The sequence below is a fragment of the Stenotrophomonas sp. HITSZ_GD genome, from assembly GCF_029543105.1.
Taxonomy (GTDB): Bacteria; Pseudomonadota; Gammaproteobacteria; order Xanthomonadales; family Xanthomonadaceae; genus Stenotrophomonas_A.
The window spans coordinates 1-57,046 of record NZ_JARQXB010000005.1; the positions used below are offsets into that span (position 1 = coordinate 1).

Sequence of the window (57,046 nt, forward strand, 5' to 3'; positions counted from 1 at the left end):
GACACGCCGTGAATCCATCCATGGAGGCTCGTAGGCGACATCCATGTCGCCTACGGTCCCGAAAGGGCCCCGCCCCCGCAGACCCTCCAGGTCTCCATGACCGGACGGCAACATCCACGGCCGCGTACCCACAGCGCGCCGAATGACTGGCGTGCTTCAGCCGCGATGCGGGAAAGCAAGCGCAAGAATTGAAGAGGGAGCGACGTGGAAGTTGGAGAGCAGGCTTTTGCTTCGCTCTTCCCTCCCACTCTCCCCGCGCGCCTTAACGAAGTGGGGACACCAAGGCGCCTAGCCCCGGCCTGCCGTATAGGGGCGTCAGCGGGCCATGGATGGCCCGCGGCGGCGAATCGGACATGGATGTCTGCTGAGCCGTGACGACCCTATACGGCAGGCCGGGGCCCGCACCGCAAGGCAACAACGCCCACCGCCCAGCACGACCGCGCCCCCAAAAAATCACAAACCGACCATCCACCAGAACCCGACACCCCAGACAGAAAAGCCACCTCACCCGTCCCCGCGCAACCCCCTGTCCCGCGCATACCGCTGCGCCACCACCGCACACACGATCAGCTGTATCTGGTGATAGATCATGATCGGCAACACGATCGCCCCCAGGCTCCCCGCCGAGAACATCACCTTCGCCATCGGCACACCCGTGGCCAAGCTCTTCTTGGAGCCGCAGAACACGATCGGAATCTCGTCTTCGCGCGAAAACCCCAGCCGCCGCGCGATGAAGGTGATCAAGGTCATCGCCACCGCCAGCAGCGCAATCGCAAACCCTGCCACTGCCAGCAGCGCCGGCACCGGCGTCTTGTGCCAGAGCCCCTCGTTCACCGCCGCGCTGAAGGCCGTGTAGACCACCAGCAGGATCGTGCCCTGGTCGGTGTAGCGCAGGATCGCGCGCCGCCGCTCCACCCAGCCCCCGATCCACGGCCGCAGCAGGTGCCCGGCCACGAACGGCACCAACAGCTGCAGCAAGATCTTGCCGATCGCCTCGAACGGATGCGCCATCCCGCCCTGCGCGCCCACCAGCACGCCCATCAGCAGCGGCGTCAGGAACACGCCCAGCAAGCTCGACAACGAGGCGCTCACCACGGCCGCGGGCACGTTGCCGCCCGCCATCGAGGTGAACGCAATCGAGGACTGCACCGTGGAGGGCAGCGCGCACAGGAACAGCACGCCGATGAACAACTCCGGCGTGAGCAGCGTATGCGCCACCGGCTTGGTCAGCAGGCCCAGCAGCGGATACAGCACGAACGTGCAGGCGAGGATGGTGAGGTGCAACCGCCAGTGCAGCGCGCCGGCCCGCACGGCTTCGCGCGAGAGACGTGCGCCATGCAGGAAGAACAGTGCCGCGATGGCCAGGTCGGTGGCGTCGTCCATCACCGCGGCGGCGCCGCCGCGCACGGGCAGCAGGGATGCCAGGGTGATGGTGCCCAGCAGGGCGAGGGTGAAAGGATCCAGGCGCAGGCGCGCCAGCCATGACTTCATCGGAATACCGCGAACGTGGGGGGAAAGAACACTGCCGCGCTGGCCTCAAGGCGCCGCGTCGTGGAACCGGGCGCGTACCGTCGGTTCCAGCGAGCCCAGCCCGGCGGCGCGACCTTCGGCCAAGGCTTCTTCGTCACTGGCGCCGCGCGCATGCGCCGAGAGCGCGAGCAACGCGCCGACGCGGTTGCCCGAGGCGCAATGCAGCAGCACCGGGCCCTGCGCGGTATCCAGCGCGGATTGAAGTGCTTGCGCGTTGGCCGGTGTGATGTCCTGCGCGCCGGCCACCGGCAAGGCGATGTACCGCAGGCCGAGCGCTCGCGCGGTGTCCGCCTCGGCATAGCCGCGCGGTTCCTCCGCGCCTCGCAGGTCGATCACCGTGGTCACGCCCTGCGCGGCGAGGGCACGCAGCGTGGCTTCATCGGGCTGGCCGCCCGCATAGAGCGCCGGGTGCACGAGGCGCGGCGCGTGGCCCTCCGCCTGCGCCAGCAGCGGAAGCATCAGCAGCAGCAGGCAGAGCAGGCGCGGCAACGGCATGGTGAATCCTCAGCGGAAGGCGGCGCGGGCCTTGAGCAGCTCGCGCATTTCGTATTTGTCGGTGTCGTCCAGGCCCTGCGCGCGCTGCTTGGCCTGCAGCTCCTCGATGCGCTGGCGCACCAGCTGGTGTTCGAGCTGCACGGCAACATCATGCAGCTCCTGCGCCCAGATCTGCGCATCGCCCGGGAGTTCCTGCGCGGCGAGCTTGTGCAGTGCCGCCTGTTCCTCGCGCTCGGCATAGTGTTCGAGCAACGCGCCGGTGGTGATCTCCGGGCGCTGGCGCACCAGTTCGATCAGCTCCAGCAGCAAGTCCACGCCGGGCAGGCGCAGTCCGGCGAAGTCATGGTGGTTCTCGATGCTGGCCGCGAGCGAGGGCTGCTGCAGCAGGATCGCGATGGCACTGCGCACCAGGCTGCGCTTGTGGGTCGGGGTGACTGGACGCGGCGGCGGCGATACCGCCGGCGTGTGGGCATTGCCGCCGCCCACGCCGGTCATCCGCGCCAGCTGCTGGCGCATCAGGTCGCCGAACGCGCCATCGGGAATTTGCGCGAGCATCGGCCGCGCGCGCTCGGCCAGCCGCGCGCGGCCGTCGAGCGTGTTGAGGTTGATTTCCTTCGACATCTCGTCGAAGAAGAACTGCGATAGCGGCGTGGCCTGTTTCAGGCGCTCGTCGAACGCCTCGGCGCCTTCCTTGCGCACGATGGTGTCCGGGTCCTCGCCATCGGGCAGGAAAAGGAAGAAGGCCTGCCGGCCATCCTTCATGCGCGGCAGCACCGATTCGAGCGCGCGCCAGCCGGCCTTGCGGCCCGCGTTGTCGCCGTCGAAGCAGAAATACACGTCCGGGGCGTTGCGGAACAGCAGTTCGGCATGTTCCGGCGTGGTCGCCGTGCCCAGCGTCGCCACCGCCTGGGTGACGCCGAACTGGAACAGCGACACCACGTCCATGTAGCCCTCCACCACGATCAGCCGCTCGATCTTCTGGTGCGCCTGGCGTACCTGCCACAGGCCGTACAGCTCGCGGCCCTTGTGGAACAGGGCGGTCTCCGGCGAATTGAGGTACTTCGGGCCGTCGTCCTTCTCCATCACGCGGCCGCCGAAGGCGATGACACGGCCGCGGCGGTCGAAGATCGGGAACATCACCCGGTCGCGGAACTTGTCGTAGACGTGGCCGCGGTCGTTCTTGGAGAACAGGCCGGCGCGGTCGAGCAGTTTCATGCGGCGCTCGTCGGTGCCCAGCGCATCCTTGAGCGCGCTGTAGCCGTCCGGCGCGTAGCCAATGGAGAAGCGCGCGCGGGTGTCGGCATCCACGCCACGGCCTTCCAGGTACTCGCGCGCCTTGGCGCTGCCTTCCAAGTGCTTCTGGAAGAAGCGCGTGGCCGCGTCGAGGGCGGCGTAGAGGTCGCGGCTGTCGTCCTGCTGGGCGGCATTGCGCTGCTGGGTGTCCCGTGGCACTTCCATGCCCGCGCGCTTGGCCAGCTCGTCCACCGCGTCGAGGAACTCGAGGCGGTCGTAGTTCATCAGGAAGCTGATCGCCGTGCCGTGCGCGCCGCAGCCAAAGCAGTGGTAGAACTGCTTGGTCGGCGAGACGGTGAACGAGGCCGAGCGCTCGTCGTGGAACGGGCAGCGCGCCGAGTATTCCTTGCCCTGGCGCTTGAGCGGCACCCGCCCGCTGATCACCTCGACGATGTCCGTCCGGGCAAGCAGGTCGTCGATGAAAGCGTCGGGAATGCGGGCCATCCGCATAGGATGCCACGGGCGTCGCGCCGTAGGCGCCGTCGGGGCTTCAGGTTTCCGGGGCGGGGCGGTGCGGCGGCGGGACGTTGGCCGGGTCGATGCCCGCCGCGTCAAGCTTGTAGCGGGCCCGGGTGCGTTCGTCGATCACGGCGGTGATCAACGCGCCGACGAAGAACACCACGCTGGCGTAATACATCCACACCAGCAGCACCACCAGCGCGCCCATCGACCCGTATGCGCTGCCCGGCGCGGCCTCGCTGATGTACAGGCCGATGGCGTAGCGCCCCAGCGCGAACAGCGCGGCGGTGATGATGCCGCCCAGGATGGCCTGCCGCCACGACACCAGCCGGTCCGGCAGGTAGCGGTAGAGGAAGGCGAAGGCCAGCACGTAGACCAGCAGCGTGGTGACGTAGCCCACCGCCGGCAGCACCGAGGGCAGCCGCGCGAAGGCCACCTGCAGCGCAGTGGTGGCGATCATCGACACCAGCAGCAGGAAGCCCAGCGCCAGGACCACGCCGAAGGAGAACACGCGCTTCTTCAGCCACGCCAAAATGCCGGCCAGGCGCTGGCGGTCGGTATGGAAGATCAGGTTGAGCGCGTTCTGCAGCTGGGCGAACACCGCCGTGGCGCCGACGAACAGCAGCAGCGTGCTCCAGGTGCCGGCCATCGTGCCGATGCCCGGCTGCGCGGTGGCGTTGTCGATCACGGTCTGCGCCACGGTGGCCGAGCTGCCGCCGATGAGCTGGCCGACCTGCGCCACCAGCGCTTCCTGCGCCGGCGGGTAGAGCGAGGCGGTCAGCCACAGCAGCAGCACCAGCAACGGCGCCAGCGACAGCAGGGCGTAGAAGGACAGCGAGGCCGCCTGCGTCATCACGTCGATCTCGATGAAGCGGTTGAGCAAGGCCATGGGCAGGCTGTGCTGCACGCGGTCGATGTATTTGCGCAGGTGCGGGTCAAGATCCATATCGGGGCGGTATCATCGGCTCGGGGATCATCCGAGGGGAATGACGGTCGCGCAGGTGCGCGGGCCGCGGCGGATGGCTTTCGGAGCTGATTAACGCAAAGGAGATGTGATCGTGAAGAGAACTCTGTTGGCGGCCGTGTGCCTGGGAATGGCATGGACGGCGCAGGCGGCGCCTGCGTGCGAGGACAATTTCAAGGCCATCGGTGATCCGCGCAACGGCCAGGCGTTCCTTTCCACGGTGACGGTCGCCGGCCTCACGCCGCGCAGCGCGCTGGGCCAGGTTCGCCGTTTCGCCAAGGACGAAGGTTTCGAGACCGGCGGCGAGCTGTACGACGCCAAGGGCAACGGCGAATTCTTCTACGTGCAGAACGGGCTGCGCCTGCCGCTGGTGTTCATGGCCAACGCGGAGAACGGCGGCAACGTCGCCATCACCGTGAAGCTGGCGCGCGGGCAGGTCGTGAAGGAAGAAGACGCGCGCAAGGGCCTGTGCGACATCCTCGGCAAGCTCAAGGCCGGCAAGGAAGGCGAGGCGATCGCCGCGGCCGCGCGCGAGGCCGATGGCGTGGACCGCTACGAGGACGTGGACGCCACGCAGCTGTCGGACAAGCTGGAGAAGGAGGCCAAGAAGACCGCCTCGGCCGGCGCCGGCACGCTGTCGTTCAAGGACCTGATGCTGGGCGGCACGTCGAGCCGCGAGTCGAGCGAGCAGGTCGCCCAGGCGTTGCTGCCGTTCTACGCACGCTATATCGGCAAGAAGTTCCGCGTCGACGGCCAGCTCTACACGGTCTCGCACAATCCCTACAGCGGCACCGACGACGTGGCCTACCTGGTGACCAAGAGCCGTGGCCTGTTCAAGGTGCGCGACGGCGCGGACATGAACCTGGGGCGCTTCCAGATCAAGTGCACGATGGCGCCGGACCAGAAGGCGTTCTTCACCACGTTGAAGGGCCAGGACTACGCCAAGCTCGAAGGCACGGTGGCCAACGTCACCGGCGCCGGCATCGAGATGAAGGACTGCCGCCAGGCGCGCTGAGCGCCGTGGCGGGGAGGGGCCGGGCGATCGTCGATCGTCCGGCCCGCTTGCCGGATCAGCCGGCGAGCTGCTGCTTCACCAGCGTGGAGACCAGGCCCATGTCGGCCTGGCCGGCGAGCTTGGGCTTGAGCACGCCCATCAGCTTGCCCATGTCGGCCGGGCCCTTGGCGCCGGTTTCGGCGATGGCGGCCTGGATGGCGGCGACGATGTCCGCCTCGCCCATCTTGGCCGGCAGGTAGCGCTCGATCACCCCGATCTCCTCGCGCTCCACCGAGGCGAGGTCTTCGCGGTTGGCGGCCTCGTACTGGGTCACCGAGTCCTTGCGCTGCTTGACCATCTTGTCGAGCACGGCGACCACGGCGGTGTCGTCCAGCTCCACGCGCTCGTCGACTTCCCGCTGCTTGATCGCCGCGTTGATCAGCCGGATCACGCCCAGGCTGTGCTTGTCGCCGCCCTTCATGGCGGCCTTCATGTCTTCGGTGAGCTGCTGCTTGAGGGTCATGGAGCACCTGGTGTTGGATGAATGGGTGGGATCGCCCCGGGGAGGTCCGTTCGGCGGGGCCCAAAGCAAAAAGCCGGCGACGCTCGCGCGTGCCGGCTTCAGGCCCTCGACCCGGGTCGCGCCATGGACGCCCCCCGGATCAGGTGAAAAGCGCTATCAGTACAGGCGCTGACGCTTGGTGACGTCGCGCGACGAACGGCGCAGCTGGCGCTTCACCGCAGCGGCGGCCTTGCGCTTGCGCTCCTGGGTCGGCTTTTCGTAGAACTCGCGCTTGCGGGTCTCGGCCAGCACGCCGGCCTTCTCGCAGGTGCGCTTGAAACGGCGGAGCGCAAACTCGAAGGGCTCGTTCTCGCGGACTTTGACGCTGGGCATGGAATCTCCGGGACTATGATGACCGGGTTAGGTCCCGGTGAGCCGCGCATTATAACGGCTTGCCGACGACGTGCAAGCCCCCGGGCTTGCCTCCGGCGCTGGCGGGTCCACAATGGGCGGCATGAAAGTCCTTGGCATCGAATCGTCCTGCGACGAGACCGGCGTGGCCGTCTACGACACCGGCCTGGCGCCGGACCAGGCCCTGCGCGCCCACCACGTCTACAGCCAGATCGCCCTGCACGCCGAATACGGCGGCGTGGTGCCCGAGCTGGCCAGCCGCGACCACGTGCGCAAGCTGCTGCCGCTGGTCCGGCAGACCCTGGCCGACGCCGGCCTGGCGCCGGCCGAACTGGACGGGGTGGCCTATACCGCAGGGCCGGGCCTGGTCGGTGCGCTGCTGGTCGGCGCCGGCGTGGCGCGCTCGCTCGCCTGGGCGCTGGACGTCCCGGCCATCGGTGTCCACCACATGGAAGGCCACCTGTTGGCGCCGTTGATGGAAGACGACCCGCCCGAGTCGCCGTTCGTGGCCTTGCTGGTCTCCGGCGGGCATACCCAGCTGGTGGCGGTGGACCGCATCGGCGCCTACCGCCTGCTGGGCGAGACGCTGGACGACGCGGCCGGTGAGGCCTTCGACAAGACCGCCAAGCTGATGGGCCTGCCGTACCCGGGTGGCCCGCAACTGGCCAAGCTGGCCGAGCAGGGCACGCCCGGGCGCTTCCGCTTCGCCCGCCCGATGACCGACCGCCCCGGCCTGGATTTCAGCTTCTCCGGCCTGAAGACCCAGGTCCTGCTGGCCTGGCGCGACAGCGACCAGAGCGAGACCACCCGCGCCGACATCGCGCGCGGTTTCGAGGATGCGGTGGTCGATACCCTGGCGATCAAGTGCGAGCGCGCGTTGGACGCGGCCGGCTGCGACACGCTGGTGGTGGCCGGCGGCGTAGGCGCCAACCGCCGCCTGCGCGCCAAGCTGCAGGAGATGGCTGCCCGCCGTGGCGGGCGGGTGTGCTTCCCGCGTCCGTCGCTGTGCACCGACAACGGCGCGATGATCGCCTTCGCCGGTGCGCTGCGCCTGGAGGCGGGCCAGCACGACGACGCTTCCGTCCACGTCACCCCCCGCTGGGACATGGCCACGCTGGCCCCGCTTGCACAGGAAAACGGAGCCCATCCGGCGCATGGATAAGGTTTTTATCGAGGGGCTGGAGATCGACGCCCTGATCGGCATCTACGACTGGGAGCGGCGGATCCGCCAGACCCTGCGCTTCGACCTGGAAATGGGCTTCGACAACCGTCGCCCCGCCGCCAGCGACGACATCGCCGACACCCTGAACTACAAGGCCGTCAGCAAGCGGCTGGTGGAATTCGTCGGCCAGTCCGATTTCGGCCTGGTCGAGACCCTGGCCGAGCGCTGCGCGCAGATCGTCCTGGACGAGTTCGACGTGCGCTGGCTGCGCCTCAAGCTCAGCAAGCCGGGGGCCGTGCGCGGCGCCCGCGCGGTGGGCGTGATCATCGAGCGCGGCCGCGAGTGAGCCTGTCCCCGCCGGGCCCGTCCCGGCGGCGTTGCCTCGATTCGCCGGCGAATGGAAAATGCGCCTTTTCACCCTGGGCGGCCCGGCGGAAGCTATGATGGGCGGCCATGTAAACGTTTTCTCAAGGACTCCATGGCAGCCGACCGCATCTCCGCCCTGATCGCCCGCATGACCCTCGAGGAGAAGGTCGGACAACTGGGCGTCTTCGCCGACATGGTCCGGCCGTTTGCCCCGGACGTGAACCCGGAAACCAACGTGGCCAACGCCGATGAAGTGCTGGCGCAGGTGCGCGCCGGCCGCGTCGGCACGCTGTTCAATGGCGTGGGCGCGGAACTGGGCCGGCAGATCCAGCAGGTCGCGGTGGAGGAGAGCCGGCTCGGCATCCCGGTGCTGCTGGCCGCGGACGTCATCCACGGCATGCGTACCGTGTTCCCGATTCCGCTGGGCGAGGCGGCGAGCTTCGAGCCGGACTTGGCCGAGCGCACCGCCCGCGCGACCGCCGTGGAAGCCACCGCCGCCGGCCTGCATTGGACCTTCGCCCCGGCCGTGGACATCGCCCGCGACCAGCGTTGGGGCCGCGGCGCCGAAGGGGCCGGCGAGGACGTCGTGCTGGGCTGCGCGTTTGCCGCCGCGCGCGTGCGCGGCTTCCAGGGCGACGACCTCAAGGCCGCCGACAGCCTGCTCGCCACGCCCAAGCACTTCGCCGCGTATGGCGCGGTGGCCGCGGGCATGGAATACAACTACGTCGAACTCGCCCCGCAGACCCTGCGCGACGTGCACCTGCCGCCGTTCAAGGCCGCCTTCGAGGCCGGCGCGCTGACGGTGATGTCGTCCTTCAACGACATCAACGGCGTGCCGGCCAGCGCCAACCACGAACTGCTCACCGATATCCTGCGCGGCGAATGGAAGTTCCCTGGCGTGGTGATCTCCGACTACACCGCCGACATGGAGCTGGTCGCGCACGGCTATGCCGCCGACGACCGCGACGCGACGAAGAAGGCCTTCCTCGCCGGCCTGGACCTGAGCATGCAGAGCGGCTTCTACGCCGCGCACCTGCCCGACTTGGTCGAAAGCGGCGAGGTGCCGATGGCCGTGGTGGATGCCGCCGTGCAACGCGTCCTCGCGTTGAAGGAAGCGATCGGCCTGTTCGACAACCCGTATCGCTCACTGGACGCCGCGCGAGAGGCCGATACGCGCCATCTCGCCGCGCACGATGCGCTCTCGCGCGAGGCCGCGCGGCGTTCGATCGTGCTGCTGCGCAACGAGGGTGGCGTGCTGCCCCTGCGCAAGGACGGCCAGAAGATCGCGCTGATCGGCCCGTTCGCGCGCGACCGTGACAACATCGAAGGCTGCTGGACGCTGTTTGGCGACAAGACGCGCTACGTGGCGTTGGACCAGGGCCTGCGCGCGGCGCTGGCGGCCCCGGAATCGCTGGTGGTGGTCGACGGCTGCCAGCTCGAGGCGCCGCTGGACGGCGGTATCGAGGCGGCCGTGGCCGCCGCGCGCGACGCCGACGTGGTGGTGCTGGCGCTGGGCGAGCCGCAGCGCTACAGCGGCGAGGCGCAATCGCGCACCGAGATCGTGGTGCCGCCCGCGCAGCAGGCGCTGGCCGAGGCGGTGGCCGCCACCGGCACGCCGGTCGTGGCGCTGCTGCGCAACGGCCGCGCGCTGGCGCTGCAGGGCGCCGTGCGCGACGCGCAGGCCGTGCTGGTGACCTGGTTCCTCGGCACGCAGACCGGCACCGCGGTGGCCGACGTGCTGTTCGGCGACTACAACCCCTCCGCGCGCCTGCCGGTGAGTTTCCCGCAGGTGAGTGGGCAGCAGCCGTATTTCTACAACCACCCGCGCACCGGGCGGCCGGAGCTGCCGACGATGTCGGAGTTCAAGGCGCGCTGGCGAGAGATTCCCAACGAGGCGCTGTATCCGTTCGGGTTCGGCCTGAGCTACACCACGTTCGCCTACGACCTGCCGCGGCTGGACAAGCCGGTGCTGGGCTGGGACGACGTGCTGACCCTGCGCACGACGGTGCGCAACACCGGTGCGGTGGCGGGCGAGGAAGTGGTGCAGCTGTACGTGCACGACCGCGTTGCCAGCCGTGTGCGGCCGGTGCGTGAGCTGAAGGACTTCCGCAAGATCGCGCTGGCGCCGGGCGAGAGCGCGGAGGTGGTGTTCACGCTGGATCGTCACGCCCTGGCGTTCACCAATCCGCGTGGCGAATTCGGCGCCGAGCCGGGCGTGTTCGACGTGTGGGTGTGCGCGAACGCCACCGCTGGCGAGCCCGTGCAATTCGAACTGTTGGGCAACTGATCGCAAGCCAGCGAATCGAGGGCCGGCGGTTGCGTCGGCTCCCCGATTCGTGGGTGCGTCAGGCTCAGGCGCGCGGAGAAAGCCGCAGCAGGCGGCCAGCGCCCGCGTCCTTGCCGTCCTCCAGCAACCAGATCGCTCCGTCCGGGCCTTGTTCAACCTCGCGGATGCGCTGGCCCATGTCGTAACGCTCCACCTCGCGCGCCTGTTCGCCCTCGAACGCCACGCGCACCAGCGCGTGCGACGACAGCCCGCCGATGAAGCCGTTGCCACGCCACGCGGGGAACTGGGTGCCGCTGTAGATGATGAAACCCGCCGGGGAGATCACCGGCGTCCAGGTGATCTTGGGCGCGGCGAATTCCGGGCGGGTGTCGTGATCGGGAATCGGCTTGCCGTCGTAGTGGTCGCCGTTGGAGACCACCGGGTAGCCGTAGTTGGCGCCGCGCTCGATCAGGTTGAGCTCGTCGCCGCCTTGCGGGCCCATTTCGTGCTCCCACAGCCGCCCCTGCGCGTCGAAGGCGATGCCCAGCGCGTTGCGATGGCCCAGCGACCATACCTGTGCGGCCACGCCGCCTTCGCGGGCGAACGGGTTGTCGGCCGGTACGCTGCCGTCCTCGTTGAGCCGCACGATCTTGCCCAGGTTGCTGCGCATGTCCTGCGCCGGATCGAACTTCTGGCGTTCGCTGGAAGTGATCCACAGCTTGCCGTCCGGACCAAAGGCGAGGCGATGGCCGTAATGGCCCTTGCCGCTCACCTTCGGCACCTGGCGCCAGATCACCTTGAAGTCGGACAACGTCCCGCCGCCCTTCTCGTCCAGGGCCAACTTCGCCCGCCCGACCGCGCCGCCGCGCGTATCGCCTTCGCCGGGCTCGGCGTAGCTCAGATACACCCAGCCGTTGCGGGCGAAATCCGGATGCGGCAGCACGTCGCCCAACCCACCCTGGCCCCCGTAGGCCACCTCCGGCACGCCGGAAACGGCGCCCTTGCGGCCGCTGCGGGGATCCAGGCGCTGCAACTTGCCCGCCTTCTCGCTCACCAGCAGCGTGCCGTCAGGCAGGAATGCCATGGCCCACGGCTCGTCGAAGCGGGCCACTTCGGTGGCGGTGAACGGCCACTGCGCGCGCGCGATCGCGGCGGGCGCATCGGTGGCCAGGGCGGGCAGCGGCGCGGCCAGCGCCAAGGCGATGGCGCTGGCCCACAAGGCACGGGCGGGACGATGGAAGGACATGGTCAAACTCCTTGGATCGTGGTCTCGCACCTTAACCTCTCACCCGCGCAAGGTGCGAGCGGGTCAAGCCGGGCCACGGCCCCAGTCGCCGGCACGCTCCCAGGCGCGGCGCACCGCGTGGCGCGCCTTGCTCCAGGCGAGGCTGTCGCTGCCGCGGTCGGTTTCCCAACGCTGGCGCAACTCGGCTTCCACCTGCTCGTAGGCCTGTTCGAAATTGCGCACCCGCGCCTCGTGGCCTGCGAGGTAGGCCGGCTCGTAGTCCTCGAAGTGCTCGCCCTCGGCGTAATAGGGTTCCTCGGCGAACTGCTCGCGCCAGTAGCGCGAGACGGCATCGCGGTCGTTCTCTTCCGGCGCGCGGCCGGGAATCTGGTAGGTCACGTTCATGGGATGGCTTCCTCTTGGCGTAGGCGCAACTTAGGACGCGGGCCGTTAAATGCGGCGGCAGGACGGGTGAGGGCGCCATTAACGGCGCGTGTACTTGCGGTTACGATCCGGCTTTCCATCCAGGGGGATTGCCGCATGCCTGCGCAGACGTTGTCGCCGTTGATGCCCTACCTCACCGCCGCCGGCATGGGGCTGCTGTACTACCGGCGCATGCGCCGCTACTTCGGGCGACAACCCTGGCAACCCAAGCGCACCCTCGCGCGCGTGGTGCTGCTGGTGATCGTGACGGCCATGCTGGTGCTGCTGGCCTGCGTGGTGCCGCACGTGGCGTGGGGCATGGCCGGCGGTGCGGTCGCCGGCGTGGCGCTGGGCCTGTTCGCGCTGCATCACACGCGCATCGAGCTGGACAACGGCGTCGCCAGCTACACGCCCAATCCATGGATCGGCGGTGTGCTTGGCGTGCTGCTGATCGGGCGCCTGGCATGGCGGTGGAGCCAGGGCGCGTTCTCGTCCGGCTTCGGCCAGACGACGCAGCAGGCAAGCCCGCTCACCTTGGCCATTGCCGCTGCCCTGGTGCTGTACTCGCTCACCCAGGGCGTGGGGTTGATGTGGCGCATGCGCGCGCTGCACGCGACGCCGCGCTGAGCGATCAACTCGCCGCGCTGGTGGCCTCGTAGGGCAGCGGCGCGGCACCGGTGGCGCGGATCGCCCCGTCGGCACGCGCCAGCACAGGCTCCTCCGCATCAAGTACGAGCAGGATGCGGCCTGCGCCGATTTCCTCCTCAAAGCGGCGCCGAACCGGGTCCGGCACGCTGGCGCCGACCAGCGCCGAAGACCACGAACCCACCAGCGCCCCGGCCAGCGTCATCACTCCGACACCGGCCAGCGTGATGCCCAGTGGCGGCACGGCCACGGCGATCAATCCCGCCAGCAGGCCGGCCGCACCACCACCGGCGGCGCCGCGCGCGATGGCGGGCATGAAGTCCGTCTTGGCCTCCTTGCGCTCGTCGGGGATGTCTTCCAGTTCGATATCGCCGCGTGCGATCAGCGAGAGATCGTCGTTCTCCACGCCGGCGCCGCGCGCGGCCTGCAGCGCGCGCTGCGCGTCGGCGACGTTCGACGTGCTGTAGACATGACGGGTTTTCATCCTCGCTCCCAGCCGCCGGGTGTGGGGGCCAGCGTCCGCAGCCGGCGGTTATGCGCCGGTGAGCGGAGCGAGAAGCCGGTGCGAACGGCCTACGGCTGCTTGCGCGGGAACAGGTAGATACCCGCGCCGATCAGCAGGGCCACGCCGGTGGCCGCCAGGTTCTGCCAGCTCGCGCTGGCCAGCAGCGCCAGCGACAGCGCCAGCGCGGCCAGCGGGATCAGCGGCCCGCCAGGCAGGCGCAGCACGTCGCGGCGCTCGCGGTAGCGGCGCGCCAGCACGAGCACCGCCGCCGCCGTGCCGATGTAGGCCAGCAGCCGCGTGACCATCGACAGCAACGCCAGCTGCACGAAGGAGCCGGACAGCGCCAGGGCCAGCGAGATCACGCCCTGCGTGAGCACCGCCGCGGCCGGGGTGTGGAAGCGCGGATGCACGCGTGCAAGGAACGCCGGGCCGTAGCCATCGCGCGCCAGCGCGTAGAGGAAGCGTGGCCCCAGCATCACCGTGTTGCTGGTGGTGCCGAGGATGGAGATCGTTGCGCCCACGGTGAGCACCAGCGCCAGGAACTCGCCGCCGAAGCGGCTGGCGGCATCGGCCAGCGGCGCCTGCGAGGTGGCGATGCCCGGCAGGTTGCCCTGCGCGACCAGCTGCACCAGCGCGTAGATCAGCGTGACGGTGACGATCATCGTGACCAGCGCGAAGGGCAGGTCGCGGCGCGGGTTGTGGTATTCGCTGGCCGCGGCGGGGATGTTCTCGAAGCCGGCATAGGCGAACAGCAGCAGCAACGCCGCCTGGCCGAGGTGGCCGGCGTCGCGCAGGTCCGGCGCCTGCCCGGAGAACGCCCAGCCCCAGTCGATGTAGAACACGCCGATGCCGATGAACAGCAGCAGCGGCACCAGCTTGCCGATGGCCAGGGCCACGCCGGTACGCGCGGCCGAGCGCACGCCGATCACATTGATGCCGGTGAGCAGCGCCAGGGAGCCGGCCACCACGCACAGCCGCGCGATGCCCGCGCTGCCGGCGGCCGGCCAGAAACGCGCCACCGCATCGGCCAGGCCGTTGCTCAGGGCTGCCGCCGAACTGATGCGGGTCAGCCAGATCATCCAGCCGATCTCGAAACCGACGAACGGGCCGAAGGCTTCGCGCGCGTACAGGTAGCTGCCGCCGGGCTGGTCGAAGCAGCTGGCCGCCTGCGCATAGCAGGCCACCAGCAGCGCCACCACGACGCCGGCGAGCACCACCGCCCACAGGCTCATCGGGCCCAGCAGCGCGGCGGTGGCGGCGGGCAGCAGGTAGATGCCGCTGCCGATGACGTCGTTGATCGACAGGCCGACCAGCTGCCAGCGGCCGACCGCGCGGATCAGTTTGGGTTGCGGTGCGCTCATTTCGCCTCCGGCAGCTGCCAGTCCGCTTGCAGGCGCGCGTACTCGGCGCGTGGCAGCAGCACGAATTGCGGGTGTGCCTCCGGACGCAGCCAGCGCATCAGCCGCCGCATGTCGGCGGGCGCCATCGCGGTGCAGCCGGCGGTGGTTTCCCCGGGCGTGCGCCACAGGTGGGCGAAGATGCAGCTGCCGCTCTGCGGCACGTTGCCGGGGTTGTGCTGGATGACGAAGCCTTCGCGGTAGCGGCGGTCGCCGTCGTGGTGCAGGTCCAGGCGCATCGCTTCGGTGGAACCCTTCACGGCCTCGGCGCCGACATCGCGCGCATCGACGATGCGGTTGTACAGCGGCGAGGCGGGCACGTCGATGCACCAGCTGTCGGCCTGCATCTGGCGATAGGGCATCGCGCTGTCGATGTGCGCTTCGTAGCCGAACGCCGGTCCGATGGCGAACACCCCGGCCGGACTGCGGCCATCGCCCTCGTGCTTGCGCGGCTCGCCGTCACCGGCGGCCAGGCCGGTGCCCCATGCGCTGCCGTGGCGGCCGATGGCCACGGCGAAGCCCGGGCCGCTGGGCTGCCAGCCCTGCGCGGTGCGCGCGTAGGCTTGCAGATGTCCTTGGTTGGCCGCCCAGTCCTCGGTCACGACCACCACCAGCTGGTCGGCGGCGGCGGTCGGGGCAGGCGCGGCTTGCGCGCCCCCGGTGATGGCCAGCGTGGCGAGCAGCGTGACGGCGAGGCGGAAGGACACGGGCAAGGCTCCAGGGTCAGGAGGCGAGCAGGTGCTGCACCCGCTCCAGGTTGTGCGCAAGCTGGCGGTGCCGTTCCGGATTGCTCTGGCACAGCAGCACGAAGACGAAGTCGAGCAGGTATTGCAGCGAGGAGCGATAGAGCAGCTGTTCGATATGCGGCGCCGGGTCGTGGGCGGAGATCGCCAGCGAGGCGTCGGCCATCGCGCGCAGCGGGTTGGCCGTGTGGCGGGTGATCGACACCAGCTTGCCGCCGGCGCCCTGGAACTCGCGCGCGGCGTGGCCCAGCTGCGGCATCTGCCCAAATTCGGAGAACATCAGCAGCACGTCGCCGGGCCGTACCGCCGAGAGGTTGGAGATCAGCAGGATCGGGTCGGCATGGTGCACGGTGAGCACACCCAGCAGCGAGAGCCGCATCGCGAACTCGCGTGCGTACACGCCATCATCGCCCAGCCCGCAGACGAACACCTTGGGCGCCTGGTCGAGCAGGCCGACGATGGTCTCCACGTCCGCGCGCGGATTGAGCAGGCGCGTTTCCTCTTCGGCCGCGGCCTTGCTGGCGCGTAATGCCTCGTCCAGGGCGGCATAGGCATCCCCGCCGGCGGCGGGCTGGCGCGCGGCCTCGGCCTGGCCGTTGCCGGCGCGGGCCACCGCCTCGCCCACCGAATACTTCAGGTCCGGATAGCCCTTGAAGCCGAGCTTCTGGCTGAACTTCACCACCGACGACTGGCTGATGCCCAGCGCGCTGGCCAGCTGCTGGGACGAGTAGTCGCGCAGCAGGTGGGCGTTGTCGAGGATGAAGTCGGCGATGCGGCGTTCGATGGCCGACATGCTGTCGCGTTCGGAGCGGATCTTCAGCAAGGGCGGCATGGCGGGCGGTGCGGGCCTGGGTGATCTTTCGGTGGAATCTAGGGTGGGCCTGAAAGCAAAGTCAAAGGCTCACAGGTCGAGCAGCTCCAGCCCGCGGATCTCGCGGATGCCCAGGCCCGGCGCGTCGGTGATGGTGATCTCCGATTCGTTGAAGATCACCCCGCCTTCGACCGGGTTGAACTGGCCCAGCGAGGGGCCGTCCAGGTCCACCTTGGTGATCGCGTCGGACTTGGCCACCGCCAGGTGCACCGCCGCCGCCACGCTGATGCTGGATTCGATCATGCAACCGATCATGCACGGGATACCGTAGAGCTGGGCGATGTCGGCAATGCGGATCGCATTGGCAATGCCGCCGGTCTTCATCAACTTGATGTTGATGATGTCCGCGGCGCGGCGCTGGATCAGGTCGAACACCTGCGAGGGCGCGAAGACGCTCTCGTCGGCCATCACCGGCGTGTTGACGCGCTCGGTGACGTACTTCAGCCCGTCGATGTCGGAGGCCTTCACCGGCTGCTCCAGCAGTTCCAGCACCACGCCCGCTTCCTCCAGCGTGCGCATGGCGTGTACCGCCTGCTTGGCGGTCCAGCCCTGGTTGGCGTCCAGGCGCAGCAACGCGCGGCCTTCCACCGCGGCGTGGATCGCCTTCACCCGCTCGATATCCACCCCGATGTCCTTGCCCACCTTGATCTTCAGGGACTCGAAGCCGCGGTCGATCGCCGAGAGCGAATCGGCCACCATCTTGTCGATGTAGTCCACGCTGATGGTGATGTCGGTGGTGATCACCGGGTCGCCGCCGCCGAGCATCTTGTACAGCGGCGCGTTGTGCAGCTGTGCCCACAGGTCGTAGACGGCGATCTCCACCGCCGCCTTGGCGCTGGTGTTGCGCTCCATCGAGGTCTGGATGAGCGTGCTGAGCCGGTTGAGGTTGGCGATCTCCTGGCCCACCAGCCGCGGGCCGATGAAGCGGTGGATCGCCTCGATGATCGAGCCGAGCGTGTCGCCGGTGATCGGCGCGGTGGCCGCCGCTTCGCCGTAGCCGGTATGGCCGGTGTCGGTGTGGATCAGCACCACCACGTCCTCGACCGTCTCCACGGTACGCAGGGCGGTCTTGAAGGGGGTCTTCAACGGCACGCGCAGCATGCCGAGCTGGATATCGGTGATCTTCATTCGGGTTTCCGCGGGCGGATGCGCTGGATGTTGGTGATGCGGTCGACGTAGGTGACGGTATCGCTGGCGAGCATGGGCTCCAGCGGGGTCACCGACACGCCGTTGAGGTGCGCCGAGACGCGCTTGCCGTCCGGGCCGGCCCAGCCGCCGCCGGCGGTGTCGTGGATCATGTAGGTCAGCCCCTGGTCGTGACCGAGCGTCACCATGACGTGGCCGGGAATGTAGACCAGATCGCCGACCTGCAGTTCGCGCACCGCAGCCAGCCGCTTGGCCGCGCCGTCGCCCTGGTCGAAGGCGATGCGGTCCAGCGCCGGGCTCACCGCCTGTGCGCTGGTGTTGCGTGGCATCAGCACGCCGAAGCTGCGGTAGATCTCCGAGACAAAGCCGCTGCAGTCGCGCGTGTCGTAGGAGTGGCCCCAGCCGTAACGCTCGCCGAGGAACTTGAAGGCCTGGGTGATGAGGTTGCGTGGCGTCAGCGGCAGATAGTCGGACGCGGTGTCGGCGGTACGCGGCAGCAGGGCGGGCACGAGGTCCAGTCCGCCGTCGGGCTTGCGGATCGGCAGTTGCACCACCCAGGCGGTGTAGGGCTGCTGGCCATTGACCGCCTGCTGCGCCGGCCAGTCCGCCAGCAGCGGCACGCGCACGCCCATGTCCAGCTGCAGGCGCGAGACCTGCGGCTGCTCGGGCGTGTAAGTGGTGAATGCGGTGGCGCCGGTGATCACGCGGTAAGGCCCACGCGCGCCGTAACCGAACACCTGTTCGGCCGGGCCGGTGGCGACGGCGGTCTTCTCGATCCACGCCTTGTAGCGCTCGCTGGCGACGAACAGCCATTGGCCGTCGGCGCTCTCGTGCAGGACCGCGACTGCATCGCCGGGGAACAGCGCGGACTCCTGGAACCGGTCGATGTCGGTGTCGTCCTGGCTGCTGAAGACGCGGGTATCGGTGGGGAAGGTGCGCAGCGCGGCGCGGCGGGTGACCAGCCCGTATTGCAGCGTGCGCTGCGCGGGAATGCGGTCGAGCGCGAGGTTGGCTACGAAGGCGTCGAGCCGTGCGGCATCGATCGGCTGGCCGTGTCCGTCATACAGCGGGCGCTGCGGGCGAACCGAAAGCTGGTCGATCTCGCCACGCACGAAACCGGCCTGCAGCGACGCGGGCAGGGCGTGCAGGTCATGGATCGCCTTGTCCTGCGCGCGCATGCGGGCGTTCTGCGCGGCGATGCCGGCGCGGTCGAGGATGACGCGGTCCGGCTCGGACTGGCGGGCCACCCAGTAATCGGGCGTCAGCTGCCGCGGGCTCACGCCGACAACGCCGGTGACCGGGTCGGTCGGCACCACGGCAGGCGCGGCGAGCGCGAGGGATGCGGCCAAGCCGAGCATCAGGCCCGCGGCGAGGCGGAACGGCGGAATGCAGCAGCGCGCACGAACGCGCGAAAGAACAGTCATCGGCGGCCTCCCCGGAGAACGTTCAAGAATATTTATTCCTTTGGCTCGTCATTGCAAGAATAAATTATTGACCCTCTGCCAGCATCGTGTTACACAGCGATGACCCACCTTCACCGGGGAAGTGTCGTCGTGGACCTGCGCTCTGACCACCCTTGCTTGCCTGCCGACAGCTTCGCCCGTCCTCGCGCGGCGCGAAAGCACCGGGGTGCCGGCGTGTTGCTGCTGGGCCTGCTCGTGGGTGGAGCGGCGGGGGCGGCGCAGCCGGTGCCGCTGGCGCAGGTCGGCGCGCAGATCGACGCCGGGCACTTCCGCGAGGCTGAGGTGGACATCACCGCCGCGCTCGCCGCACCGGGCCTGGATGCCGACGCCCGCAGCGCTTATGCATTCGAACGCGAGCGCATGCGCCGCATGCGCCTGGACTTCAGCCTCGATGCCGAGGCCGCCAAGGAAAAACTTCGCCGCACGATCCCGAACCTGCGCGACGACGAGTTCGCCGCCTGGGACAAGGCTGGCCTGCTGGAACACCTCGATATCGACGGCACGCGCTACTACTTCAACCGCGCGCCTTCCAACCTGTTCCGCCTCAGCGCCGAGGCAGCCGCGCGGCAGCGCGCCGGCACGCCGCCCCCGAAGGACGGCCCTTACGAAAATCTCGGCCCCCATCACCGCGCGGTGATCGCCGCCGCGCAGGCCTCGCCGGGGCAAACCAGCCTGCTGCCGCATCGCGTGCGCATCACCCAGTCGCTGACCGTGAATGCTGACGCGGTGCCGGCAGGCGAAGTGGTGCAGGCGTGGATCCCATACCCGAGCGCGATCCCCGGCCAGCAGGAAGACATCCGCTACCTGGGCAGCGTGCCGTCCGGCGCGCAGGTTGCCCCGCCCGCCACGTGGCAGCGCACCGCGCACCTGCAACGCAAGGCCGTCGCCGGCAAACCCACCGAATTCTCGGTGAGCTACGAAGTGACGATCTACGCGCGCCATTTCGACATCGACCCGGCGCGCGTGCAGGCCACGCCCAAGGATCCCGCGCTGGCGCCGTACCTGGCCGAGCGCCCGCCGCATATCGTGTTCACCCCGGCGATGCGCGAGTTCTCGCGGCAGGTGGTCGGTGACGAAACCAACCCCTACCGCATCGCCCGCAAGCTCTTCGCCGCGGTGGACCGCATCCCGTGGGGCGGCGCGCGCGAATACTCCACCATTCCCAACATCAGCGATTACGCCCTGCACGCCGGCCACGCCGACTGCGGGCAGCAGACCCTGCTGCTGATGACCCTGCTGCGCATGAACGGCATTCCCGCGCGCTGGCAGTCCGGCTGGACGTTCTCGGACAACGACGTCGGCTACGCCAACCTGCACGACTGGGGCTGGCTGTACCTGGCGCCCTACGGCTGGGTGCCGATGGACGTGACCACCGGCGCGCTGGACAGCGACGAGCCGGCTCTGCGCGACTTCTACTTCGGCGGCCTCGACAGCTACCGCATCGTCTTCAACGACGACTACGCGCAGCCGCTGGTGCCGGCCAAGCAGCATTTCCGCTCCGAGACGGTCGACTCGCAGCGCGGTGAAGCCGAATGGCGCGGCGGCAACCTCTATTTCGACCAATGGGATTACCACTTCGACTGGCAGATCCTGCCGGCCGCCGGGCGCCGGGAGGGCGCGTCGAACGCCGCACGCTGACGGAGCGGGTCCACCACTACTTCAACGAACTGCAGGAGAGAGCAGGGGATGAACGGCAAGCATGTGAGGAAGGCGGCGCTGTGCGTCGCGTTGGCGGCGTGTCTGGGATCGATCGCGCCGATGGCCTTGGCCCAGGACGGCGCCGTTACCGGCCGGCTGGTCACCGAGGGCGGACAGAAGCTCAGCGGCGCCACGGTCACGGTACGCAACCCGCAAACGGGTTTCGCCCGTTCCACCACGGTGAATGCCGATGGCAGCTACCGCATCCCGCTGCTGTCGCCGGGCACCTACCAGATGGAACTGAGCGTGGCCGGCGGCGCACCGACGCCGGTCGGCGAGGTGGTGGTGACGCTGGGCAACGCCACCACCGTGAACGTGCCGGTGGGGGCGATCAGCACGCTGGGCGCGGTAGAAGTGCGCGCGCCGCAGGTGGTGTCGATGGTGGACGTCACCTCGACCGAGTCGGCGATGAACATCAGCCGCCAGGACCTGGCGCGCATGCCGGTGGACCAGGACCTGAAGTCGGTCGCGATGCTCGCGCCGGGCGTGGTCTCGGGCAAGTCCTCGCTGGGCGCGCAGGGCATCTCGTTCGGCGGCTCCTCGGTGGCCGAGAACGCGGTGTACATCGATGGCCTGAACGTCACCGATTTCTACAACCGCGTGGGCTTCTCCTCGGCGCCGTTCGCGTTCTTCCAGGAATTCCAGGTCAAGACCGGCGGCTATTCGGTCGAGTACGGCCGCACCACCGGCGGCGTGATCAACGCGGTGACGCGCTCGGGTACCAACGAGTTCCATGCCGGTGCCGAACTGACGGCCGAGCCCAGCGCCTGGGGATCGAGCGGCAAGGATTACTACCTGCCCGGCGGCGACCCGTACATCATCTCCAGCCACGACGGCGGCACCCACAACAAGCTCAACGTGTGGGGCTCGGGCGCGATCGTGAAGGACCGCCTGTTCTTCTTCGGCATGTACGAGGCGCGCGACAATCGCGCGTTCAGCACCAGCAACGACGGCTCCACCTTTAACAACGGCAAGGCCGACGACGGCTTCTGGGGTGGGAAGCTCGACTGGCAGATCACCGACAACCACAGCCTGTCGCTGCTCGGCTTTTCGGACAGCAACCAGAACGTCGCCGATGTCTATCGCTACGACTACCTCACCGGCACGCGCGGCAACCAGACCAATACCATCTACACCGACACCGGCGGCGACAACTACGCGCTGACCTACAACGGCCACCTCACCGATACCTTCGCCATGAAGGCGATGATCGGCCGCAACACGCGCGACTACGCCAACTACAGCCAGACCGACATCGAGTGCAACCGCGTGGTGTCCGAGGCCGGCATCGCCCCGGCGGGCACTCCGCTGGGCTGCACCACCAACTCGGCGGTGGAATCGCGCGAGGACGAACGCAGGGCCGGCCGCCTGGACTTCGAGTGGACCCTGGGCGCCCACCTGCTGCGCTTCGGCCTGGACCGCGAGGAGAACACCTCCGACTACGAGCGCATGTATCCCGGCCCGGGCGGCTACTACTACAACGTCTACAAGACCACGCCGGGCGCCACGCTGGTCAACGGCGGCCAGGTGCCGGCCGGTACCACCGCCTACGTGCGCGCGCGCCGCTACGAGATCGCCGGCACGTTCGAAACGGACAACTCGGCCTATTACCTGGAAGACAACTGGTCGGTCACCCCGAACCTGCTGCTCAACATCGGCCTGCGCCTGGAAGCGTTCGACAACAAGGATTCGGAAGGTCGCAGCTACATCAAGATGGACGACATGGTCGCCCCGCGCTTCGGTGCCTCGTGGGACATCAAGGGCGACGGCACGATGAAGCTGTTCGGCAACGTCGGCCGTTACTTCCTGCCCGTGGCGAACGTCATCAACATCAAGCAGGCCGGCGGCCTGCTCGACGAGCGTACCTACTACGCGCTGGCCGGCTGGGAAACGCGCGAGCTCAACGGCTCGCAGTACCAGGTGCCGGTGCTCGGCGCGCAGATCGGCCCGGTGGACGACTCGCAGGGCGACGGCACGGTCGGCGACCTGCGCTCGGAAGTGGACCGCGACATGGACCCGGTCTACCAGGACGAGGCGATCCTGGGCTTCCAGCAGTCGATCAACGAAGCGTGGTCGTACGGCGTGCGCGGCATCTACCGCAAGCTGCACAACGCCATCGACGACATGGAGATCAGCGCCACCGGGGCCTGCGGGCCGGATGGCTACGTCGGCTGGGTAATGGCCAATCCCGGCAAGAAGGTCACCGTGTGGGGCGACACCAATTGCGATGGCGACGCCGACGGCTGGGTCACGGTGGACACCGCGAAGGAAGGCTGGGCGATGTACCGCCAGGACGGCCTGGATGCCGATGGCGACCCCATCATGACCTACATCGGCCAGCGCGGCTGGGAAAAGCCCAAGCGAGACTACAAGGCGCTGGAACTGCAGCTGGACCGTGCGTGGGACGGCAAGTGGTCGATGAATGCCTCCTACACCCTGGCCTACGGTCGCGGTAATGCCGAAGGCCCGGTGAACTCGGATACCGACTTCGCCGACACCGGCCGCACCGAGAACTTCGACGACCCGTGGGTGAACTACAACGGCTACGGCTATCTCTCCAACGACCGTCGCCACCAGTTCAAGCTGCGCGGCGCCTATGCCATTACCGACAACTGGCTGGTCGGCGCCACGCTCGATGCGCGTTCGGGTGGCCCGATCACCGGCTTCGGCGTCGGCAACCCGTATGACAGCACCGCGTACCACAGCTATTACGTGTGCGTGGAGAACTGTGATTCCGACTTCTCCGCCGAACGCATCTACGCACACAACGCGCGTGGCGGCTATGGTCGGCTGCCATGGAGCTATGAACTCGGCGCGAGCGTGACGTGGCTGAAGTCCTTCAACGAGACGAACCTGAAGGTGAAGTTCGCCGTGTACAACCTGACCAACCAGCAGAAGAAGTTGTCGGTGAACCAGGAATACGAGGGCGCCATCGGCAGCCCGAACGACCTGTTCCTGTATCCGGAGAGCTTCCAGGCGCCGCGTTACGCGCAGTTGGTGGTGTCGCTGGACTACTGAGCGTGCGAAGGTCGCCGGACGCGGTATCGTCCGGCGACCGCCGCCCTTCGGAGCATCACGTGATCGCAAAGCGTTCCATCGCGGCTGTGCTGTGCCTGCTGGCCTGCGCGACGGCCTCCGCGGCCCCGGCCGACGAGGCCGCCTACGACCGCCTGTTCGAGCAGGCGATGGCCGAATACCACCTGCCGGGGTTGGCGGTGGGCGTGATCGAGGACGGCCGTGTCGTCTACCGGCGCACCGGCGGTGAACGCAGCGCCGGCAGCGGGGAGCCCATCGACGCCGACACGCTGTTCAAGATCGCCTCCAACAGCAAGGCGATGACCACCGGCCTGCTCGCACGGCTGGTGGACCAGGGCAAGCTCGCCTGGGACGACCCGGTGACGAAGTACCTGCCGGAGTTCCGCATGTACGATCCGTGGGTGACGCGCAACATCCAGGTGCGCGACCTGTTGATCCACAACAGTGGCCTGGGCCTGGGGGCCGGCGACCTCATGCTGTGGCCGGAACCCAACGATTTCACGCGCGCGGACATCATCGCCGGGCTGGCCTATCTCAAGCCGACGCACAGCTTCCGCGCGCATTACGCCTACGACAACCTGCTGTACGTGGTGGCCGGCGAGGTGGCCGCGCGCGCCGGCGGCAAGCCCTACGACCAACTCGTGCGCGAGCAGGTCTTCGCCCCGTTGGGGATGGCGCGCTGCCAGGTCGGTGCCTGGCGGCCGCAGGACATCGGCAACATCGCCCAGCCGCACATGCGCCAGGACGGCCGCAACGTGCCGGTGCGCGAGGACGGCGTTGCCGTGGCCGATGTGCCATCCATGGCCGCCGGTGGCATCCGCTGCAGCCTGGAGGACATGCTGCGCTGGATGGACCGCGCATGGCTGCAGCCCGATCCGAAGCAGCCGTGGCTGTCGGAGGCACAGCGTCGCGCGGTGTGGTCGCTGCATACGCCGATGCCGATCAGCCAGCGCATGCGCGACTGGGACGACACCCATCTTTATGGCTACGGCTATGGCTGGCGCCTGTCCGATGTGGATGGGCAGTGGAAGGTCGCCCATACCGGCACGCTGATGGGCATGTATTCCTCGCTGGTGTTGTTGCCGGACCGCCGCAGCGGGTTCGTCATCCTCGTCAACGGCGAAGGCGAAGCGGCCCGCACGGCGCTGGGCGAGGCCTTGCAGAAGCATCTGCTCGGCGCGGACCCGAAGTTCGACGTGGCCTATTACGCCCACGCGATGGCGCGCGACGACGCCAAGCCCAGGCCGCCCGCCGCGCAAAAGCCCGATACCTCCCATCGGCGGCCGGTGGCGGTGCGGGACGCCGCCACGCGCGCTGGCGTGTATCGCGACCCGTGGTTCGGCGACGTGCGGCTGTGTCCGGCCGACGGCGGACTGACCTTCGCCGCAGCGCGCTCCCCGCTGCTGCGGGGCAAGGTGATGCAGGTTGCCGGGCGCTGGCTGGTGGACTGGGACGACGCCAGCGTCGATGCCGAGCCTTGGCTCGACTTCGCCACCGACGCGCAGGGCCGTGCGACGATGCGCCTGAAGGCGATCGACCCCGATGCCGACTTCAGTTACGACTATGGCGATCTGGAATTCCATCGTAGCGGCGATTGCCCTTAGCCTGGCCGCGACGCAGGCGGCCGCGGCGCCCGCCCTCTCGCCGGCGCGTGATGCCGACCAAGCGGGCATGGTCGATGTCGCCACGCTCGCGCCCGGCATCCAGATCGACATGCGCTACGCCGGCGCGGACAACTTCACCGGTCATCCAGTGGCCGGCTACGACGCGCCCAAGTGCCTGCTGCTGCGCCCGGCCGCCGAGGCGCTGGCGCGGGTGCAGGCCACGCTGCGCGCCGAAGGCGATACGTTGCACGTCTACGATTGCTACCGCCCGTTGCGCGCGGTGCACGCGTTCGTCGCGTGGGCGGCGGACCTGCAGGACCAATCGACGAAAGCGGCGCACTATCCGCGCGTGGAGAAGTCGGCGCTGATCCCGGACTACATCGCCGACCAGTCCGGCCACAGCCGCGGAGCAACGGTGGACCTCACCCTGGCCGACTGCCGCCACGGTCCCTGCCGGCCGCTGGACATGGGCACGGACTTCGACCTGTTCGATACCCGCGCGCATACCGCCGCGCCGGAGGTCTCGCCCGCGCAGCGCGCGAATCGCCAGCGCCTGTTGCGGGCGATGACGGCCGAAGGCTTCGTCAACTATCCGATGGAGTGGTGGCACTTCACCTTCCGGCCCGAGCCCACGCCCGATACTGCGTACGATTTCCCGGTGAGGTAGCCGCGTGAGCGACCTGCAGCATTTCGTCGACATCCCATGCCCGTATTGCGGGGAGTGGATCGGCATCGTCGTGGATGGTTCGGTGGACCAGCAGTCCTACATCGAGGACTGCCAGGTGTGCTGCCGGCCGATCCAGATCCATGTCAGCGTGGGCGAGGACGGCGAGCCGGAGGTCCTCGCACGCTCGCAGGACGAAGGCTGAGGCGCGGGCGGGCCGTCTAGAATGGACGGCCGTCACTCGCCTCCTGGAATCCCATGAATCTCCCGCTGCACTTCGGCCTGCTCGGTTCGCTCGAAGCCGGACTGATCGCCCTGCTGCTCGGAGTGGGCATCTACTGGATCTCGCAGGCGCTGTGCCGCCGTGCGGGCCTGTCGCTGGGGCATTCGATAGGCTGGGCTTGCCTGGCGGCGGTGGCTATCGGCGCCGGTTGGGATATCTGGAATCTTTTCTACACCAGCATCGTGCGGCTGGAGTCGCCGCTGTATGCGCGCCTGGCGCTGCAAAGTATCCACGATCCGGACCAACTTGGTGGCCGCGTGGTACTTGAAGTAGCCGGTGCACTCGCGGGCGTGGGCCTCGGTTGGCGTTTGTTCAGCGCCCAGCACGTGGCCGATAACGTTGCCGATTCGTAAAGCGGGCGTATGCAGTTCTCGGTTTGAAGCCGCCGCGAACCTTTGGCTTACGGGCCCGTGATGCCGCGTTAATCAATGCCAAGCGCTTTCTTCCGCTGCGTAGGTTAATCAAGCGTTGCGTGCGTGCCCGCGCCGCAATCGCGGTTCATCCGCGGCGGCTAGGGTGGGTGCCATGCGCGGCAACACCGCGTATTTCCCCGAATCAGGAGAACCACCCCATGAACAACCGCAAGCCCCTGTTCGTCGTGTCCACTGTCCTGGCCGCCGCGCTCGCGTTGCCGGCCTTTGCCCAGAGCGCGCAGTCCGGCGCCGCCGCGCAGCAGGGTGGCGGCGGTGGCGGCCAGACCTGGGCCAGCGTCGACACCGACAGCGATGGCGCGATCAGCAAGCAGGAGGCGCAGGTCAACGCCGGCCTCTCGCAGATCTTCGACCAGGCTGACGGCAACGGCGATGGCAAGCTGACGCCGGACGAATACAAGGCCTTCGTGGCCAAGCAGCAGGACGGCGCCAACAGCGCCACCCCGCAGCAGGACCAGAACTGAGCCCCCCGCCGCGGCGACCACGCCGCGGCACCCAGGCGGGAGCCTCCGGGCTCCCGCCTTTCCTTTGCCCGTTACAATGGGCGCATGAATACTGTGCGCGCACGTGATGCCGGAATCGGGCTCGTCGGCTTCGACGGCGACGACACCCTCTGGAAGAGCGAGGACTACTACCGCGCCGCGGAGGCGGAGTTCGAGTCCATCGTCGGCCGTTACATCGACCTGGCCGACCCGCGCACGCTGGGCCATCTGCTCACCGTGCAGCGGCGCAACCTGCGGATTTTCGGCTACGGCGTGAAGGGCATGGTGCTCTCGATGATCGAGGCCGCCATCGAGATGACCGACCGCCGCATCGACGTGCGCGATATCGAACGCATCGTGGAAATCGGCCGCGACACCCTGCAGCATCCGGTGGACGTACTCGAAGGCGTGCGCGAGGCGGTGGCCGAGATCGCCCGCGACTACCACGTGGTGCTCATCACCAAGGGCGACCTGTTCCACCAGGAACGCAAGATCGCCCAATCCGGCCTGGCCGACCTGTTTCCGCGCATCGAGATCGTCTCGGAGAAGGACCCGGGCACCTACGCGCGCGTGCTGGCCGAGTTCGACCTGCCGGCGTCGCGGTTCGCGATGGTCGGCAATTCGCTGCGTTCGGACGTGGAGCCGGTGCTCGCGCTCGGTGGCTGGGGCATCCACACGCCTTACGCCCTGACCTGGGCGCATGAGGCCGAACACGGCGTGGACGCCGATTCGCCGCGGCTGCGCGAGGTTCCGCACCCGCGCGAGTGGCCGCAAGCGGTGCGTGCGCTGGACCAGCTCGCGCGCGGCGCGGTCGCCTAGGATCGCCCATGCACGCAAGGGCCCTGCTGATCGCCCTGCTCGTGCTGGCCACCCCCGCGGTGGCTGCGCAGACGCCCGCCCCCGCGGCGAGCGCTGAACCCGCCTACGCGGCCGGCGACGCCTGGATCGACCGCCAGCTGGAAGATATCGACGCCTACGCGCAGCGCTACCCGGCCAGCTTCGTCGATGAACTCGCGCGCTATCTCGACGTGCGCCGAGGCTATGCCGACGCCGTGCTGAAGGCGCCCGGCTGGCGGGCCGGCGACCTGTACTTCGCCTGCGCCTGGGCGCAGGCCACCCACCAGCCGTGCCGCACGCTGGTGCGCGCCCGCAGCGACGACGTCTCGCGCGCGTGGCAGGCGGTGCTGGCTACGCAGGGCGAGCCGGACAATCTGGCCTACCGCGCCGTGCGCCACGCCATCGTGGCCAGCTACGACCGCTGGGAGCGGCCCATCGTGCTGGATGCGCGCCTGCGCGAGCAGCTGGGCGATGCCGCGCAGCGCCTGGCGCGAGCGCGCGCCGCGCACGCGCCGGCCGAGGCCGCCGACGCGCCCTGAAGCCCGGCCGGGTTTTGCTGCTGTGCGGCTGGCCGCCACGGGGCCGGCTCGGCGAAAATGCCGGGGCCGGCAACGGGCCGGCGCTTCGTTCGCGCATGCCATGACCGGTAAGTCCTTCGTCAGTTCCGACCAGATTCGCAGCCGCTTCGCCCAGGCCATGTCCGACATGTACCGGCAGGAGGTGCCGCTGTATGGCGAGCTGATGTCGCTGGTCGCCCAGGTCAACGCGCAGGTGCTGGCGCAGGATCCCGCGCTGGCGCAGCGCCTGGACCGCAACGACGAACGCGCGCGCCTGGACCTGGAGCGCCACGGCGCGATCCGCGTGGGCACCGCGGAAGAACTGTCGATGCTGCGCCGGCTGTTCGCGGTCATGGGCATGTTCCCGGTGGGCTACTACGACCTGTCGGTGGCCGGCGTACCGGTGCATTCGACCGCCTTCCGCCCCGTCGATGCCGCGGCGCTGGCGCGCAACCCGTTCCGCGTGTTCACCTCGCTGCTGCGCCTGGAACTGATCGAGGACGCCGCGCTGCGCGCGCAGGCTGCGGATATCCTCGCGCGCCGCGACATCTTCACCGCCGGCGCGCGCGCGTTGATCGAGCAGGCCGAGCGCGAGGGCGGCCTGGACGATGCCGATGCCGAGCGCTTCGTCGCCGAGGCGCTGGAAACCTTCCGGTGGCACGGCGACGCCACCGTGCCGCTGCCGACCTACCAGGCCCTGCACGACGCACACCGCCTGATCGCCGACGTGGTGAGTTTCCACGGCCCGCATATCAACCATCTCACGCCGCGCACGCTCGATATCGACGCGGCGCAGGCGCAGATGCAGCAGCGCGGCATGGCGGCCAAGGCGGTGATCGAGGGCCCGCCGCGCCGGCGATGCCCCATCCTGCTGCGCCAGACCAGTTTCAAGGCGCTGGAGGAAGCGGTGCGCTTCCCGGCCGGGGACGGCAGCGCCGAAGCCGGCAGCCACACCGCGCGCTTCGGCGAGATCGAGCAGCGCGGCCTGGCGCTGACGCCGAAGGGCCGCGCGTTGTACGACACGCTGCTGGCGCAGGCCCGCGAAAGCGAGGGCGCCGGCAGCACCGGCGCGGACTACGGCGCGCGGCTGCAGGCCGCCTTCGCCGGCTTCCCCGACGATTACGACACCCTGCGCCAGGAAGGCCTGGGCTATTTCCGCTATGGCCTGACGGAAGCCGGCCGCGCGGACCCGGACCGTGCCGCCCTGCTGCCGACCGAGGCGGCCATCGCCGCCGGGCTGGTGAGCGCCGATCCCATCGTCTACGAAGACTTCCTGCCGGTGAGTGCGGCGGGCATCTTCCAATCCAACCTGGGCGGCACCGAGCAGCGCGCCTACGCGGCGCATTCGCACCAGGCGGCGTTCGAACAGGCGCTGGGTGCGGCCGTGCGCGACGAGTTCGCGTTGTACGCGGCGATCGAGCGCGATTCGCTGGCCGAGCTGGTGTAAGGCGGCAACGCGCGGCTCATTTGGTTTCCTCCTTGTAGGAGCGGCTTCAGCCGCGACCCGGCAACGCACGGTCGCGGCTGAAGCCGCTCCTACAGGGAGGCTGCCCGTGCCTCCAGCAGCGCCTTCTCGCGCGCGTTGCGCGCCAGCGCCGCCGCCTGCGCGAACGCCGCGCGCGCTTCCTCGTGGCGGCCGAGCTTTTCCAGCAGGTCGCCGCGCACGGTGGGCAGCAGGTGGTACTGCCGCATCGCCGGGTGCGCGGCCAGGGCGTCCACCAACGGCAACGCGGCTTCGGCGCCTTCGGCCATCGACACGGCCACCGCGCGGTTCAGCTCCACCACCGGCGAAGGCATGCAGACGGCCAGCCGCGCATACAGCGCCGCGATCTCGCGCCAGTCCGTATCGGCGAAACGGCGTGCACGCGCATGGCATGCGGCGATCGCCGCCTGCAGTACATAAGCGCCGTCTTCGCCGCCGAGCGCGCGGGCACGCGCCAGCGCGGTCAATCCGTGGCGGATCAGCAGGCGGTCCCAGCGCCCGCGGTCCTGGTCGGCGAGCAGCACCGGTGCGCCCTGCGCATCCACGCGCGCGCGCTGCCGCGAGGCCTGCAGCGCCATCAGCGCCAGCAGCCCGTGCACTTCCGGATCGCGCGGCGCGAGCCGGGCCAGCACGCGGCACAGCCGCAGCGCCTCGTCGCACAACCGCGGGCGCATCAGGTCGTCGCCGGCGGTGGCGGCGTAGCCCTCGTTGAAGATGAGGTAGAGCACCTCCAGCACCGAACCCAGCCGCGCATCGCGCTCTTCGCCGCGCGGCACCTCGAACGGCACCTGGCGTTCGCTCAGGGTGCGCTTGGCACGCACGATGCGCTGCGCCACCGTCGGCTCCGGCACCAGGAACGCCCGGGCGATCTCGTCCGTCGCCAGGCCGCCGAGCATGCGCAGGGTCAGCGCCACGCGCGCATCGGTGCCCAGCGAAGGATGGCAGGCGACGAACATCAGCCGCAGCAGGTCGTCGCCGATGTCGTCGTCCGGGTCCACCTGCTGCGCGGCCTGCACCGCCTGCTGCTCGCGCTCGATCTCGTAGCCCAGCGCGTCGCGTTTGCGCCGCTGCAGCTGCGCATGGCGCAAGCGGTCGATGGCGCGGTTGCGCGCGGTGGTCATCAGCCAGGCGCCGGGGTTGTCGGGAATACCGTCCGTGGGCCAACGCTCAAGCGCGGCAACGAGCGCATCCTGCGCCAGTTCCTCGGCCAGGCCGACATCGCGGACCTGGCGCGCGAGCGCGGCGATGATCTTCGCCGCTTCCATGCGCCAGACCGCGTTGAGGGTGGAGTGGACATCGCGTTCGCCCATGGCCGGCGATCAGACCATCGCCGGCGTGCGGGAGCAAGCTGCGCCGCAACCATGGCCGTGCCCGGGTGTCATGCCGGCGGCGGCTCGCCGCTGGCGTGGAAGACCTCCCACAGGTGGCCGTCCGGGTCCTCGAAGCCATGCTGGTACATGAAGCCGTAATCCTTCGGCTCGCCGGAGACCACGCCGCCGGCCTGGCGGGCACGCGCGACGAGGCTGTCGACCTCGGCGCGGCTGTCTACCGCCAGCGCGGTGATCACCTCGGCCGCCTGGGCGGTGTCGCATACCTGCCGCGTCATGAAGCCTTGGAAAAACGGCTTCACCAGCAACATGGCGAAGATGTTCTCGCCCAGGATGAGGCAGGTGGCGTTCTCGTCGGTGTACCTCGGATCGAACGAGAAGCCGAGCGCCGTGAAGAAATCGACCGCGCGCGGCAGCGATTCCACCGGCAGGTTGACGAAGATCTGCTTGACCATGTGTGGCTTCTCCGGGTTCAGGGCTGCTTGTAGACGCCGTTGATCAGCCACGGCGTGCCGAAGCGGTCGACCAGCATGCCGAAGCGCTCGGCCCAGAACGTCTCGGCCATCGGCATCTGGATCTGGGCCCCTTCCGCCAGCGCCTTGAACACGCGCTCGGCCTCGGCGTTGTCGTCGCAGTTCAGCGCCACGGAGATGCCCCCGGAGCCCTTGTGCGGCATGCCCGGCGGCATGTCCGAGCCCATCAGGAACGGCGCCTGGCCGTGGGCGAGGGTGGCGTGCATGATCTGGTCCGGCGCGCCGGGCCCGACATCGCCGCAGCCCTCCGGCGGCTCGGTGCCCTCGGGCGGCGGCGGGGCGTCGCCGTAGGTGATCTGGAATACCTGGCCGCCAAAGATCTGCTCATAGGTCTCGAAGGCCTGGCGGCAATTGCCGTAGAAGCTGAGGTAAGGGGTGGTCTTCATGCGGGGTTCCTCCGATGTCAGGGTTGGGTGTCTACACGGGCGCGCAGGCGTTGCTCCTGCTCACGCAGTTCGGGGGTGAAGGCCTCACCGAAGTCTTCGGCCTCGAACACGGGCCGCAGTTCGACCTCGAACGTGTCGCCATCGGGATTGGGGATGCGCCGCGCCCACTCGATGGCCTCGGCGAAGGAGCGCACCTGCAGCAGCCAGAAGCCGGCGATCAGCTCCTTCGTCTCGGCGAACGGCCCGTCGACCACCTCCAGGCCATCGGGCCGGAAGCGCAGCCGCGCGCCGCGTGCGCTCGGATGCAGGCCTTCGCCGGCCAGCAGCACGCCGGCATCGACCAGCTGCTCGTTGTAGGCGCCCATCGCCGCCAGGATCGCTTCGCCGGGCATCTGCCCGGCCTCGGAGGCCGCGGTGGCCTTCATGATCATCATCACGCGCATGTTGGTTCCTTCGGATCGGGCCGGGGCAATCCCGGCCGCTTGTAGGGACGACGGACGAGCATGGGCCGCATCGACATGCCCGCGCGATAGATTTTCGGCATCGACTGCGCCGGGGGGGCGCCGAAAAGAAACGGGGCCGCAAGCGGCCCCGTTTTCCCTCAATGCTGTGGCTTGGCCACCGCCTGTGCCGCGGCCCGGCGGGCCGCCTTCTTCTCGCGCCGCCGCGCACGCCAGTTCTTCCAGTGGTCGGCCAGGCAGGAGAAGATCACGTACAGCGCCGGCGTGCTCAGCAGGGTCAGGCTCTGCGAGATCAGCAGGCCACCGATCATCGCGATGCCCAGCGGCCTGCGCAGCTCCGAGCCCTCGCCCAGGCCGATGGCCAGCGGCAGCGCCGCCAGGATCGCCACCATCGTGGTCATCATGATCGGGCGGAAACGCACGACCGACGCCTCGCGGGCGGCCTCGCGCGGCGACTTGCCGTGCTCGCGCTGCGCCACCAGCGCGAAGTCGATCATCATGATCGCGTTCTTCTTCACGATGCCGATCAGCAGCACCAGCGCGATCATCGAGATCACCGACAGCTCGGTGTTCGTCACGAACAGCGCCAGCAGCGCGCCCATGCCGGCCGCGGGCAGCGTGGAGAGGATCGTCACCGGGTGGATCAGGCTCTCGTAGAGCATGCCCAGCACGATGTACACGGTGAGGATGGCCGCCAGCAGCAGCACCACCATCGAGTTCGGGTTGAGCTGCACGTTGAAGCCGCCGCCATCGCTGATGCGGATGCCATCGGGCATGCGCAGGCCCTTTACCGCCGCTTCGATGATCGCGTCCGCCTCGCCCGTGCTCACGCCAGGGGCGAGGTTATAGCTCAGGTCCATCGTCGTGTACTGGTTGTCGTGCGTGATCTGCGGCGGTGCCAGGCCGGGCACCTGGTAGGCCACCGCGGTGATCGGGATCATCTCGCCCGACCGGCTCTGCACGTACACCTCGTCCAGCGCCGCCGGGGTGGCCGTCTGCGAGGGCAGGGCGTTGACCACCACCGAGTACTGGTTGAGATCGGAGTAGATGGTGGAGATCGAGCGCTGGCCGAACGCGCCGTACAGCGCGCCGTCGATGGTGCCGATGGACACGCCCAGGCGCGCGGCCTTGGCGCGGTCGATCACGATGTTCTGGCGCAGGCCGGCGGTGTCCACGTCGGTGCCGACGTCGCGCAGCTTCGGGTTCTGCTTGAGTACCGCCTGCAGCTTGGGCAGCCACTCCTGCAGCTGGGCCAGGTCGTTGCCCTGCAGCGAGACCTTGTATTGCGCGCCCTGGCTGGTGCCACCGCCGCCGTCGCTGGGCAGGTCCTGGATGGCGCGCAGGCGCAGTTCCAGGTCCGGGTAGCGGTCGGCCTTGGCGCTCAGGCGGGCCAGCACCTGGTCGGTGGTCTCGCGGCGGCCTTCGTCGCGCGTCTTCAGCTCGATGTTGAACGACGCACTGGAACCCTGCCGGCTGGAACCCAGGCGCGCGCCGACGATCTTCACCGCCGGGTCGGCCATCAGCATGTCGGTGATGCGGCGCTGGCGCTCGATCATGTCGTTGAACGACACCGTGGCGCTGGAGCTGGCGCGGCCCCAGATCAGGCCGGTGTCCTGCGGCGGGAAGTTGCCCTTCTTCACCGCGCCGGCCAGGAAGATCGTCGCCACGATCAGCAGCAGCGGGGTGATGGACATCAGCAGGGCGTGGCGCAGCGAGAAGTCCAGTGCCTTGCTGTAGATGCGCAGGCTGCCCTCGTGCATGCGCTCCAGGAACGCGCCGACGCGGCCGGGCTTTTCCGGCTCGGCGTGGCCGGAGAGGAACCGGCTGCACAGCGCGGGCGTGAGCGTGAGCGAGACCAGCATCGAGACCACGATCGCCGCCACCAGGGTCACGGTGAACTCGCGGAAGAACGCGCCGATCATGCCGCTGGCGAACAGCAGCGGGATGAACACTGCCACCAGCGAGGCGGTGATGGAGACGATGGTGAAGCCGATCTCGCGCGCGCCGGCCAGCGCGGCATCCATGCGCGACATGCCCTCATCGAGGTGGCGCATGATGTTCTCGATCACCACGATGGCGTCGTCCACCACGAAGCCGATCGCGATCACCAGCGCCAGCAGGCTCAGGTTGTTGAGGGTGAAGCCCAGCACGTACATCACCAGCGCCGAACCGGCCAGCGACAGCGGCACGGTGACCGCAGCGATCAGCGTCGGCGCCAGCCGGCGCAGGAACAGCGCCATGGTCAGCACCACCATCGCCAGCGAGATCAGCAGGGTGATCTGCACTTCGGCCAACGAGGCGCGGATGGTGGGGGTGCGGTCGAAGTACGCGGTCATCCGCGTGCCGGGGTGCAGGTAGGTGCGCAGCTCGGGGATGGCGCCCTTCACCCGATCCACGGTCTCCACGATATTGGCGCCGGCGCGGGTGAACACGTACATCACCACCGCGGGTTTGCCGTCGAACCACGCCGCCTGGTAGGCGTCCTGCTGGCCGTCGTAGACGTTGGCCACGTCGCTCAGGCGGATCACCCGGCCATTGGACTGGGTGGCGATGGCGAGCTGGGCGAAATCGGCGGCCTTGGAGACCGAATCGTTGGCGATGATCGCCATCGTGGTCTTGCCGTCGGACAGGAAGCCGGTCGGCGAGGTCACGTTGGCCGCGCGCACGGCATTGCGCAGGTCGTCCGGAGTCAGGCCCAGCGCGTTGAGCGCGCGCATGTCCACGTCCACGCGCACGGCCGGGGTAGACGCACCGGCGATGTCGACCGAGGCCACGCCGGTGATCTGGCGCAGGCGCTGGGCCAGCAGCGAATCGGCGACGTTGTACAGCTCGTCGGCCGATTGCGTCTGCGAGGTCAGCGCGATGGCGATGACCGGGTCGTCGTTCGGGTTCGCCTTCTGGTACATCGGCGTGCCCAGGCCCGAGGGCAGGTCCGCCTGCGCAGCGTTGATCGCCGTCTGCACGTCCTGTGCGGCCGCGTCGATGTCCACGTTGCCCTGGAACACCATGAACACCATGCTGCTGTTCTCCGAACTGGAGGAGCGCATGCGGTCGATGCCCGGCACCTGGCCGAGGTGGCGTTCCAGCGGCGCGGTGACCGTGGAGGCCATCGTGCTGGCGTCCGTGCCCGATTGCGTGGCGTGGACGAAGATCACCGGGATCTGGATGTTCGGCAGCGCCGCCACGCCCAGGCGCAGGTAGCACATCAGGCCGATGACGAAGAGCCCGCAGGCCAGCAGCGTGGTGCCGATGGGCCGCTTGATGAAGGGGGCGGAGAGGTTCATGGGCGCCACTCCATTGCCTGCGTCTTCATGCCTGCTCCGCCGTCGGCTTGCCGCCGTGCGTCGCGGCGCGCTTCTCGCGCCAGGCATGCAGGCGGTCGGACATGCGCTCCATGTACAGGTAGATCACCGGCGTGGTGTACAGCGTCACCAACTGCGAGAGCAGCAGGCCGCCGACGATGGAGATGCCGAGCGGACGGCGCAGCTCCGAGCCGATGCCGGTGCCGAGCGCCAGCGGCAGCGCGCCGAGCATGGCCGCCGCGGTGGTCATCATGATCGGGCGGAAGCGCAGCAGGCAGGCGCGGCGGATGGCGTCGTGCGCGCTGGCGCCGGCGCGGCGGGCCTCGATGGCGAAGTCGATCATCATGATCGCGTTCTTCTTCACGATGCCGATCAGCAGCACGATGCCCACGATGCCGTCCACCGACAGGCTCAGCCCGCACATCATCAGCGCCAGCAGCGCGCCCACGCCGGCCGGCGGCAGGGTGGAGATGATCGTGAGCGGGTGGATGTAGCTCTCGTACAGCACGCCCAGCACGATGTAGATCAGCACGATGGAGGCCAGCAGCAGCCACACCACGTCGGTCTGGCTGCCGGTGAACTCGGCGGCCTTGCCGATGAACTGCGCATGCACCTGCGAGGGCACCTGCAGTTCCTCGGCCGTGCGCTGGATCGCCGCCACCGCCTGCGAGAGCGAATAGCCCGGCGCGAGGTTGAAGGAAATCGTGATGGCCGGCAGCTGCTGCTGGTGGCTGACCACCAGCGGGGTATTGGTGACCTTGGCCTCGGCCAACGCGGAGAGCGGGATGATGCTGCCCGCGCCGACGGTGATGCCGGTGTTCTGGTTGCCGATGCCGGTGGCGGTGGAGGAGTTGGACGAGGTCACCTGGCCGAAGCTGGTGGCGTTGGTGCCGGTGAGCGCACCGCTGCCGTTGCTGGCCACCGCCAGCTGGTTCATCAGCGCGGTGCTGGTGCGGAACTCCGGCGCCACTTCCAGCACCACGCGGTACTGGTTGAGCTCGGTGAAGATGGTGGAGATCTGGCGCTGGCCGAAGCTGTCGTAGAGCGTGTCGTCGATGGTCTGCATCGGCACGCCCAGCATGCTGGCCTTGTCGCGGTCGATGTTGATCTCCAGCGCGCGGCCCTCGTTGGCGAGGTTGTTGTCGACATCGGCCAGCTCGGGCAGCTGGCGCAGCGCCTGCGTCATCTTCGTCGCCCACTGCGACAGCTCGGCGCTGTCCACGCTGGAGAGCGAGTACTGGTACTCGGTGGCCGCCACGCGGGTATCGAGGGTGACGTCCTGCACGGGCTTCAAGTACAGCGCCACGCCGGGAATGCCGGACACGGCCTTCTGCAGGCGCGGCAACAGGTCTTCCAGCGATTCGCGCTCGCCGCGCTCCTTCAGCACGATCGACAGCTGGCCCTGGTTGAGCGTGGGGTTCATCGTGCCGGCGCCGATGAAGGCCGCCACGCCGGTCACCGCCGGATCCTTGCGCAATGCCTCGGCCACGGCCTGGGTGCGCTGCTCCATCTGCGGGAAGGCGACATTCTGGTCGGCCTGCACCACGCCGGTGATCAGGCCGGTATCCTGCTCGGGCAGCAGGCCCTTGGGGATGACGACGTACAGGATGACCGTCAGCGCCACCGCGCCGATCGCCACGCCCAGGGTCAGCGGCTGGTGGGCCAGCACCCAGTCCAGCGTGCGCTCGTACAGCGCCACGGTGCGCGTCCACAGGTTGGTCTTGCCGGCGGCCGCGGCGCGCTCGTGCGCGTCCTCGCCCTCGGGCAGGGCGTCGGGCTTGAGCAGGTAGGCGCACATCATCGGGGTGAGCGTGAGCGAGACCACCATCGAGATGACCACCGCGATGGACAGCACCCAGGCGAACTCGTGGAACAGGCGCCCGGTCACGCCCGGCATCAGGATCAGCGGCAGGAACACCGCCACCAGCGAGACGGTGAGCGAAAGCACGGTGAAGCCGATCTGGCGCGCGCCGGTTTCGGCCGCTTCCTTGCCGTCCATGCCCTGCTCGATGTAGCGCACGATGTTCTCGATCATCACGATCGCGTCGTCCACCACGAAGCCGGTCGCCACCACCAGCGCCATCAGCGAGAGGTTGTCCAGCGACATGCCGGCGAAGGCCATCACGCCGAAGGTGCCGGCCAGCGACAGCGGCACGGCGACGGAGGGAATGATGGTGGCCCACAGGCGGCGCAGGAACACGAAGATCACCGCCACCACCAGGCCGATGGTGAGGATCAGGGTGAACTTCACTTCATGCACGGAGGCGCGGATGGTCTCGGTGCGGTCGGAGAACACGTCCAGGTGCACGTCGGCCGGCAACACGGCGCGCAGCTGCGGCAGGATCGCGCGCACCTGCTCGACGGTCTGCACGATGTTGGCGCCCGGCTGGCGGCGGATCTCCAGCAGTACGGCCTGCTTGCCGTCGGCCCAGGCCGAGAGCTGGTCGTTCTCCACCCCGTCCACCACCGAGGCCACGTCGCGCAGCCGCACCGGCGCGCCGTTCTGATAGCTGATGATGGTGTCCTGGTATTCGGCCGCGTTGGTGAGCTGGTCGTTGGTACCGATGCTGTAGGACTGGGTCTTGCCGTTGAGCGAGCCCTTCGGCGCGGACACGTTGGTCTGCGTCAGCGCGCTGCGCAGCGACTCCATCGTCAGGCCCATGTTCGACAGCTGCGCCGGGTTGACCTGGATGCGCACGGCCGGGCGCACGTTGCCGGCGATGGACACCAGGCCCACGCCCTGCACCTGCGACAGGCGCTGGGCCAGGATCGAGTCCGCGTAGCGGTTGATCTCGCGCAGCGGCAGCGTGTCGGAGGTGAGCTTGAGGGTGATGATCGCCGCGTCGGCCGGGTTCACCCGGTTGTAGACCGGCTGGTAGGGCAGCGAGGAGGGCAGGGTGGCCTGGCGGATCGCCGCCTGCACGTCCTGCGCGGCGATGTCGATGTCCCGGTCCATCGAGAACTGCAGGATGATCGTGGACAGGCCCGCCGAGGAATCGGAGGTCATCATGTCCAGGCCGGAAATCTGGCCGAACTGCCGTTCCAGCGGCGTGGTGACCAGCGAGGCCATCGTGGAGGCGTTGGCGCCCGGGTACTGGGTGGTGACCACCAGGCTGGGGGCGTCGATTTCGGGCAGTGCCGAGACCGGCAGCTGGCGATAGCCCAGGATGCCCAGCAGCAACAAGCCCGCCATCAGCAGCGAGGTGGCGATGGGGCGGCGGATGAAGATCGTCGAGAAGCCCACGCGGCTCTCCTGCTGTGTGCGTTGTCGGTGGAACAGACCGGCGCGGGCGCCGGTGCATGGGGACGGCGGCGGGCCGCCGTCCCGGGTGGATCAGCGCGGGCCGCCGCCGCGGCGACCGCCGCCGCCGCCGCGGTTCTTGCCCGCGGCGGCCTTCAGCTCGGCCTCGGTCGGGGGGGCCGGGGTCTCGCCCGGCGCCAGCGCCTGCACCTTGCTGCCGGGCTTGAGGCGGAACTGGCCTTCGGTCACCACCTTCTGGCCGGCCTTCAGGCCGCTGGCGATCTGCACGTGGCTGTCGTCCACTTCCACGCCCTGCTTGATGGTCTGCATCTGCACGGTGTTGTCGGCCTGCACCACGTAGACGTAATCGCCGTCCGGGCCGCGCTGCACCGCCTGTGCCGGCACCACGATGCCGCCGGGGATGGTGCGCAGCTGCAGGCGCACGTTGACGAACTGGCCCGGCCACAGGGCGTTGTCGGCGTTGTCGAAGATCGCGCGCGCGCCGAAGGTGCCGCTGTCGGCGGAGATGCGGTTGTCGATCACGTCGAGCTTGCCGGTGCCGCTGATCACGTGCGCGTCGCCGCGATCCAGCGCGGCCACCGGCAGCGCCGCCTGCGCCTGGCCTTCGCGCACCGCGGTGAGCTGGCGCTCGGGCAGGTTGAAGGACACGTAGATCGGGTGGATCTGGGTCAGGGTGACGATCGCCGTGCTGGTGCTGACGATGTTGCCCACGTCCACGCCGCGGATACCGGCGATGCCGTCGATCGGCGCGGTGATGCGGGTGTATTGCAGCTGCACCTGCGCCGCGCGCATCGAGGCGTCGTTGGCCGCCACCGCCGCCTCGTACTGCGCGACCTGGTTGCGCTGGGTGTCCAGGTCGGTTTTGGACACGTATTGCTGGTATTCCGGCGCGCTGGAGCGGGCGAAGTTGGAGCGCGCGGTGGCCAGCAGCGCCTGGTTCTGGCGCTTGGCCGCGGCGGCTTCGTCGTAGCTGGCCTGCAGGGTGCGCGGGTCGATCTGCGCGAGCAGTTCGCCCTTCTTCACTTCCTGGCCTTCCTTGAAGTTGATGCTCAGCAGCTGGCCGCCGACCTGGGGGTTGACCGTCACCGTGTTCAAGGCGGTGACCGTGCCCAGCGCGTTGGCATAGACCGGCACGTCCTGGGTGGTGGCCGCCACCGCGGTGACCGGCACCGGGCCGCTGTCCTGGCCGGCATCGCCGCCCTGTGCCTGATCGCTGCCCGGCCGCCCGGCCCCGCGCCCCTCGTGTCCGCCCCGCAGCATGCGCGCGCCGATGGCCAGTACCACGACCACTGCCACCACGAGCAGCGTGATCTTCCAGAAACGCGACATTCGACAACTCCTGAGGCGGGGGGAGGACGGGGGCTTCCCGGCAAGCCGGCAAGCTTATCGCCGGAACGTGGCGATTGGACCATGACTGACGGGCCAGTCAGACCGCGCCCGCCCCCATTGGTTCAGGGGGACGGTCCCCTCCTGCAACGCACGGAAAGGCGTCCGGTTGACCGCTGCCCGTGTGCGCGGCGGCGCGCTGCATTAGATTGTCGGTTTCCACCCTTCGAGGATTCGTGATGCCCCATCCGCGCGTCTGGGCCGGTGCCCTGCTGCTTTCCCTCCCCTGGATGGCCGTGGCCGCGCCCGGCGAGCGCCCCGAGGTCACCGCGGCGGCTGCCAAGCTGCAGGCCCAGGTGGTGAGCTGGCGGCGCGACTTCCACGAGCACCCTGAGCTGTCCAACCGCGAGGAGCGCACTTCGGCCCAGGTGGCCGCCCACCTGCGCAAGCTCGGCTTGAAGCCGCGCGTGGGCATTGCCCACCACGGCGTGGTGGCGATCATCGAAGGCGGCCTGCCCGGCCCGAAGATCGCCCTGCGCGCGGACATGGACGCCCTGCCGGTGACCGAACAGACCGGCCTGCCGTTCGCCTCCAAGGCGACGGGCGAATACCGCGGCGAGACGGTGGGCGTGATGCATGCGTGCGGCCACGATGCCCACACCGCCATCTTGCTCGGCGTGGCCGACGCGTTGGTGGCGATGAAGGCCCAGCTGCCGGGCCAGGTGATGCTGATCTTCCAGCCCTCGGAGGAAGGCGCGCCGGGCAACGAGGAGGGAGGTGCCTCGCTGATGCTCAAGGAAGGCCTGTTCGCCGACTTCAAACCCGAGGCGGTGTTCGGCCTGCATGTGTTCTCCAGCGTCCAGGCCGGGCAGATCGCCGTGCGCGGCGGCCCGCTGATGGCGGCCTCGGACCGCTTCAACATCAAGGTGATCGGCCGCCAGACCCATGGCTCGGCACCGTGGAACGGCATCGACCCCATCGTGGCCAGCGCCGACCTGATCGGCGCCGCGCAGACGGTGGTCAGCCGCCAGGCCAACATCGCCAAGCAGCCGGCGGTGGTGAGCTTCGGCGCGATCAAGGGCGGCATCCGCTACAACATCATTCCCGACGAGGTGGAGATGGTGGGCACCATCCGCACCTTCGACGAGGGCATGCGGCAGAAGATCTTCGCCGACCTGAAGAACGTCGCCGAGCACACCGCCGCCGCGCACGGCGCCCGCGCCGAGGCGCAGGTGCCGGACCAGGACGGCAACCCGGCCACCATCAACGACCCCGCCCTGACCGCGAAGATGCTGCCCAGCCTGCAGGCGGTGGTCGGTGCCGACAACGTCTACGAGCCGCCGCTGCAGATGGGTGCGGAGGACTTCTCGTTCTACGCGCGCGAGGTGCCGGGGCTGTTCTTCTTCGTCGGTTCCACCCGCGCCGGCATCGACCCGGCCACCGCGCCGAGCAACCACTCGCCGAAGTTCCTGCTGGACGAGAAGTCGCTGGACGTCGGCCTGCGCGCGCTGCTGCAGGTGTCGCTGGATTACCTGCACGGCGGTCCGCAGGGCTGACTGAACGGTTCCGGCCGGGTGCGTCCGCGCCCGGCCGGCACCGCCCGGCGCGGCCAGAGGTTCAGCGCCCGCGGCGTAAAATGCCGCCATGAACACCCCCGCCGATTCCAGCCTCGGGCGCGAGGTCGCCTACCCGACCCACTACGACCCCGCGCTGCTGTTCCCCATCCCCCGCCGGCCCAGCCGCGTGTCGGTGGGCATCGATCCGGACGCGCTGCCGTTCGTGGGGCTCGACCGCTGGCACGCCTACGAGCTGGGCTGGCTGGATGCGCAGGGCAAGCCGTGCGTGGCGACCGCCACGCTGCACGTGCCCAGCGATTCGCCGAACCTGATCGAATCCAAGTCGCTCAAGCTTTACCTCAACTCGCTCAACAGCACCCGCTTCAACAGCCCGGCGGCGGTGCGCGAATGCATCGCCACCGACCTGTCCGCCCGCGCCGGCGCGCCGGTCAGCGTGGAGTTCGGCCTGCCGCCCCTGCTTGATGACGCCGCCGCGGACATCAGCATCGATGGCCTGGATGTCAGCATCGACGACTACGGCCCGCCCAATGCGAACCACCTGCGCACGCTGCCGGGCGAGGATGTGGAGCAGACGTTGGTATCAGCGCTGCTGAAATCCAACTGCCCGGTCACCGGCCAGCCGGATTGGGCGAACGTCTCGCTGCGTTATCGCGGTGCGCCGATCGACGCCGAGGGCCTGCTGCGCTACCTGGTGAGCTACCGCGACCACGCCGAGTTCCACGAGCAGTGCGTGGAGCGGATCTTCCATGACGTATCGCGCTGCTGCCAGCCGCAGTGGCTGGTGGTGGAAGCGCGCTACACGCGGCGCGGTGGCCTGGACATCAATCCGTGGCGCGCCACGCCGGGCGCACCGGCACCGGCCGCGCGCCGCGACGCGCGGCAGTAACCGGCGCAAACGCCGCTGCGCGCCGGCTTCACGCTGGCGCGATCCGCTTTTAACGTTGGCCGTGCAACCGTGCTCCCACGCTGTGGCATCACGGAACCTGCCCATGACCAGCAACGACAAGAAAGCGGATTTCTCCGGTGTGACCTCCAAGGTCGACAGCACCGCCGAGATCGCACCCAAGGCCGACTTCTCCGGCGTCACCGCCAAGGTGGACAGCACCGCGGAGATCGTGGGCGAACAGTCCTACACCGTGCAGAGCGGCGATTCGCTGTCCAAGATCGCCAAGCACCATTACGGCGACGCGAACGCCTGGCAGAAGATATTCCAGGCCAACCGCGACGTGCTCGACGACCCGGACAAAATCTTTCCCGGCCAGACCTTGCGCCTTCCCGCCAAATCCTGATCGCGCCACGCCACGCCTGGCGCACGCCCCGAACCTGGAGGACTTTCCATGTCGAATTCCCAGCACCTGACGCGCACGTTGATCATCGGCCTGGCCGCGAGCCTGGCCCTGGCCGGCTGCAAGAAGAAGGACGACACCAGCGAGATGGCCACGCCCCCGGCCGCCGAGCCTGCAGCCACCACGACGCCGCCGCCCGCCGCCGAGCCGTCGAGCGCGCCGGCCGCCGCCGTGACGGTCAGCAGCGTGACCGTGGGCAACACCGCCGCCGCCGACAAGAGCGTGGCACCGGTCGCCACGTTGTCCAGCAAGGACAAGATCATCGTGTCGGTGAAGACCGATGGCGCCGCCAGCGGCGCCAACCTCGGCGTCAAGCTGACCTTCCAGGATGGCCAGGTGGCCGGTGAGCAGAGCGCCGCGCTCACCACGACGGGCGCGGAAACGACGAACGTCGAGTTCACCAACGCCAACGGCTGGCCGGCCGGCAAGTACACCGCCCAGGTCACCGTGGACGGACAGGCGGCGGGCATGCCGCAGGAGTTCGAGGTCAAGTAAGCCGGGCAAGCGCGCCCGCCGACTCTCTCCCGGCGGGACGGTGCATGTGGGGCGCAGCGCAAGCTGCGCCTCTTTTTATATGCGGCAATGGTTCGCCGGGAAACCATCCGCCCGGTGCGGACACCGTGCGCTTGCGTATCCCGATGCTCGGCGGTGGGACACAGCGGCCCGCACCGGCCGGCTTTGCCCGGGGGGCGGCAAACGGCGACAATGCGGCGATTGCCCGGTGATTCCCGACGTCGTCTTCCGGCATGAGCGCGCAGCGGATCGTGATGCGGCGCGCCTGCCTTCGTCCGGCCCCGGTGCCCCCTCCCGAAGCAGAACCGAGTTACGCCGATCATGTCGAACACCCCGAAGATCCTCTACACCCTCACGGACGAGGCGCCGTACCTCGCGACCCAGTCCCTGCTGCCGATCATCGACGCCTACACCGATACCGCCGGCATCGTGGTGGAGACGCGCGACATCTCCCTGGCCGCGCGCATCCTCTCGCAGTTCCCGGATTTCCTCGACGCCGCGCACCAGACGCCGGACGATCTGGCCGAGCTGGGCGAACTGGCGACCACGCCGGAAGCCAACATCATCAAGCTGCCCAACATCAGCGCCTCGGTGCCGCAGCTGCTGGCCGCCATCAAGGAACTGCAGGCGCAGGGCTTCAAGCTGCCCGAATACCCGGACGTGCCCAAGGATGACAAGGAGCGCGACATCAAGGCGCGCTACGACCGCGTCAAGGGCAGCGCGGTGAACCCGGTGCTGCGCGAGGGCAACTCCGATCGCCGCGCGCCGCTGTCGGTGAAGAACTACGCGCGCAAGCACCCGCATCGCATGGGCAAGTGGAGCAGCGAATCGAAGTCGCACGTCGCGCACATGGAAAGCGGGGATTTCTTCGGCAGCGAGCAGTCGGCCACCGTGCCGGCCGCCGGCGCGCTGAAGATCAGCTTCGTTGGCCAGGACGGGCAGGCCACGGTGTTGAAGGACAAGGTGGCGGTGAAGGCCGGCGAGATCGTCGATGCCGCGCTGATGAGCCGCAAGGCGCTGGCGAGCTTTATCGATGCGCAGATCGCCGATGCCAAGTCGCAGGGCGTGCTGTTCTCGCTGCACCTGAAGGCGACCATGATGAAGGTCTCCGACCCGGTGATGTTCGGCGTCGTGGTCGGTGAGTTCTACCGCGACGTGCTGGCCAAGCACGCCGAAGCGCTGAAGTCGGTCGGCTTCGATGCGAACAACGGCATCGGCGACCTCTACGCGCGCATCGGCGGCCTGCCGGCCGACCAGCAGGAACAGATCAAGGCCGACATCGCCGCCGAATACGCGCAGCGCCCGGGCGTGGCGATGGTCAATTCGGACAAGGGCATCACCAACCTGCACGTGCCGAGCGATGTGATCGTCGATGCCTCCATGCCGGCGATGATCCGCGACTCCGGCCAGATGTGGAACGCCGAAGGCAAGCTGCAGGACACCAAGGCGGTGATCCCGGACCGCTGCTACGCCGGCGTGTACCAGGCCGTCATCGAGGACTGCAAGGCGCACGGCGCGTTCGACCCGGCCACCATGGGCAGCGTGCCGAACGTGGGCCTGATGGCGCAGAAGGCCGAAGAATACGGCTCGCACGACAAGACCTTCATCCTTCCCGCCGCCGGCACCGTGCAGGTCACCGACGAGCAGGGCAAGGTGGTGTTCGAGCATGCGGTGGAAGCCGGCGATATCTGGCGCATGTGCCAGACCAAGGACGCGCCGATCCAGGACTGGGTCAAGCTGGCCGTGGAGCGCGCCCGCCTGAGCGACACCCCGGCGGTGTTCTGGCTGGACAAGGCCCGCGCGCACGACGCGCAGGTCATCGCCAAGGTCGAGCAGTATCTGAAGCAGCACGACACCCAGGGCCTGGATATCCGCATCCTGCCGCCGGTGGAAGCGACGAAGTTCTCGCTCGAGCGCATCCGCAAGGGCCAGGACACCATCTCGGTCACCGGCAACGTGCTGCGCGACTACCTCACCGATCTGTTCCCGATCATGGAGCTGGGCACCAGCGCCAAGATGCTCTCCATTGTGCCGCTGATGGCCGGTGGCGGCCTGTTCGAGACCGGGGCCGGTGGCTCGGCGCCCAAGCACGTGCAGCAGTTCACCGAAGAGAATTACCTGCGCTGGGATTCGCTGGGCGAGTTCCTCGCGCTGGCCGCCTCGCTGGAACATTTGGGCAACCGCTACGACAACGCCTCGGCCAAGGTGCTGGCCAAGGCGCTGGACGCGGCGAACGGGCAGATCCTGGACAACAACAAGTCGCCGGCGCGCAAGGTCGGCGAGATCGACAACCGCGGTAGCCACTTCTACCTCGCCTTGTACTGGGCGCAGGCGCTGGCGAACCAGGACGAGGACGCGACGCTGAAGGCCAAGTTCGCCCCGCTCGCCCAGCGGCTGGCCGAGGAAGAGCAGAAGATCGCGGCCGAGCTCAACGGCGCGCAGGGCAAGCCGGTGGACATCGGCGGCTACTACCGCCCGGACTTGGCCAAGGTGGCCGCGGCGATGCGCCCGAGCCAGACCTTCAACGCCGCGCTGGCGACGTTGAAGGGTTGATCGCCTCGCGGCGCTATTCGCCGCGATCGCATGCAACGCCCCGTGTCCACGGACACGGGGCGTTTTCGTTTCCGGCGCCGGTGATCCATATGCATTTCCGGCAAGAAGCCGGGCGATGTGCGGGCGATCACTCTTGATGCGTGCAACCGTGCCGTAGCCTGCCGCCTAGCATCCACGCAACACATCAAGGATAGGGGGCGGGGACATGGCCAGAGTGCTGGTCGTGGGAGCGGACGTGCGCGCCGAACGCGAGCTGTTGGAACGCCTGCAGCGGCTATCCGGCCTGCCCGAGGGCCGGCTCAGCGGTTGCCGCGGGCTGGACGAATGCGATCTGCTCGTGGTCCGCGATACGCCGGGCCTGCGCCACGCGGCGCTGCGCATGGCGCAGCAGCGTCCCGGCATGCCGTTCTGGATCGAAGGCGAGGACGGCGCGCTGGTCGATGGCCATGCGTGCGAGCACGTGATGCTGGAGGACCGGCAGATCGAGCGCGTGCTGTGCGCGATCGATACCCCCACGCCCACCCCGAGCGATGCGGAGTGCGTCGCGCGGGGCGCCAAGGCGGTGACGCGCGAATTGCGCCGGCGCCTGCGCGACCGGCAGGGACGCACGCGGCTGGTACTGGCCGATGGGCAGGACCTGCTGCTGGACTTCGGCGCCGACCTGGTGGCCGCGCCCGCTGCCACCGATGCGCGCGACCTGCCGGCGCACCTGGGCGCGGGACTGGACGATGCGCGCCTGGAGGTTCCCGCCCCTGCCTTGCCCGAGCAGGTGCCGCGCCTGCCGCTGCGCCCGCTGCTGTGGCAGGCGGGCCAGCATGGCGACCACTGGCGCGACCTCGACGCCCGGTTGGCCGGCGGGGCGGTGGTCCGGCTGTCGCGCTGGCCCGATTTCCGCGTGATCACCCGCCAGCCGGAAGGCTTCCGCCTGTGCTCGCTGCTGCTCAAGCGGCCAGCGAGCGTGCGCGAATGCGCCAGCATGCTGGGACTGGAGGTCGAACTGGTGCGTCAGTTCGTCCATTCGGCCTACCTGTGCGGCTATGCCAGCCTGCAACCGCTGGATATGCCGGCCGCGCCGCTGTCGCCCCCGCGCGAGCGCGGCGCGACGATGCTGGCGCGCATGTGGCGCAGCCTGCGCCAGGCGAGGCACTGAGCATGCGCGAGCACAAGATCGTGGTGCTCGGCTCGGCCGGCGCGGGCAAGTCCACGCTGGTGCGCGCGATCGCCGACGGCGTGGTAGTCGATACGGACGTGGCCAACACCGACGGCGGCCTGGGCAAGGCCGCCACCACGGTGGCGATGGACTATGCCGATGTCGCGCTGCCCAACGGCGACCGCCTGCGCTTGTACGGCACGCCCGGGCAGCAGCGCTTCGGTTTCATCTGGCCGATGCTGCTGCAGGGCGCCAGCGGCGCGGTGCTGCTGGCCGACGCCAGCCTGCCGGACCCGGTCGAAGCGCTGGCCGGGCACCTGTACACGCTGCGCACGCATGCGCCGAACCTGCCGGCGGTGGTCGGGCTGTCCAAGCCGGATCTGGCACCGCACCTGGACCTGGACCATTGCGCCGACGCCATCGCCGCGCGGCTGCGCGCGTTGCCGGTGGTGCCGATGGACGCGCGCGACCGCGAGCAGGTGCTCTGGCTGATGGATGCCCTGATGGGCGAGATCGAGGCGCATGCCTGGGTGGACGCCGATGGCTGACGGACGACAAGGCGCCGTGCTGGCGCCGGCCCAGCAATCCCTCGTGGATGCGCAACTGCGTGCCTTCGTGGACGCGGTGGACGGCGTGCGCACGGCCGTACTCGCCACCGTGGATGGCTTCGCGCTGGTGCAGGCGCCGGCCACCGCCAGCGGCGAGCGCCTGGCGGCGATGACCAGCGCGATGCTCGCGTTGGCCGCCGCGGTCGGCCGCGAGCTGGCCCTGGGCGAGCTGGAAGTGCTGATGCTCGAAGCGGGCGAGGGCAAGGTGCTGATGCGCACACTGCCCGCGCCCGGCGCGCCGCTGCTGTTGATGGCCGCGTGCGACACGCGCAGCGTCATCGGCAACGTGCTGTGGAGCGCGAAGGAATGCGGCCAGAAGATCCTGGCCGGGCTCGGCGATTGAGGGCCTGGGCGCCGGGGCACATCACAGGCTCTATCCAACACGAGGGGAACATCATGGCGGGACTGAAGGATTCGCTCAACGAACTGATGACCATCGACGGCGCGCAGGCCGTGGCCCTGGTCGACTACGAGAGCGGCATGCTGCTGGGCGAGGCGGGCACGGGTGTGGACATGGAAGTGGCCGCCGCGGGCAACACCGAGGTGATCCGGGCGAAGATGAAGACGGCCGCCTCGCTCAACCTCAACGACACCATCGAGGACATCCTGATCTCGCTGGGCCGCGCGTATCACATCATGCGGCCGGTCGGGAACAAGAAGGGCCTGTTCTTCTACGTGGTGCTGGATCGCAACAAGTCCAACCTGGCGCTGGCCCGGCGCAAGGTGCTGGAAGTGGAAAGCACCCTGGCCATCTGACGTCCCGGGCGCGGCGGCGTGCCGCGCCCTGCCGCTCAACGGAACGGCGAGAGCGCCGTGAGCACGCGCACCCGACGCGCCTGCCGGGCGCGCACCTGCGCGCGCGGGTGGGGGTGCGGGTGGGTGGCGCCCTGCGGCGGGGCGGTCGGCACCCCGCCATCTCCCGGCGCCAGCTGGCGGGCCAGCGCTTCGTTGGTGACGAAGCCGTGGTGGAACAACAGGTCGTTGAAGATGCGCATGTCCGTGCCTCCACTTGAGTGGAATTGATGTTGGGCGCAATCTGGCGGGGCGAAAAGCGAGCGTTTCGCAAGCCAGGGTTGAATCCCGTTCAAGGCCGGAACCATGTCCAGACCGCCGTTGCATGCCCTGCAGGGATTCGTCACCGCCGCGCGGCTGGGCAACCTGTCGCGCGCCGCCGAGGCCATGCACCTCACCGTCAGCGCGCTCAGCCACCAGATGCGCACGCTGGAGGAGCGGCTGGGCTATCCATTGCTGACCCGCCATCCGCGCGGCGTGGTGCCGACCCCGGAAGGGCAGCGCCTGCTCGAACGCATCGCCCCGCACCTGGATGCCATCGCGCGCGAGGTCCAGCCCTTCGCCGCCCGGCGCGACGACGTGCTGACGCTGAGCATCACGCCCTCGATGGCCTCGGCGTGGCTGGTGCCCCGGCTGGGGCAGTTCTTCGCGGCGCATCCGAAGGTCGAGATCAGCCTGTTGTCCAGCGAACGGGTGGTGGACTTCGAGCGCGAGCTGCAGATCGACGCGGCGATGCGCGTGGGCCATGGGCATTGGCCGGGCCTCGTCGCAGAGCCGCTGTTCGACGAATGGCTGGTACCGATGGCCAGCCCGGCACTGGTGGCGCGGATGGGTGGCCTGGCGGCGCGCCCGCTGGCGCAGTGGCCGCTGCTGGGCGACCCCGACGGCCAATGGAATCGCTGGTTCGAACTGGCCGGCGAAACCCCCGCTACCCGCTACGTGGCGTTCCTCGACGATTCCGAATCCCACCACCGCGCCGCGCTCGACGGCGTGGGCGTTGCGTTGGGGCGCCTGACCCGCGCGCGCCTGCTCATCGATTCCGGGCAACTGGTGCCGTTGTCCCCGCACCGGCTCAAGACGCCGTACTCGCACTATCTGGTGCATCCCCCACGCTCGGCCACGCATCGCGGCTTCGGGCAGTTCCGTGCCTGGCTGCTGGCGCAGGCGGCCGCGCACGTGCGCGATACCGATAAGGCCCTCGCACCGCCGGCCAAGCCGCGCCGCGCCGCGCGTGCGCGCTGAGTACACTGCCGGCATGTCCAGCGCCTTGCAGACCCCGCAGTCCGAGCGCCGCGCCGAGGCCATCGGCCGCGCGGTCTTCGACGCGTTCGAGGATTACCACGCGCGTTTCGCCGAGATCACCCGGCGCGCCCGGCAACGCTTCGAGACCCGCGACTGGAGCGGCGCGCGCGAGGACGCCGTGGCGCGCATCGCACTGTACGACCAGTGCATCGGCGAGTGCATGCTGCGCCTGCGCGCGGTGCTGATGGGCCAGGCGCACGACCGCGCGCTGTGGATCCGCGCGCGCGAACACTACGCCGCGCTGCTGGCCGGGCTGATCGACCAGGAGTTGTACAAGACCTTCTACAACACGCTCACCCGCCGCTATTTCCGCACCCAGGGCGTGGACCCGCTGATCGAGTTCGTGGCGCTCGACATCGAGCCGACCGATGCCATCACCCACCCGGTGGCGCATCACAGCTACGCGGTATCGCCGGGCCGGCTGACCGAGGTGCTGATGCGCGTGCTGGGCGACTACCCGTTTGCCGTGCCGTACGCGCATCGCACGCGCTGCGCCGCGGCGATCGCCGTGCGCCTGCACGACGACCTCGCCCACTGGGGCGAGCACCCGGTACGCGGCATCGAGTTGCTCGACACCGTGTTCTACCGCGAGCGGCGCGCCTATCTGGTCGGCCGGGTGTTCGGCGAGCATCGCTTCTCGCCGTGCGTGATCGCGCTGGTCAACGACGAGGCGGGCCTGCGCGCCGAGGCGGTGCTCACACGGCGCAGCGATGTCGCGCAGCTGTTCAGCAATTCGCGCAGCTACTTCCAGGCCGACCTGCCCACGGTGGGCGATGCGGTGGTGTTCCTGCGCAGCCTGCTGACGCACAAGCCGATCGACGAGCTGTACACCATGGTCGGCCGCGCCAAGCAGGGCAAGACCGAGCGTTACCGCACGTTCTTCCGGCATTTCCAGGCGCATCCGCACGAGCAGCTGGTGCAGGCCGAGGGCACGCCCGGCATGGTGATGGCCGTGTTCACCCTGCCCAGCTACCCGCTGGTGTTCAAGCTGATCCGCGACCGCTTCGCCTACCCGAAGAAGATGAGCCGCGCCGAGGTGGAAGGGAAGTACGAGCTGGTGTTCCAGCTCGACCGCGTGGGCCGCCTGCTGGACGCCCAGCCGTACCGGTTCCTGCGCTTCCCGCGCGCGCGCTTCGCCGAGCCGTTGCTGCGGGAACTGCGCGAGACCTGCGCGCTCAGCGTGAGCGAGGAGGGCGAGGACGTGATCTTCGACCTGTGCTACATCCAGCGCCGCCTGCGTCCGCTCAATCTCTACCTGCGCGAACAGCTGCCCAAGCCGGCGCGCGCCGCGGCGCTGGATTATGCGCAAGCGATCAAGGACATGGCGCGCAACAACATCTTCCCCGGCGACATGCTGCTGAAGAACTTCGGCATCACCCGCCACCAGCGCGCGGTGTTCTACGACTACGACGAGCTGTGCCTGATCACCGATTGCACGTTCCGCGACTGGCCGCAGGCCACGACCTACGAGGAGCAGATGGCCGCCGAGCCCTGGTTCCACGTGGGTCCGCACGATGTATTTCCCGAGCGCTTTCCGCTGTTCATGGGCCTGCCCGCGCAGATGCTGGAAGCGGTGCGCACGCATCATGGCGAACTGTTCGACCCGCGCTGGTGGCGCGCGCTGCAGGCGCGCCTGCGCGAGGACGACTATCCCGACACGCCGCCCTACGCCGACCGCCTGCGCCTGGCGTGAAGATTGCGCCCGCCATGGCGCTGCGGTGTAATCGGTCCACGTCAACCTCAAGGAGCGTGGTGATGATGAAGGTGATTCGCGTGCTGGCGCTGGCCTCGGTACTGGGCGTCGCGCTGGTGTCCTCGCTGGCGGTGGCCGCCACGGGCGCCGGCCCGGGCAGCGTGCGCAAGCAGATCGAGTCCAGCCTGCTGGTGGAAGGCGAGGTCTACATCGAGACCAATGGCTCGGTTTCGCGCCTGGACCTGAAGAAGGAAGACCAACTGCCGAGCGGCGTGGTCAAGATGGTGCGCGACAACGCCCTGCAGTGGAAATTCGAGCCGATCGAGCGCAACGGCCGGGCCGTTCCCGCGATCGCGCCGATGCGTCTGCGCGTGGTGGCCAAGAAGGTGGGCGAGGACCGCTACGAGATCGGATTGCGCGGCGTGAGTTTCGAGCGCTACAACGCCAAGGATCCGCATTCGGTGGCTTACGAGAAGCTGGACCCGCCGAGCTACCCGAGCGACGCTTTCCGGTCCGGCGCGGCGGGCACGGTCTACCTGGCGGTGAAGGTGGGGCGCGATGGCCGCGTGGAAGACACCGTGGCCGAACAGGTGAACCTGCGCGTGATCGCCAGCGAGGGCGAGATGAACCGCTTCCGCAAGCTGTTCGCGGACAACGCGATCGCCGCGTCCAGGAAATGGCACTTCCGCGTACCTACCGAGGGCGAGGCGGCGGCCGAGCCCTATTGGAGCGTGCGCATCCCGGTCAGCTATTCGTTGGACAGGGGGCCTAGCGAGAGCGACTACGGCAAGTGGGTGAGCTACATCCCGGGCCCGCGCCAAGCGGTGCCGTGGCGCGATGCGGCCAACTCGGCCAACTTCGCGCCCGATACGCTGGTCGAGGGTGGCGTCTACATGGCCGATCGCCACACGCCGAAGCTGCTGACACCGCTGCAAGGCGGCTGAGGGTCTGCGCAGCCCGATAAAAAAACGCCCCGCGAGTGCGGGGCGTTCTGTTTGCGGCGTCCTGCGGACTCAGCGCTTCATCGAATTGAAGAACTCGTCGTTGGACTTCGTGCTCTTCATCTTGTCGAGCAGGAATTCCATCGCGGCGATTTCGTCCATCGGGTGCAGCAGCTTGCGCAGGATCCAGATTTTCTGCAGCAGCTCCGGCTCGATGAGCAGGTCCTCGCGGCGCGTGCCCGAACGGTTGATGTCGATCGCCGGGTAGACGCGCTTCTCGGTGATGCGGCGGTTCAAATGCACTTCGCTGTTGCCGGTGCCCTTGAACTCTTCGTAGATCACCTCGTCCATCTTCGAGCCGGTCTCGACCAGCGCGGTGGCGATGATGGTCAGCGAACCGCCTTCCTCGACGTTACGCGCCGCGCCAAAGAAGCGCTTCGGGCGGTGCAGGGCGTTGGCGTCCACGCCGCCGGTCAGCACCTTGCCGGAGCTGGGCACGACGTTGTTGTAGGCGCGCGCCAGGCGGGTGATCGAATCGAGCAGGATCACCACGTCCTTCTTGTGCTCGACCAGGCGCTTGGCGCGCTCGATCACCATCTCGGCGACCTGCACGTGGCGCGCGGCCGGCTCGTCGAACGTGGAGCTGATGACCTCGCCGCGCACGGTGCGCTGCATTTCGGTCACTTCTTCCGGGCGCTCGTCGATGAGCAGCACGATCATGTGCACATCGGGATGGTTGGTGGTGATCGCCGTGGCTATCTGCTGCATCATCATCGTCTTGCCGGCCTTCGGCGGGGAGACGATCAGCGCGCGCTGGCCCTTGCCCTGCGGGGCCATGAGGTCGAGGATGCGGCCGGCGATGTCTTCGGACGAACCATTGCCGCGTTCCAGGGTGAAGCGCTTGCGCGGGAACAGCGGGGTCAGGTTCTCGAACAGCACCTTGTTCTTCGACGCTTCCAGCGGCTCGCCGTTGATCGTGTCGATCGTGGACAGCGCGAAGTAGCGCTCCCCGTCCTTCGGGAAGCGGATGCGCCCGGACAGGTAGTCACCGGTGCGCAGGTTGAAGCGGCGGATCTGGCTGGGCGAGATATAGGTGTCGTCCGGGCCGGCCAGGTAGCTGGCCTCGGCCGCGCGCAGGAAGCCGAAGCCGTCGGGCAGGATTTCCAGCACGCCGTCGGCGGCCACGCCATCGCCATGGCGGGTCAGTACCTTCAGCAGGGCGAAGATCACGTCCTGCTTGCGCGCGCGGGCCACGCCGTCGTGGATGTTCAGCTGTTCGGCGATGTCCAGCAGCTTCTGCGCCGGCATCTGCTTGAGATCGCTCAGCGAATAGATCGGGAAGCCTTCGGGCACGTTCGGCGCCGGACGCGGCGGCTGGTTCTGGTGCTCGTTGCCGCCGTCGCTGGGCATGCCGCCGTTGTCGTAACGCTCGCGCTGGCGGTCGCGACGGTTGCGGAACCGGTCGCGGCGGTTGCCGCCCTGGCCCTGGCCCTGCGGGTTGTTCTGGTTCTGGTTCTGGTTCTGGTGGTGGCCGCGCTGCGGCTGGCCACCGCCGCCTTCGCGCGGCTCGCCGGCGCCGCCTTCAGCGGCGGGGGCGGGGGCGGCGGGCGCGGACGGGGCTTCGGCTGCGGCGCGCGGGGCCTCGGCGGGCGGGCTCGGCGGCAACGGCAGGTCGGACTGCGGCGCGGCGGCGGTGTCGCTGGCGCCTTCTGCGGCGGCCTTGCTCACGCGGGTCTTGCGCACGCGCTTTTCGACGGGGGCGTCGACGCTCCCGGTTTCGGAAGAAGTATTCTCGGACAAGTGCTTGATTCCTCGCTTGTATATGCGAGCGCCCGGCGGAGGGGCGAGCTTTGGGTGGTCGGGGAGTCTGGAAGAGTTTCCAGCGGGGTGCGGCGCACGCAGGGTGGCCGGATGGAATGACGTTAACACCGCCCCATCTGGGGGCGCAAGCGGCCTGGCGCCGCCTGGTTCAAGTGCCGGCAGGGTGCCGGCGGGCTCCGTCCGGCCGGGGCCGGGCGGAGCCGGGGGAACCTCAGGCGACCGCGCCGCCCAGGCTCTTGTCGATCATCTGGGTCAGCTGACCCTTGCCGACGGCGCCGATCTGCGAGGCCTGGACCTCGCCGTCCTTGAACAGCAGCAGCATCGGGATCGAACGCACGTGGTACTTCACGGCCAGGGCGCGGTTCTCATCCACGTTGACCTTGGCCACCTTCAGCTTGCCGTCGTAAGCGCTGGCCAGCTCGTCCAGCACGGGGGCGATCATCTTGCACGGGCCGCACCATTCGGCCCAGAAATCCACCAGCACGGGCTCGCCGGACTGCAGGACGGTATTGTCGAAGTCGGCTTCGCCGACGTGTAGAACCTTGTCGCTCACTTTGGTCTCCTGGGAACCCGGGCCGGACCCAGGACCGGGGCCGACCGCCACATTGCGGTAAACTGGGGCATTGCGCGGCGGAATCAAGCCACTGTCTGAAGCCGCGCTGTCCGGTGCAAGGGCCGCAGTTTGCGACGCTGCCGGAATCGATGCAAGCCGCGCCCGGGCTACTCCAGGCGCCTCAAGAAGACGGAATGATGAGCGATAAACCGCTGACCGATTTGACTTTTTCCTCGTTTGACCTGCACCCGACGCTGCTCGCCGGGCTGGAAGGCGCAGGATTCACCCGATGCACTCCCATCCAGGCCCTGACCCTGCCGGTGGCCCTGGCCGGACGTGACGTCGCGGGCCAGGCCCAGACCGGTACGGGCAAGACCCTGGCCTTCCTGGTCGCGGTGATCAACCGCCTGCTGACCCGCCCGGCGCTGGCCGACCGCAAGCCGGAAGACCCGCGTGCGCTGATCCTGGCCCCGACCCGCGAGCTGGCCATCCAGATCCACAAGGACGCGGTGAAGTTCGGCGCCGACCTGGGCCTGCGCTTTGCCCTGGTCTACGGCGGCGTGGACTACGACAAGCAGCGCGAGCTGCTGCAGAAGGGCGTGGACGTGATCATCGCCACCCCGGGCCGCCTGATCGACTACGTCAAGCAGCACAAGGTGGTGTCCCTGCACGCCTGCGAGATCTGCGTGCTGGACGAGGCCGACCGCATGTTCGACCTCGGCTTCATCAAGGACATCCGCTTCCTGCTGCGCCGCATGCCCGAGCGCGGCACCCGCCAGACCCTGCTGTTCAGCGCCACCCTCAGCCACCGCGTGCTGGAGCTGGCCTATGAGCACATGAACGAGCCGGAGAAGCTGGTCGTCGAGGCCGAGACCATCACCGCCGCGCGCGTGCGCCAGAAGCTGTACTACCCGGCCGACGAGGAGAAGATCCCGTTGCTGCTGGGCCTGCTGTCGCGCAGCGAGGGCGCGCGCACGATGGTGTTCGTCAACACCAAGGCGTTCGTCGAGCGCGTGGCACGGGCGCTGGAGCGTGCCGGCTACCGCGTCGGCGTGCTGTCCGGCGACGTGCCGCAGAAGAAGCGCGAGACCCTGCTCAACCGCTTCCAGAAGGGCCAGCTGGAAATCCTCGTCGCCACCGACGTGGCCGCGCGCGGCCTGCACATCGACGGCGTGGACTACGTCTACAACTACGACCTGCCGTTCGATGCCGAGGACTACGTCCACCGCATCGGCCGCACCGCGCGCCTGGGCGCCGAGGGTGACGCGATCAGCTTCGCCTGCGAGCGCTACGCGATGGGCCTGCCGGACATCGAGGCCTACATCGAGCAGAAAATCCCCTCCGAGCCGGTGACCAAGGAACTGCTCACCGCCCTGCCGCGCCCAGAGCGCGCGCCGGTGCCGGCGGGCGAGGACGACGGCGAGAACGAGAGCGTCGGTTCGATCTTCCGCGAGGCGCGCGAAGCGCGTGCCGCCGAGGAGGAGCGTCGCGGTGGCGGCCGTTCCGGCAGCCGCTCCGGCGGCAGTAGCCGTTCGGGCAGCGGCGGTGGCCGCGGTCGCGGCGAGCGCCGCGAGGGCGGCAGCGACGACAAGTCGCGCCGTCCGCGCAAGCCGCGCGTGGAAGGCGAGGCCGCTTCGGCCGAAGCCGCCGCCACGCCGGCCGCC

The 57,046-nt window shown here is 69.0% G+C and carries 52 protein-coding genes (1 of these 52 cut by a window edge); 28 read left to right on the forward strand and 24 right to left on the reverse strand.

All coding sequences use genetic code 11. The annotated features are described in order from the left end of the window. Positions 1–504: 504 nt before the first annotated feature. From P6166_RS06740 to P6166_RS06755, 4 genes are read right to left on the reverse strand one after another with little or no spacing between them, the layout of a single operon-like run. Entirely contained in the window at positions 505–1,491 is a 987-nt protein-coding gene (locus tag P6166_RS06740; protein ID WP_277763713.1) for a bile acid:sodium symporter family protein, read from the reverse strand. Positions 1,492–1,536: 45 nt separating this feature from the next. Next, positions 1,537–2,025, reverse strand: coding sequence for a sulfur transferase domain-containing protein (locus tag P6166_RS06745; protein ID WP_277763714.1), 489 nt, complete (start codon positions 2,023–2,025; stop codon positions 1,537–1,539). 9 nt (positions 2,026–2,034) lie between these two features. Beyond that, positions 2,035–3,762, reverse strand: coding sequence for a DNA primase (gene dnaG / locus P6166_RS06750; protein ID WP_277763715.1), 1,728 nt, complete (start codon positions 3,760–3,762; stop codon positions 2,035–2,037). Positions 3,763–3,808: 46 nt separating this feature from the next. Next, positions 3,809–4,666 carry a YihY/virulence factor BrkB family protein gene (locus P6166_RS06755; RefSeq protein ID WP_345781864.1) on the reverse strand — a complete coding sequence of 286 codons (858 nt, stop codon included), beginning with the start codon at positions 4,664–4,666 and terminating at the stop codon, positions 3,809–3,811. Positions 4,667–4,835: 169 nt separating this feature from the next. Here P6166_RS06755 and P6166_RS06760 point away from each other — a divergent pair, with 169 nt between their 5' ends. Then, positions 4,836–5,756, forward strand: coding sequence for a hypothetical protein (locus P6166_RS06760; RefSeq protein ID WP_277763717.1), 921 nt, complete (start codon positions 4,836–4,838; stop codon positions 5,754–5,756). A 55-nt stretch (positions 5,757–5,811) separates the two neighbouring features. Here P6166_RS06760 and P6166_RS06765 read toward each other — a convergent pair whose 3' ends face one another. Together P6166_RS06765 and rpsU are read right to left on the reverse strand one after the other, a co-directional pair. Beyond that, a complete protein-coding gene (locus tag P6166_RS06765; RefSeq protein WP_277763718.1) occupies positions 5,812–6,258 on the reverse strand; it encodes a GatB/YqeY domain-containing protein in 447 nt (148 codons plus the stop codon). Positions 6,259–6,414: 156 nt separating this feature from the next. After that, complete coding sequence (gene rpsU, locus P6166_RS06770; protein ID WP_002808376.1) at positions 6,415–6,630, reverse strand: 30S ribosomal protein S21; 216 nt, start codon at positions 6,628–6,630, stop codon at positions 6,415–6,417. Positions 6,631–6,751: 121 nt separating this feature from the next. Between rpsU and tsaD the strand changes: the two genes are divergently transcribed. The 3 genes from tsaD (at position 6,752) to P6166_RS06785 (ending at position 10,463) form a co-directional block, all read left to right on the forward strand. After that, positions 6,752–7,810 (forward strand): tRNA (adenosine(37)-N6)-threonylcarbamoyltransferase complex transferase subunit TsaD, encoded by a 1,059-nt coding sequence (gene tsaD, locus P6166_RS06775; protein ID WP_277763719.1) that lies wholly within the window; start codon positions 6,752–6,754, stop codon positions 7,808–7,810. Continuing rightward, entirely contained in the window at positions 7,803–8,156 is a 354-nt protein-coding gene (gene folB, locus P6166_RS06780; RefSeq protein ID WP_277763720.1) for a dihydroneopterin aldolase, read from the forward strand. The genes tsaD and folB overlap by 8 nt, the downstream gene beginning before the upstream one ends. Positions 8,157–8,288: 132 nt before the next feature. Next, positions 8,289–10,463 (forward strand): glycoside hydrolase family 3 N-terminal domain-containing protein, encoded by a 2,175-nt coding sequence (locus tag P6166_RS06785; RefSeq protein WP_277763721.1) that lies wholly within the window; start codon positions 8,289–8,291, stop codon positions 10,461–10,463. A 64-nt stretch (positions 10,464–10,527) separates the two neighbouring features. On the opposite strand, the gene P6166_RS06790 is transcribed toward P6166_RS06785, so the two are convergent. Next, on the reverse strand, positions 10,528–11,634 hold the full coding sequence (locus tag P6166_RS06790) for a PQQ-dependent sugar dehydrogenase (protein WP_277763899.1): 1,107 nt from the start codon (positions 11,632–11,634) through the stop codon (positions 10,528–10,530). A gap of 117 nt (positions 11,635–11,751) precedes the next feature. After that, positions 11,752–12,072: a hypothetical protein gene (locus P6166_RS06795; protein ID WP_277763722.1), complete on the reverse strand. Its 321-nt coding sequence runs from the start codon at positions 12,070–12,072 to the stop codon at positions 11,752–11,754. A gap of 135 nt (positions 12,073–12,207) precedes the next feature. On the opposite strand from P6166_RS06795, the gene P6166_RS06800 reads away from it, so the two are divergent. Then, a complete protein-coding gene (locus P6166_RS06800) occupies positions 12,208–12,717 on the forward strand; it encodes a hypothetical protein (RefSeq protein WP_277763723.1) in 510 nt (169 codons plus the stop codon). 4 nt (positions 12,718–12,721) lie between these two features. Here the strand turns inward: P6166_RS06800 and P6166_RS06805 are convergent, their stop codons facing one another. From P6166_RS06805 to P6166_RS06830, 6 genes are all read right to left on the reverse strand, one after another. Further along, the gene (locus P6166_RS06805; protein ID WP_277763724.1) at positions 12,722–13,219 is read right to left on the reverse strand and encodes a hypothetical protein; all 498 of its coding nucleotides are present in this window, start codon (positions 13,217–13,219) and stop codon (positions 12,722–12,724) included. An 89-nt stretch (positions 13,220–13,308) separates the two neighbouring features. Further along, a complete protein-coding gene (locus P6166_RS06810; protein ID WP_277763725.1) occupies positions 13,309–14,601 on the reverse strand; it encodes an amino acid permease in 1,293 nt (430 codons plus the stop codon). Continuing rightward, complete coding sequence (locus P6166_RS06815) at positions 14,598–15,308, reverse strand: L,D-transpeptidase family protein (RefSeq protein ID WP_277763900.1); 711 nt, start codon at positions 15,306–15,308, stop codon at positions 14,598–14,600. Before P6166_RS06815 ends, P6166_RS06810 begins: the two co-directional genes overlap by 4 nt. A gap of 52 nt (positions 15,309–15,360) precedes the next feature. Further along, the gene (locus P6166_RS06820; RefSeq protein WP_277763726.1) at positions 15,361–16,212 is read right to left on the reverse strand and encodes a MurR/RpiR family transcriptional regulator; all 852 of its coding nucleotides are present in this window, start codon (positions 16,210–16,212) and stop codon (positions 15,361–15,363) included. 69 nt (positions 16,213–16,281) lie between these two features. Beyond that, complete coding sequence (locus P6166_RS06825) at positions 16,282–17,379, reverse strand: dipeptide epimerase (RefSeq protein ID WP_277763727.1); 1,098 nt, start codon at positions 17,377–17,379, stop codon at positions 16,282–16,284. Then, positions 17,376–18,755, reverse strand: a complete 1,380-nt coding sequence (locus P6166_RS06830) for an SH3 domain-containing protein (RefSeq protein WP_277763901.1) — start codon at positions 18,753–18,755, stop codon at positions 17,376–17,378. The genes P6166_RS06825 and P6166_RS06830 overlap by 4 nt, the downstream gene beginning before the upstream one ends. A gap of 300 nt (positions 18,756–19,055) precedes the next feature. Here P6166_RS06830 and P6166_RS06835 point away from each other — a divergent pair, with 300 nt between their 5' ends. The 10 genes from P6166_RS06835 (at position 19,056) to P6166_RS06880 (ending at position 29,899) form a co-directional block, all read left to right on the forward strand. Continuing rightward, positions 19,056–20,498, forward strand: a complete 1,443-nt coding sequence (locus P6166_RS06835) for a transglutaminase domain-containing protein (protein WP_277763902.1) — start codon at positions 19,056–19,058, stop codon at positions 20,496–20,498. Between the two features lie 48 nt (positions 20,499–20,546). Next, the gene (locus tag P6166_RS06840) at positions 20,547–23,576 is read left to right on the forward strand and encodes a TonB-dependent receptor (protein ID WP_277763728.1); all 3,030 of its coding nucleotides are present in this window, start codon (positions 20,547–20,549) and stop codon (positions 23,574–23,576) included. Positions 23,577–23,635: 59 nt separating this feature from the next. Continuing rightward, entirely contained in the window at positions 23,636–25,198 is a 1,563-nt protein-coding gene (locus P6166_RS06845) for a serine hydrolase (RefSeq protein ID WP_277763729.1), read from the forward strand. Further along, on the forward strand, positions 25,158–25,865 hold the full coding sequence (locus P6166_RS06850; protein WP_277763730.1) for a M15 family metallopeptidase: 708 nt from the start codon (positions 25,158–25,160) through the stop codon (positions 25,863–25,865). The genes P6166_RS06845 and P6166_RS06850 overlap by 41 nt, the downstream gene beginning before the upstream one ends. Before the next feature lie 4 nt (positions 25,866–25,869). After that, positions 25,870–26,067 (forward strand): CPXCG motif-containing cysteine-rich protein, encoded by a 198-nt coding sequence (locus P6166_RS06855; RefSeq protein WP_277763731.1) that lies wholly within the window; start codon positions 25,870–25,872, stop codon positions 26,065–26,067. Between the two features lie 53 nt (positions 26,068–26,120). Beyond that, positions 26,121–26,498: a hypothetical protein gene (locus P6166_RS06860; protein ID WP_277763732.1), complete on the forward strand. Its 378-nt coding sequence runs from the start codon at positions 26,121–26,123 to the stop codon at positions 26,496–26,498. A gap of 218 nt (positions 26,499–26,716) precedes the next feature. Next, on the forward strand, positions 26,717–27,040 hold the full coding sequence (locus P6166_RS06865) for an EF-hand domain-containing protein (RefSeq protein WP_277763733.1): 324 nt from the start codon (positions 26,717–26,719) through the stop codon (positions 27,038–27,040). A gap of 84 nt (positions 27,041–27,124) precedes the next feature. Beyond that, positions 27,125–27,877 (forward strand): HAD family hydrolase, encoded by a 753-nt coding sequence (locus P6166_RS06870; protein WP_277763734.1) that lies wholly within the window; start codon positions 27,125–27,127, stop codon positions 27,875–27,877. 8 nt (positions 27,878–27,885) lie between these two features. After that, positions 27,886–28,434, forward strand: a complete 549-nt coding sequence (locus P6166_RS06875; protein WP_277763735.1) for a hypothetical protein — start codon at positions 27,886–27,888, stop codon at positions 28,432–28,434. A gap of 100 nt (positions 28,435–28,534) precedes the next feature. Continuing rightward, on the forward strand, positions 28,535–29,899 hold the full coding sequence (locus tag P6166_RS06880; RefSeq protein WP_277763736.1) for a VOC family protein: 1,365 nt from the start codon (positions 28,535–28,537) through the stop codon (positions 29,897–29,899). Between the two features lie 89 nt (positions 29,900–29,988). Here the strand turns inward: P6166_RS06880 and P6166_RS06885 are convergent, their stop codons facing one another. The 7 genes from P6166_RS06885 to P6166_RS06915 form a co-directional block, all read right to left on the reverse strand. Then, entirely contained in the window at positions 29,989–31,245 is a 1,257-nt protein-coding gene (locus P6166_RS06885; protein ID WP_277763737.1) for a sigma-70 family RNA polymerase sigma factor, read from the reverse strand. A 68-nt stretch (positions 31,246–31,313) separates the two neighbouring features. Continuing rightward, positions 31,314–31,718, reverse strand: coding sequence for a VOC family protein (locus P6166_RS06890; RefSeq protein WP_277763738.1), 405 nt, complete (start codon positions 31,716–31,718; stop codon positions 31,314–31,316). Between the two features lie 17 nt (positions 31,719–31,735). Continuing rightward, complete coding sequence (locus P6166_RS06895) at positions 31,736–32,182, reverse strand: VOC family protein (RefSeq protein WP_277763739.1); 447 nt, start codon at positions 32,180–32,182, stop codon at positions 31,736–31,738. A gap of 17 nt (positions 32,183–32,199) precedes the next feature. Next, positions 32,200–32,625, reverse strand: coding sequence for a YciI family protein (locus P6166_RS06900; protein WP_277763740.1), 426 nt, complete (start codon positions 32,623–32,625; stop codon positions 32,200–32,202). Positions 32,626–32,783: 158 nt separating this feature from the next. Then, positions 32,784–35,927, reverse strand: coding sequence for an efflux RND transporter permease subunit (locus P6166_RS06905; protein ID WP_277763741.1), 3,144 nt, complete (start codon positions 35,925–35,927; stop codon positions 32,784–32,786). Between the two features lie 25 nt (positions 35,928–35,952). Then, positions 35,953–39,189, reverse strand: a complete 3,237-nt coding sequence (locus tag P6166_RS06910) for an efflux RND transporter permease subunit (RefSeq protein WP_277763742.1) — start codon at positions 39,187–39,189, stop codon at positions 35,953–35,955. Positions 39,190–39,279: 90 nt separating this feature from the next. Continuing rightward, entirely contained in the window at positions 39,280–40,536 is a 1,257-nt protein-coding gene (locus tag P6166_RS06915; RefSeq protein WP_277763743.1) for an efflux RND transporter periplasmic adaptor subunit, read from the reverse strand. Positions 40,537–40,772: 236 nt separating this feature from the next. Here P6166_RS06915 and P6166_RS06920 point away from each other — a divergent pair, with 236 nt between their 5' ends. From P6166_RS06920 to P6166_RS06960, 9 genes are all read left to right on the forward strand, one after another. Next, positions 40,773–42,089 (forward strand): M20 family metallopeptidase, encoded by a 1,317-nt coding sequence (locus tag P6166_RS06920; RefSeq protein ID WP_277763744.1) that lies wholly within the window; start codon positions 40,773–40,775, stop codon positions 42,087–42,089. Between the two features lie 88 nt (positions 42,090–42,177). After that, complete coding sequence (gene queF, locus P6166_RS06925; protein ID WP_277763745.1) at positions 42,178–42,996, forward strand: NADPH-dependent 7-cyano-7-deazaguanine reductase QueF; 819 nt, start codon at positions 42,178–42,180, stop codon at positions 42,994–42,996. 103 nt (positions 42,997–43,099) lie between these two features. Continuing rightward, a complete protein-coding gene (locus P6166_RS06930) occupies positions 43,100–43,399 on the forward strand; it encodes a LysM peptidoglycan-binding domain-containing protein (RefSeq protein ID WP_277763746.1) in 300 nt (99 codons plus the stop codon). 48 nt (positions 43,400–43,447) lie between these two features. After that, the gene (locus P6166_RS06935) at positions 43,448–43,951 is read left to right on the forward strand and encodes a hypothetical protein (RefSeq protein ID WP_277763747.1); all 504 of its coding nucleotides are present in this window, start codon (positions 43,448–43,450) and stop codon (positions 43,949–43,951) included. A gap of 339 nt (positions 43,952–44,290) precedes the next feature. Further along, positions 44,291–46,522: an NADP-dependent isocitrate dehydrogenase gene (locus tag P6166_RS06940; protein WP_277763748.1), complete on the forward strand. Its 2,232-nt coding sequence runs from the start codon at positions 44,291–44,293 to the stop codon at positions 46,520–46,522. 205 nt (positions 46,523–46,727) lie between these two features. Then, positions 46,728–47,672: a hypothetical protein gene (locus P6166_RS06945; protein WP_277763749.1), complete on the forward strand. Its 945-nt coding sequence runs from the start codon at positions 46,728–46,730 to the stop codon at positions 47,670–47,672. A 2-nt stretch (positions 47,673–47,674) separates the two neighbouring features. After that, positions 47,675–48,220 carry a GTP-binding protein gene (locus P6166_RS06950; protein ID WP_277763750.1) on the forward strand — a complete coding sequence of 182 codons (546 nt, stop codon included), beginning with the start codon at positions 47,675–47,677 and terminating at the stop codon, positions 48,218–48,220. Next, a complete protein-coding gene (locus P6166_RS06955) occupies positions 48,213–48,623 on the forward strand; it encodes a roadblock/LC7 domain-containing protein (protein WP_277763751.1) in 411 nt (136 codons plus the stop codon). The genes P6166_RS06950 and P6166_RS06955 overlap by 8 nt, the downstream gene beginning before the upstream one ends. A 53-nt stretch (positions 48,624–48,676) precedes the next feature. After that, positions 48,677–49,036, forward strand: a complete 360-nt coding sequence (locus tag P6166_RS06960) for a hypothetical protein (RefSeq protein WP_130317224.1) — start codon at positions 48,677–48,679, stop codon at positions 49,034–49,036. A 35-nt stretch (positions 49,037–49,071) separates the two neighbouring features. On the opposite strand, the gene P6166_RS06965 is transcribed toward P6166_RS06960, so the two are convergent. Further along, a complete protein-coding gene (locus P6166_RS06965) occupies positions 49,072–49,275 on the reverse strand; it encodes a hypothetical protein (RefSeq protein ID WP_277763752.1) in 204 nt (67 codons plus the stop codon). A 103-nt stretch (positions 49,276–49,378) separates the two neighbouring features. Between P6166_RS06965 and P6166_RS06970 the strand changes: the two genes are divergently transcribed. From P6166_RS06970 to P6166_RS06980, 3 genes are all read left to right on the forward strand, one after another. Then, the gene (locus tag P6166_RS06970; protein WP_277763753.1) at positions 49,379–50,314 is read left to right on the forward strand and encodes a LysR substrate-binding domain-containing protein; all 936 of its coding nucleotides are present in this window, start codon (positions 49,379–49,381) and stop codon (positions 50,312–50,314) included. Positions 50,315–50,327: 13 nt separating this feature from the next. Then, a complete protein-coding gene (gene aceK / locus P6166_RS06975; protein ID WP_277763754.1) occupies positions 50,328–52,067 on the forward strand; it encodes a bifunctional isocitrate dehydrogenase kinase/phosphatase in 1,740 nt (579 codons plus the stop codon). A 62-nt stretch (positions 52,068–52,129) separates the two neighbouring features. Continuing rightward, positions 52,130–53,011 carry an energy transducer TonB gene (locus P6166_RS06980; protein WP_277763755.1) on the forward strand — a complete coding sequence of 294 codons (882 nt, stop codon included), beginning with the start codon at positions 52,130–52,132 and terminating at the stop codon, positions 53,009–53,011. Positions 53,012–53,080: 69 nt separating this feature from the next. On the opposite strand, the gene rho is transcribed toward P6166_RS06980, so the two are convergent. Next, positions 53,081–54,808: a transcription termination factor Rho gene (gene rho / locus P6166_RS06985; RefSeq protein WP_277763756.1), complete on the reverse strand. Its 1,728-nt coding sequence runs from the start codon at positions 54,806–54,808 to the stop codon at positions 53,081–53,083. A 232-nt stretch (positions 54,809–55,040) separates the two neighbouring features. Continuing rightward, positions 55,041–55,382 carry a thioredoxin TrxA gene (trxA, locus tag P6166_RS06990; protein WP_277763757.1) on the reverse strand — a complete coding sequence of 114 codons (342 nt, stop codon included), beginning with the start codon at positions 55,380–55,382 and terminating at the stop codon, positions 55,041–55,043. Positions 55,383–55,579: 197 nt separating this feature from the next. Between trxA and rhlB the strand changes: the two genes are divergently transcribed. Continuing rightward, positions 55,580–57,046: the 5' portion of an ATP-dependent RNA helicase RhlB gene (gene rhlB, locus P6166_RS06995; protein ID WP_277763758.1), read on the forward strand. The gene runs 258 nt beyond the window's last position; 1,467 of the gene's 1,725 nt are visible here — the first part of the coding sequence; the start codon lies at positions 55,580–55,582; its stop codon lies off the right edge, out of view.

What these genes read in the sequence shown, in the direction of transcription:
- P6166_RS06935 (WP_277763747.1), top strand. Translation starts at nt 43,448, where the DNA reads ATGTCGAATTCCCAGCACCTGACGCGCACGTTGATCATCGGCCTGGCC.
- P6166_RS06875 (WP_277763735.1), top strand. Translation starts at nt 27,886, where the DNA reads ATGCACGCAAGGGCCCTGCTGATCGCCCTGCTCGTGCTGGCCACCCCC.
- P6166_RS06895 (WP_277763739.1), bottom strand. Translation starts at nt 32,182, where the DNA reads ATGAAGACCACCCCTTACCTCAGCTTCTACGGCAATTGCCGCCAGGCC.
- P6166_RS06755 (WP_345781864.1), bottom strand. Translation starts at nt 4,666, where the DNA reads ATGGCCTTGCTCAACCGCTTCATCGAGATCGACGTGATGACGCAGGCG.
- folB (WP_277763720.1), top strand. Translation starts at nt 7,803, where the DNA reads ATGGATAAGGTTTTTATCGAGGGGCTGGAGATCGACGCCCTGATCGGC.
- P6166_RS06980 (WP_277763755.1), top strand. Translation starts at nt 52,130, where the DNA reads ATGATGAAGGTGATTCGCGTGCTGGCGCTGGCCTCGGTACTGGGCGTC.
- rpsU (WP_002808376.1), bottom strand. Translation starts at nt 6,630, where the DNA reads ATGCCCAGCGTCAAAGTCCGCGAGAACGAGCCCTTCGAGTTTGCGCTC.
- P6166_RS06920 (WP_277763744.1), top strand. Translation starts at nt 40,773, where the DNA reads ATGCCCCATCCGCGCGTCTGGGCCGGTGCCCTGCTGCTTTCCCTCCCC.
- P6166_RS06945 (WP_277763749.1), top strand. Translation starts at nt 46,728, where the DNA reads ATGGCCAGAGTGCTGGTCGTGGGAGCGGACGTGCGCGCCGAACGCGAG.
- P6166_RS06785 (WP_277763721.1), top strand. Translation starts at nt 8,289, where the DNA reads ATGGCAGCCGACCGCATCTCCGCCCTGATCGCCCGCATGACCCTCGAG.
- P6166_RS06850 (WP_277763730.1), top strand. Translation starts at nt 25,158, where the DNA reads ATGGCGATCTGGAATTCCATCGTAGCGGCGATTGCCCTTAGCCTGGCC.
- P6166_RS06890 (WP_277763738.1), bottom strand. Translation starts at nt 31,718, where the DNA reads ATGGTCAAGCAGATCTTCGTCAACCTGCCGGTGGAATCGCTGCCGCGC.
- P6166_RS06880 (WP_277763736.1), top strand. Translation starts at nt 28,535, where the DNA reads ATGACCGGTAAGTCCTTCGTCAGTTCCGACCAGATTCGCAGCCGCTTC.
- P6166_RS06950 (WP_277763750.1), top strand. Translation starts at nt 47,675, where the DNA reads ATGCGCGAGCACAAGATCGTGGTGCTCGGCTCGGCCGGCGCGGGCAAG.
- P6166_RS06965 (WP_277763752.1), bottom strand. Translation starts at nt 49,275, where the DNA reads ATGCGCATCTTCAACGACCTGTTGTTCCACCACGGCTTCGTCACCAAC.
- P6166_RS06885 (WP_277763737.1), bottom strand. Translation starts at nt 31,245, where the DNA reads ATGGGCGAACGCGATGTCCACTCCACCCTCAACGCGGTCTGGCGCATG.
- P6166_RS06795 (WP_277763722.1), bottom strand. Translation starts at nt 12,072, where the DNA reads ATGAACGTGACCTACCAGATTCCCGGCCGCGCGCCGGAAGAGAACGAC.
- P6166_RS06930 (WP_277763746.1), top strand. Translation starts at nt 43,100, where the DNA reads ATGACCAGCAACGACAAGAAAGCGGATTTCTCCGGTGTGACCTCCAAG.
- P6166_RS06825 (WP_277763727.1), bottom strand. Translation starts at nt 17,379, where the DNA reads ATGAAGATCACCGATATCCAGCTCGGCATGCTGCGCGTGCCGTTGAAG.
- P6166_RS06800 (WP_277763723.1), top strand. Translation starts at nt 12,208, where the DNA reads ATGCCTGCGCAGACGTTGTCGCCGTTGATGCCCTACCTCACCGCCGCC.
- dnaG (WP_277763715.1), bottom strand. Translation starts at nt 3,762, where the DNA reads ATGGCCCGCATTCCCGACGCTTTCATCGACGACCTGCTTGCCCGGACG.
- P6166_RS06955 (WP_277763751.1), top strand. Translation starts at nt 48,213, where the DNA reads ATGGCTGACGGACGACAAGGCGCCGTGCTGGCGCCGGCCCAGCAATCC.
- P6166_RS06860 (WP_277763732.1), top strand. Translation starts at nt 26,121, where the DNA reads ATGAATCTCCCGCTGCACTTCGGCCTGCTCGGTTCGCTCGAAGCCGGA.
- P6166_RS06740 (WP_277763713.1), bottom strand. Translation starts at nt 1,491, where the DNA reads ATGAAGTCATGGCTGGCGCGCCTGCGCCTGGATCCTTTCACCCTCGCC.
- P6166_RS06805 (WP_277763724.1), bottom strand. Translation starts at nt 13,219, where the DNA reads ATGAAAACCCGTCATGTCTACAGCACGTCGAACGTCGCCGACGCGCAG.
- P6166_RS06960 (WP_130317224.1), top strand. Translation starts at nt 48,677, where the DNA reads ATGGCGGGACTGAAGGATTCGCTCAACGAACTGATGACCATCGACGGC.
- P6166_RS06905 (WP_277763741.1), bottom strand. Translation starts at nt 35,927, where the DNA reads ATGAACCTCTCCGCCCCCTTCATCAAGCGGCCCATCGGCACCACGCTG.
- queF (WP_277763745.1), top strand. Translation starts at nt 42,178, where the DNA reads ATGAACACCCCCGCCGATTCCAGCCTCGGGCGCGAGGTCGCCTACCCG.
- P6166_RS06900 (WP_277763740.1), bottom strand. Translation starts at nt 32,625, where the DNA reads ATGCGCGTGATGATGATCATGAAGGCCACCGCGGCCTCCGAGGCCGGG.
- P6166_RS06745 (WP_277763714.1), bottom strand. Translation starts at nt 2,025, where the DNA reads ATGCCGTTGCCGCGCCTGCTCTGCCTGCTGCTGCTGATGCTTCCGCTG.
- P6166_RS06820 (WP_277763726.1), bottom strand. Translation starts at nt 16,212, where the DNA reads ATGCCGCCCTTGCTGAAGATCCGCTCCGAACGCGACAGCATGTCGGCC.
- P6166_RS06970 (WP_277763753.1), top strand. Translation starts at nt 49,379, where the DNA reads ATGTCCAGACCGCCGTTGCATGCCCTGCAGGGATTCGTCACCGCCGCG.
- P6166_RS06940 (WP_277763748.1), top strand. Translation starts at nt 44,291, where the DNA reads ATGTCGAACACCCCGAAGATCCTCTACACCCTCACGGACGAGGCGCCG.
- aceK (WP_277763754.1), top strand. Translation starts at nt 50,328, where the DNA reads ATGTCCAGCGCCTTGCAGACCCCGCAGTCCGAGCGCCGCGCCGAGGCC.
- P6166_RS06830 (WP_277763901.1), bottom strand. Translation starts at nt 18,755, where the DNA reads ATGCTCGGCTTGGCCGCATCCCTCGCGCTCGCCGCGCCTGCCGTGGTG.
- P6166_RS06810 (WP_277763725.1), bottom strand. Translation starts at nt 14,601, where the DNA reads ATGAGCGCACCGCAACCCAAACTGATCCGCGCGGTCGGCCGCTGGCAG.
- P6166_RS06865 (WP_277763733.1), top strand. Translation starts at nt 26,717, where the DNA reads ATGAACAACCGCAAGCCCCTGTTCGTCGTGTCCACTGTCCTGGCCGCC.
- P6166_RS06840 (WP_277763728.1), top strand. Translation starts at nt 20,547, where the DNA reads ATGAACGGCAAGCATGTGAGGAAGGCGGCGCTGTGCGTCGCGTTGGCG.
- P6166_RS06915 (WP_277763743.1), bottom strand. Translation starts at nt 40,536, where the DNA reads ATGTCGCGTTTCTGGAAGATCACGCTGCTCGTGGTGGCAGTGGTCGTG.
- P6166_RS06870 (WP_277763734.1), top strand. Translation starts at nt 27,125, where the DNA reads ATGAATACTGTGCGCGCACGTGATGCCGGAATCGGGCTCGTCGGCTTC.
- tsaD (WP_277763719.1), top strand. Translation starts at nt 6,752, where the DNA reads ATGAAAGTCCTTGGCATCGAATCGTCCTGCGACGAGACCGGCGTGGCC.
- P6166_RS06765 (WP_277763718.1), bottom strand. Translation starts at nt 6,258, where the DNA reads ATGACCCTCAAGCAGCAGCTCACCGAAGACATGAAGGCCGCCATGAAG.